The organism is Streptomyces sp. NBC_00510 (genome assembly GCA_036013505.1).
Taxonomy (GTDB): domain Bacteria; phylum Actinomycetota; class Actinomycetes; order Streptomycetales; family Streptomycetaceae; genus Actinacidiphila.
In genome coordinates this window covers 5,313,701-5,371,371 of record CP107851.1, presented here as the reverse complement: position 1 = coordinate 5,371,371, position 57,671 = coordinate 5,313,701, and the positions used below count along the sequence as shown (strand labels likewise).

At 72.2% G+C, this 57,671-nt stretch carries 43 protein-coding genes and 8 tRNA genes (2 of these 51 running past the window's edge); 23 read left to right on the top strand and 28 right to left on the bottom strand.

Annotated elements, in window-relative coordinates; translation table 11 throughout:
• Both OG937_24220 and OG937_24215 read right to left on the bottom strand, forming a co-directional pair.
• Positions 1-634, bottom strand: the start of a protein-coding gene (locus tag OG937_24220) for a caspase family protein (protein ID WUD74576.1). The gene continues 1,631 nt to the left of window position 1, outside the view; only the first 634 of its 2,265 coding nucleotides appear in the window; the start codon lies at positions 632-634; its stop codon lies beyond the left edge, outside the window.
• A 53-nt stretch (positions 635-687) separates the two neighbouring features.
• Positions 688-1,056 (bottom strand): hypothetical protein, encoded by a 369-nt coding sequence (locus OG937_24215; protein ID WUD74575.1) that lies wholly within the window; start codon positions 1,054-1,056, stop codon positions 688-690.
• 190 nt (positions 1,057-1,246) lie between these two features.
• Here OG937_24215 and OG937_24210 point away from each other — a divergent pair, with 190 nt between their 5' ends.
• From OG937_24210 to OG937_24200, 3 genes are read left to right on the top strand one after another with little or no spacing between them, the layout of a single operon-like run.
• A complete protein-coding gene (locus tag OG937_24210) occupies positions 1,247-1,408 on the top strand; it encodes a hypothetical protein (protein ID WUD74574.1) in 162 nt (53 codons plus the stop codon).
• Positions 1,409-1,443: 35 nt separating this feature from the next.
• Entirely contained in the window at positions 1,444-2,082 is a 639-nt protein-coding gene (locus tag OG937_24205; protein ID WUD74573.1) for a hypothetical protein, read from the top strand.
• A 59-nt stretch (positions 2,083-2,141) separates the two neighbouring features.
• Positions 2,142-3,026, top strand: coding sequence for a helix-turn-helix transcriptional regulator (locus OG937_24200; protein ID WUD74572.1), 885 nt, complete (start codon positions 2,142-2,144; stop codon positions 3,024-3,026).
• Between the two features lie 77 nt (positions 3,027-3,103).
• Here the strand turns inward: OG937_24200 and OG937_24195 are convergent, their stop codons facing one another.
• Complete coding sequence (locus tag OG937_24195) at positions 3,104-5,536, bottom strand: lamin tail domain-containing protein (GenBank protein WUD74571.1); 2,433 nt, start codon at positions 5,534-5,536, stop codon at positions 3,104-3,106.
• Positions 5,537-5,828: 292 nt separating this feature from the next.
• Here OG937_24195 and OG937_24190 point away from each other — a divergent pair, with 292 nt between their 5' ends.
• Positions 5,829-6,953 carry an Ig-like domain-containing protein gene (locus OG937_24190; protein WUD74570.1) on the top strand — a complete coding sequence of 375 codons (1,125 nt, stop codon included), beginning with the start codon at positions 5,829-5,831 and terminating at the stop codon, positions 6,951-6,953.
• Between the two features lie 12 nt (positions 6,954-6,965).
• Here the strand turns inward: OG937_24190 and OG937_24185 are convergent, their stop codons facing one another.
• On the bottom strand, positions 6,966-8,948 hold the full coding sequence (locus OG937_24185; protein ID WUD74569.1) for a hypothetical protein: 1,983 nt from the start codon (positions 8,946-8,948) through the stop codon (positions 6,966-6,968).
• Positions 8,949-9,255: 307 nt separating this feature from the next.
• Between OG937_24185 and OG937_24180 the strand changes: the two genes are divergently transcribed.
• The 3 genes from OG937_24180 (at position 9,256) to OG937_24170 (ending at position 12,401) form a co-directional block, all read left to right on the top strand.
• Positions 9,256-9,936, top strand: coding sequence for a class I SAM-dependent methyltransferase (locus tag OG937_24180; GenBank protein WUD74568.1), 681 nt, complete (start codon positions 9,256-9,258; stop codon positions 9,934-9,936).
• A gap of 19 nt (positions 9,937-9,955) precedes the next feature.
• Complete coding sequence (locus OG937_24175; protein ID WUD74567.1) at positions 9,956-11,854, top strand: SpoIIE family protein phosphatase; 1,899 nt, start codon at positions 9,956-9,958, stop codon at positions 11,852-11,854.
• Positions 11,855-11,978: 124 nt separating this feature from the next.
• Positions 11,979-12,401, top strand: a complete 423-nt coding sequence (locus OG937_24170) for a hypothetical protein (protein WUD74566.1) — start codon at positions 11,979-11,981, stop codon at positions 12,399-12,401.
• 141 nt (positions 12,402-12,542) lie between these two features.
• Here the strand turns inward: OG937_24170 and OG937_24165 are convergent, their stop codons facing one another.
• Complete coding sequence (locus tag OG937_24165) at positions 12,543-13,133, bottom strand: FxLYD domain-containing protein (protein ID WUD74565.1); 591 nt, start codon at positions 13,131-13,133, stop codon at positions 12,543-12,545.
• 278 nt (positions 13,134-13,411) lie between these two features.
• Positions 13,412-13,654: a winged helix-turn-helix domain-containing protein gene (locus OG937_24160; GenBank protein WUD74564.1), complete on the bottom strand. Its 243-nt coding sequence runs from the start codon at positions 13,652-13,654 to the stop codon at positions 13,412-13,414.
• A 451-nt stretch (positions 13,655-14,105) separates the two neighbouring features.
• On the opposite strand from OG937_24160, the gene OG937_24155 reads away from it, so the two are divergent.
• Positions 14,106-14,366 (top strand): hypothetical protein, encoded by a 261-nt coding sequence (locus OG937_24155; GenBank protein ID WUD74563.1) that lies wholly within the window; start codon positions 14,106-14,108, stop codon positions 14,364-14,366.
• 182 nt (positions 14,367-14,548) lie between these two features.
• Here OG937_24155 and OG937_24150 read toward each other — a convergent pair.
• The 8 genes from OG937_24150 to OG937_24115 form a co-directional block, all read right to left on the bottom strand.
• A tRNA-Lys gene (locus OG937_24150) sits at positions 14,549-14,621 on the bottom strand.
• Positions 14,622-14,710: 89 nt separating this feature from the next.
• Positions 14,711-16,270 (bottom strand): amino acid permease, encoded by a 1,560-nt coding sequence (locus OG937_24145; GenBank protein WUD74562.1) that lies wholly within the window; start codon positions 16,268-16,270, stop codon positions 14,711-14,713.
• 178 nt (positions 16,271-16,448) lie between these two features.
• Entirely contained in the window at positions 16,449-17,087 is a 639-nt protein-coding gene (locus OG937_24140) for a VCBS repeat-containing protein (GenBank protein WUD74561.1), read from the bottom strand.
• Positions 17,088-17,301: 214 nt separating this feature from the next.
• Positions 17,302-20,409 carry a VCBS repeat-containing protein gene (locus OG937_24135; protein ID WUD74560.1) on the bottom strand — a complete coding sequence of 1,036 codons (3,108 nt, stop codon included), beginning with the start codon at positions 20,407-20,409 and terminating at the stop codon, positions 17,302-17,304.
• Positions 20,409-23,480: a VCBS repeat-containing protein gene (locus tag OG937_24130; protein ID WUD74559.1), complete on the bottom strand. Its 3,072-nt coding sequence runs from the start codon at positions 23,478-23,480 to the stop codon at positions 20,409-20,411. The genes OG937_24135 and OG937_24130 overlap by 1 nt, the downstream gene beginning before the upstream one ends.
• A gap of 227 nt (positions 23,481-23,707) precedes the next feature.
• Positions 23,708-26,767, bottom strand: coding sequence for an FG-GAP-like repeat-containing protein (locus OG937_24125; GenBank protein ID WUD74558.1), 3,060 nt, complete (start codon positions 26,765-26,767; stop codon positions 23,708-23,710).
• A 251-nt stretch (positions 26,768-27,018) separates the two neighbouring features.
• Positions 27,019-29,067 (bottom strand): DEAD/DEAH box helicase, encoded by a 2,049-nt coding sequence (locus OG937_24120; protein ID WUD74557.1) that lies wholly within the window; start codon positions 29,065-29,067, stop codon positions 27,019-27,021.
• 208 nt (positions 29,068-29,275) lie between these two features.
• Positions 29,276-29,764 (bottom strand): hypothetical protein, encoded by a 489-nt coding sequence (locus OG937_24115; GenBank protein ID WUD74556.1) that lies wholly within the window; start codon positions 29,762-29,764, stop codon positions 29,276-29,278.
• 264 nt (positions 29,765-30,028) lie between these two features.
• Here OG937_24115 and OG937_24110 point away from each other — a divergent pair, with 264 nt between their 5' ends.
• The 8 genes from OG937_24110 (at position 30,029) to OG937_24075 (ending at position 37,360) form a co-directional block, all read left to right on the top strand.
• A complete protein-coding gene (locus OG937_24110) occupies positions 30,029-30,379 on the top strand; it encodes a metallopeptidase family protein (protein ID WUD74555.1) in 351 nt (116 codons plus the stop codon).
• A gap of 82 nt (positions 30,380-30,461) precedes the next feature.
• Positions 30,462-32,030: a metallophosphoesterase gene (locus OG937_24105; GenBank protein ID WUD74554.1), complete on the top strand. Its 1,569-nt coding sequence runs from the start codon at positions 30,462-30,464 to the stop codon at positions 32,028-32,030.
• A gap of 93 nt (positions 32,031-32,123) precedes the next feature.
• Positions 32,124-32,196: transfer RNA gene (locus OG937_24100), tRNA-Glu, on the top strand.
• A gap of 321 nt (positions 32,197-32,517) precedes the next feature.
• Positions 32,518-32,592 (top strand) — tRNA-Asp (locus OG937_24095).
• Between the two features lie 4 nt (positions 32,593-32,596).
• Positions 32,597-32,673, top strand: a tRNA-Phe gene (locus OG937_24090).
• A 266-nt stretch (positions 32,674-32,939) separates the two neighbouring features.
• Entirely contained in the window at positions 32,940-36,866 is a 3,927-nt protein-coding gene (gene hrpA, locus OG937_24085; GenBank protein WUD74553.1) for an ATP-dependent RNA helicase HrpA, read from the top strand.
• A gap of 72 nt (positions 36,867-36,938) precedes the next feature.
• Positions 36,939-37,013 (top strand) — tRNA-Asp (locus OG937_24080).
• A gap of 137 nt (positions 37,014-37,150) precedes the next feature.
• Entirely contained in the window at positions 37,151-37,360 is a 210-nt protein-coding gene (locus tag OG937_24075; GenBank protein WUD74552.1) for a DUF6274 family protein, read from the top strand.
• A gap of 263 nt (positions 37,361-37,623) precedes the next feature.
• Here the strand turns inward: OG937_24075 and bldC are convergent, their stop codons facing one another.
• On the bottom strand, positions 37,624-37,830 hold the full coding sequence (gene bldC, locus OG937_24070; protein WUD74551.1) for a developmental transcriptional regulator BldC: 207 nt from the start codon (positions 37,828-37,830) through the stop codon (positions 37,624-37,626).
• A 484-nt stretch (positions 37,831-38,314) separates the two neighbouring features.
• The gene (locus tag OG937_24065; GenBank protein ID WUD74550.1) at positions 38,315-39,169 is read right to left on the bottom strand and encodes a hypothetical protein; all 855 of its coding nucleotides are present in this window, start codon (positions 39,167-39,169) and stop codon (positions 38,315-38,317) included.
• 173 nt (positions 39,170-39,342) lie between these two features.
• Here OG937_24065 and OG937_24060 point away from each other — a divergent pair, with 173 nt between their 5' ends.
• Both OG937_24060 and OG937_24055 read left to right on the top strand, forming a co-directional pair.
• Positions 39,343-40,449: an NAD(P)-binding domain-containing protein gene (locus OG937_24060; protein ID WUD74549.1), complete on the top strand. Its 1,107-nt coding sequence runs from the start codon at positions 39,343-39,345 to the stop codon at positions 40,447-40,449.
• Between the two features lie 328 nt (positions 40,450-40,777).
• Positions 40,778-41,146, top strand: coding sequence for a DUF3073 domain-containing protein (locus tag OG937_24055; protein WUD74548.1), 369 nt, complete (start codon positions 40,778-40,780; stop codon positions 41,144-41,146).
• 81 nt (positions 41,147-41,227) lie between these two features.
• Here OG937_24055 and purM read toward each other — a convergent pair whose 3' ends face one another.
• The 8 genes from purM to purS form a co-directional block, all read right to left on the bottom strand.
• Positions 41,228-42,295: a phosphoribosylformylglycinamidine cyclo-ligase gene (gene purM, locus OG937_24050; GenBank protein WUD74547.1), complete on the bottom strand. Its 1,068-nt coding sequence runs from the start codon at positions 42,293-42,295 to the stop codon at positions 41,228-41,230.
• Between the two features lie 28 nt (positions 42,296-42,323).
• The gene (gene purF / locus OG937_24045) at positions 42,324-43,841 is read right to left on the bottom strand and encodes an amidophosphoribosyltransferase (protein WUD74546.1); all 1,518 of its coding nucleotides are present in this window, start codon (positions 43,839-43,841) and stop codon (positions 42,324-42,326) included.
• Positions 43,842-43,969: 128 nt separating this feature from the next.
• Complete coding sequence (locus OG937_24040; protein ID WUD74545.1) at positions 43,970-45,637, bottom strand: PH domain-containing protein; 1,668 nt, start codon at positions 45,635-45,637, stop codon at positions 43,970-43,972.
• 29 nt (positions 45,638-45,666) lie between these two features.
• The gene (locus OG937_24035) at positions 45,667-46,464 is read right to left on the bottom strand and encodes a maleylpyruvate isomerase family mycothiol-dependent enzyme (protein WUD74544.1); all 798 of its coding nucleotides are present in this window, start codon (positions 46,462-46,464) and stop codon (positions 45,667-45,669) included.
• A 47-nt stretch (positions 46,465-46,511) separates the two neighbouring features.
• A complete protein-coding gene (locus OG937_24030; GenBank protein ID WUD74543.1) occupies positions 46,512-46,715 on the bottom strand; it encodes a DUF4177 domain-containing protein in 204 nt (67 codons plus the stop codon).
• Between the two features lie 182 nt (positions 46,716-46,897).
• Positions 46,898-49,147, bottom strand: a complete 2,250-nt coding sequence (gene purL, locus OG937_24025; protein WUD74542.1) for a phosphoribosylformylglycinamidine synthase subunit PurL — start codon at positions 49,145-49,147, stop codon at positions 46,898-46,900.
• Complete coding sequence (gene purQ / locus OG937_24020; protein ID WUD74541.1) at positions 49,144-49,827, bottom strand: phosphoribosylformylglycinamidine synthase subunit PurQ; 684 nt, start codon at positions 49,825-49,827, stop codon at positions 49,144-49,146. The genes purL and purQ overlap by 4 nt, the downstream gene beginning before the upstream one ends.
• Complete coding sequence (gene purS, locus OG937_24015) at positions 49,824-50,069, bottom strand: phosphoribosylformylglycinamidine synthase subunit PurS (GenBank protein ID WUD74540.1); 246 nt, start codon at positions 50,067-50,069, stop codon at positions 49,824-49,826. The genes purQ and purS overlap by 4 nt, the downstream gene beginning before the upstream one ends.
• A 261-nt stretch (positions 50,070-50,330) precedes the next feature.
• Here purS and OG937_24010 point away from each other — a divergent pair, with 261 nt between their 5' ends.
• From OG937_24010 to OG937_23995, 4 genes are all read left to right on the top strand, one after another.
• A complete protein-coding gene (locus OG937_24010; protein ID WUD74539.1) occupies positions 50,331-50,648 on the top strand; it encodes an Lsr2 family protein in 318 nt (105 codons plus the stop codon).
• Between the two features lie 142 nt (positions 50,649-50,790).
• Positions 50,791-50,862 (top strand) — tRNA-Gly (locus tag OG937_24005).
• A gap of 45 nt (positions 50,863-50,907) precedes the next feature.
• A tRNA-Gly gene (locus OG937_24000) sits at positions 50,908-50,980 on the top strand.
• Between the two features lie 403 nt (positions 50,981-51,383).
• Positions 51,384-51,456 (top strand) — tRNA-Gly (locus tag OG937_23995).
• A 129-nt stretch (positions 51,457-51,585) separates the two neighbouring features.
• On the opposite strand, the gene OG937_23990 is transcribed toward OG937_23995, so the two are convergent.
• The 4 genes from OG937_23990 to purD form a co-directional block, all read right to left on the bottom strand.
• Complete coding sequence (locus tag OG937_23990; GenBank protein WUD74538.1) at positions 51,586-52,482, bottom strand: phosphoribosylaminoimidazolesuccinocarboxamide synthase; 897 nt, start codon at positions 52,480-52,482, stop codon at positions 51,586-51,588.
• Between the two features lie 70 nt (positions 52,483-52,552).
• The gene (locus OG937_23985; protein WUD74537.1) at positions 52,553-54,061 is read right to left on the bottom strand and encodes a phosphoribosylamine--glycine ligase; all 1,509 of its coding nucleotides are present in this window, start codon (positions 54,059-54,061) and stop codon (positions 52,553-52,555) included.
• 144 nt (positions 54,062-54,205) lie between these two features.
• Complete coding sequence (locus OG937_23980) at positions 54,206-55,885, bottom strand: hypothetical protein (protein WUD74536.1); 1,680 nt, start codon at positions 55,883-55,885, stop codon at positions 54,206-54,208.
• A 190-nt stretch (positions 55,886-56,075) separates the two neighbouring features.
• Positions 56,076-57,326, bottom strand: coding sequence for a phosphoribosylamine--glycine ligase (gene purD, locus OG937_23975; protein WUD74535.1), 1,251 nt, complete (start codon positions 57,324-57,326; stop codon positions 56,076-56,078).
• Positions 57,327-57,529: 203 nt separating this feature from the next.
• Here purD and OG937_23970 point away from each other — a divergent pair, with 203 nt between their 5' ends.
• A protein-coding gene (locus tag OG937_23970) for an SLATT domain-containing protein (protein WUD74534.1) crosses the window boundary here: on the top strand, positions 57,530-57,671 show its start. 608 nt of this gene lie beyond the right edge of the window; only the first 142 of its 750 coding nucleotides appear in the window; its start codon is at positions 57,530-57,532; its stop codon lies beyond the right edge, outside the window.

Genomic DNA, 57,671 nt, shown 5'->3' with positions numbered 1-57,671 from the left:
CCAGTTCGTGCAGCCGGACCCCGAGGCGCTGCACGGTGACCGGGTCGTACGGGTCGGTGCCCTCGGTCAGCACCCGGACCAGGGCGCCGGTGAAGGGCGTCGGGTCGATGCCGTCGCCCTTGTGGATGCGGGAGCCGACGGCCGACGAGGTGATCAGGGAGAACGGCCGCTCGGGCAGCGGCACCAGGCCGGCGTTGCCGGAGCAGCAGCAGTCCAGGACGAGGACGACACGCTCGGCCCGCGAGGAGGCGAGCAGCCTCAGCAGGTCCCGGTACGGGATGCCGTCGAGGCGGGCGCCGTCCTTGGTGGACTCCCGGGTCATCAGGTACAGCTCGGGCTCCCCGGTGCCGAGGTCCACGTAGCCGTGCCCGGTGAAGTGGACCAGCAGCAGGTCCTGGGCCTGGGCGGCGGCGGTGCCGATCAGCCGCAGCGCGCGGTCGCGGGTGCGCGGCTCGGCGAGGGTCTCCACGGTCCGCGGGATGAACCGGCCGTGCGCGCCGGAGACGAGCGCGGCCCGCAGCCGCGCCACGTTGGCCCTGGCGGAGGGGATGTTGGAGAAGTCACGGGCGTGCTCGTACTGGGACACCCCGATCAGGACCGCCCGCGACCGGGACGCGAACGGTTCGTACGGCATGCCCGCCGGACCTCCCCAGGGCCGTCTTCCTCCGGATCGGGTTCTCCCCGGATCTAGTTCTCCAGCGTCTGCCGGATGCGTGCCGCCATCGCCTCCAGTTCGCCGCGGGTCAGGGCGTCCCGGCCGGTCAGGACGCACTCCACGTCCCCGGCGCGGACGGTGACGCTGAGCGAGTCGCCGGGCTGGTTGCGCAGATGGTTGCGCAGGGCGCGGAGCAGCGTGAGGGCGGTGGCCTGCAGCGTCTCCTGGAGGACCATGAGGAGCAGGTCGTAGGCGACGCCCATGCTCTCGTCGGCGGGCCGCTCCCTGCGAACGACCAGCGGCGCCAGTTCCTCCTCGGCCCGCAGCCAGACCTCCAGTCTGCGCAGGTCCTCGGCCGGGTCCTTGCCGCCCTCCAGCTCGATGGTCACGTACGTGTCCATGACGCCTCCCCTCATTCCCAGCCTACGCTGACGCACCGTCATTCACACGGGTCGTGCGGGGAGTTGTGTGTAACGGACAGGAAATCGGGGCGGGCCGGGCTCCGAGGCGCCCTACCCCGGCGGCGGCCCGGTGCGTCATGATGCCCGAGTACCCCCCGTACGGGGGATTCGCCCGATCTTGGAGGCCGCAATGAAGCTGGGCAGGGCACTGGCGAACGGCTACGCGGAGGAGACGGACGAGGAGCTCACGGGCCGGGAGCGGCTCGTGGACGAGGAGAAGGCCCCCGCCGGCCGGGCCCCGGACGCCGCCCCGGCCCCCGAGGCGGAGCCCGCCGAGGCCGCGGCACGGTGAGGTTCGCCCGCCGGTTGCCCGAGGAACGGCCGGCGGTGCCCCCCACGGGGTACAAGCTGGCCTTCCCGATGCTGGCGCACGACGGCGCCCGCGTGGGCTTCCGGGGCGTGTCGCTGGGCGGGCGGATCGTGTACGGCGCCCTCGACGACGCCGTGTGCGGCTACGGGCGGCGGCACCGCAGCCCGGCCCGGGGTTGCGACTGCGGGTTCTACTGCCTGCACACGGCCGCCGAGGCACAGGCCCTGACCTGCGCGACGGACTGCCGGGACGCGGTGGTGCTCCAGGTGAGCGTGCTGGGCGCGTACACCCGGTACGAGCGCGGGACGCGCTACGCCCGGCAGCGGGTGCGCACCGTGCGCATGGGCGCCTGCCGGTGCGGGCGGGCCGCCCGGGTGTTCGTGCGCGACGGCACCGGGCTGCCGGGCTGGCGTGCGCTGACGGCGTCCTGCCGGCGCTGCGCGGCGGGGCTGCGGGTGCTGCGGCCGACGGAGTTCGCGCGGCTGGCCGGGCCCTGGGTGAACGTGACCGGCGAACCGCCCGGACCGGGCGCCGCCGAGGAGCCGCTGCACGAGGAGCTGCTGGTGGAGGCGGAACGGCTCAGGGAGATGCTGGACCGCTTCCAGGAGCGGCTGGAACGGCTGGACCGCCTTGAGGAGAGCCCTCCGTCCGGGTAGCCGCCGGCGGGTCCAGCCGCACCGGGCCGCCTCATGATCGGCCGCCCATACTGGAACACATGGAGCACAACGCCGAGCTCAGGGACTTCCTGCGGGCCCGCAGGAACCGGCTGAGCCCGCAGGACGCCGGCATCACCGTCAGCGGTGCGCCGCGCCGTGTGCCGGGGTTGCGGCGGGAGGAGCTGGCGCGGCTGGCCGGGGTGAGCACCGATTACTACACCCGTTTGGAGCAGGGCAGGCACCTGAATGTCTCGGAGGCGGTGCTGGACGCCGTCGCCCGCGCCCTGCGACTGGACGCGGCCGAGCGCGCGTACCTCTTCGAGCTGGCGCGGCACCGCACCCCGCCCCGCCGCAGGCCGCAGCGGCCGCAACGGGTGCGCCCGGAGGTCCACCGCGTGCTGGACCTGCTGGGCGACCGCACCCCCGTGTTCGTCATCGGCCGCCGCACGGACGTGCTGGCCGCGAACCGGCTGGCCCGCACGCTGATCACCGACTTCGACGCGCTGCCGCACCGCGACCGCAACCTCGCCCGCTTCATGTTCCTCGACGACGCGGCCCGCGACCTGTACCGAGAGTGGGACAAGCACGCCGCCGAGGCGGTCGCCGCCCTCCGCCTGGACGCGGCGCGCCATCCCGACGACCCGGGGCTGACCGAGCTGGTCGGCGAGCTGACCATCAAGAGCGCCGAATTCCGCGCCTGGTGGGCCGACCACAACGTGCGGCAGAGGTTGCACGGGGTGAAGCTCTACCACCACCCCGTCGTCGGCGACCTCACCCTGTCGTACGAGCACGTGCTCTTCCCCGGCGACAGCGACCAGCTCGTGTGCATCCACACGGCCGAGCCCGGCTCCACCTCCGAGGCGGCCCTGCAGCTGCTGGCCGCGTGGACCGGCGCCGACACGACCGCCAGCGGGTTCCCCGACCCGGAGCCCGACCCCCGGTGACGCGGTGGCGCCGTGACGCCGTGACGCCGCGAGGGCGGCACCGGCGTCGCGCCGGTGCCGCCCTCAGCATGGGTGCGTCAGCAGCCGTCCGGCTTGATGCGGACGATCTGCGGGTCGTGGTCGCTCGCCTGGTCGGCGAACTCCGCGTTGATGTGCACCACGTCGTAGTCGAAGTCACGCAGCGCCGGGCTGAGCAGGATGTGGTCCAGCGACTGCGAGTTGCCCTCGTAGACGTAGGTGTAGCGCTCGGACTTGGGCAGCGTGGTCAGCAGGTCCTTCAGCACGCCGCCCGAGGTGAGGGTGGACACCGTGCCGGAGAACTCGTAGTCGTTGAGGTCGCCGAGGACCACGACGTTGGCGTCCCGGTCGGCCGCGAGCAGCGACTTCACGAAGGTGTTGACCTCGGTGGCCTGCAGCTTCCGCTGGGTCTCGGAGCTGCGCACCGGCTGCTGGTTGACGCTGTGCAGCGGCTGGTCGCCACCCTTGGAGTTGAAGTGGTTGGCGATGACGAAGACCGGCTTGCCGTGGAAGCGGAACTCGCCGACCAGCGGCTTGCGGCTGGCGTTCCACGCCTCGCTGCCCGGGTTGATCCGGCCCGGGGAGACAGACAGCTCGGCGCCCTTGCGGGTCTTGACCGCCTTGACCGCGGTGGTGGCGTCGCCGCCGGCGCGGTCGGTGAACTGCACGCGGTGCGGGTTGAAGAGGAAGACCTGGCGGATGTTGCCGCCGGGCTCACCGCCGTCGGTGTCGTTCGTGGGGTCGACGGAGCGCCAGCTGTAGCGGGGGCCGCCGGCCGCGACGATGGCGTCGATGAACTTCTGCACGGTCTGGTCGGCGGCGACGGTGCCGTCGTCGGTGGCGCCGTTGTTGTCCTGGATCTCCTCCAGCGCCACGATGTCGGGCGAGGAGAGGCTGGTGACGACGCCGTCGGCGAGCCGCGCGAACTTGTCCGCGGGATCGGTGGGGTCGAGGTTCTCCACGTTGTACGTGGCGACCGCGAGCTCGCCGCCCTTCTGCTTGCGGGTCACCTCGCGCTTGAGGCCGTTGTCGACCAGCGTGCCCAGCTGCGTGGCCTGGAGGTTGTAGCCGCCGAAGCCGTCGTAGTCGATCGCTCCGGTGGTGGTGCCGGCCAGCTCGTCGCCGACGTCGGCGGTCGGGACGTCGGTGCCCGCGCCGATCGACATGACCTTGATGCGGCCGGTGTTGGGCTGGGCGTACGAGCCGTACACCGTGCCACCGCGGCGGGTGGGGTTCTCGGCCGGCTTCACGGTCACCCAGACCTCGTGGTACTGGGTGGTGCCGCCGACGACTCGGGCGTCGGAGAACCGCGCCAGCTCGCCCTCGTGGGCCTCGTAGAAGTCCAGCGCGTACCCGGCCGGGTCGAGCGGCAGGCCCTCGATGCTGCCGCCGCCGGCGTCGGGCGCGTACGCCGCCGGGACGGTGGACGCGTCCAGCGTGACGGGCGCGGGCAGGGCGTTGCCGGCCGAGAGCACGGTGGCGGTCGGGCCGGTGACCTCGGTGACCGACTGGCTGCCGGTGCCCGGGTAGTACTCGGAGACCTTGCCAGTCACCAGCACCTTGTCGCCGACGGCGACGGTGGGCGTGACGGAGCCTGTGTAGACGAACACGGCCTCGCTGCTGCGGGCGTCGGTGTCGGCCTCGGGGTCCTGGATCCAGTAGCCCTTGGAGCCGGTGGTGCGCACGCCGGTGACGATGCCGGGGACCCGGGTGACGGTCTGGCCCTTGAGCGGGGAGACCCGGGTGGTGCCCTGGATGTCGTGGATCCGGGTGGTGCCGGGCTCGGTCGGCTCGGGGTCGGGCGTCGGGTCCGTGGTGCCGCCGCCCGGGGTCTGCCCGGCGGCGTTGACCGGGGTCGGCGCGCCCGCGGTGAGGTCGGCGGCGTTGTCGTCGGTGTCGGCCAGCGACGCGCCGCGGGCGACGGCGGCGGTGTTGCTCGCGCCGGCCGCGGGGCCGCTGCCCTCGCGCACGACCGCGGTGCCGAAGCCGACGAGGTCGACCACGCGCGGGTCGGCGGTGCAGTCGGCGGCGGTGATGCAGGTCAGCGGGGTGGTGCCGTTGACCAGGGCGATGGTGCCCGAGGTGGCGCTCATGGCGATGGAGCCACTGGCGTCGGCGGCCGGCAGCGGCGTCGTGCCGCCGGTGCCGGCGGACTCCGACACGAGGTAGCGGCCGCCGGGGGCGATCGACCCGGTCAGCGCGGTCGCCTGCCACTTGGAGGAGGCGGACGGCGTACCGGGCAGGTACTGCACGCTGTAGCCGGCCAGGTCGTACGCGGCCGAACCGGCGTTCGCGAGCTCCACGAAGTCGTTGGTCAGCGTCGCGCCGGAGTTGCCGCCGCCGCCGTACACCTCGGCGACGACCGCCCCGCTGGAGGGGGTCGCGTGGGCGGCGGGCAGCCCGGTCAGCACGACGGACGCGGCGATTCCGGTCGATATGAGCGCGAGCGCCGCGGCGCGGCTGCGGTGTCGGCTCGGTCTGGCGATCGGCACGAGGGTTTCTCCTATCGGGGTCCAACAGCCCGTCAACAGCGGGCAGCGCACGGCGGACCGGCTCAAGTTACGCGCGTAGAAACAGACATGACAAGGGCGAAGAGGTTAAATCTGCGAGTCCGCCGTGGCGTAACCGCGACACCGCACCCACCGGTGGACGCCCTGGCACGGACGCGCCACCGTTCGGGCGACCCCCCGATGGGTCACCCGGCGCGCCGGGACCGGCGGGGATTGCCACATTGATGACGTCCCGTCAGTACCGGTCGCCCCACCTCATCCCGCGGAGCCCGACGTGCGCCCACCCCTCGGACGGCCCGGCCGCCGCCACCGGCCCGCCCTCGCCGCCGCCCTGCTCGCGGCCGTCACCGTGCTGCTCACCCCCGGCACCGCCGCCCCGGCCCCCGCCGCGGGCTGCGCCCCGGTCGCCTACGCAGGCACCGGCGCGCCCGGCCACGGCGGGGACGGCGCCGCCACCGCGGCCACCCTGCACGACCCGGCCGGGCTCGCCACCGACACCGCGGGCCGCCTCTACATCGCCGACTCCGCCAACCGCGCCGTCCGCCGCGTCACCCCGGGCGCGGCCGGCGCCGCACCCGTCATCACGACCTTCGCGACCACCGACTTCGCCCCGTACGGCCTGGCCGTCGGCCCGGACGGCACGGTCTACGTCTCCGGCGAGGGCAAGGCCGTCTCCGTGGGCGCCGACGGCCGCGGCACGACCACGCTGCTCACCGAGGCCGGACGGCACGACGCCGTCGCCGTCGGCGGCGACCGCTCCGTGTACGTCTCGGGCGGTGCGGCCGGTGGACTGCGGCGGCTCCCACCCGGCGGCAAGGCCCCGGTCCGCTCCTTCCCCGGCGCCACCGTCGACGCCCTCGCCGCCGACCGGGCCGGCACCGTCTACGCCGTCGTCGACGGCCGCGTCCGGCGCCTCGACCGCGACGGCCGCGTCACCCCCGTACCGGGCACCGCCCGGGTCTCCACGAGCGACGTCCACGGGCTGGCGGTCACGGAGGACGGCTCCCTCTTCTACCCCTCCCCGCGCACCCGCTGGGGCACCGCCCTCGCCCCGGACGGGCGGCTGTACGTCTCCGACCGCGCCGCCCACCGCGTCTGGGTCGTCCCCCGCCCCGTCCTCGTACCGGGCCTGCTGCGCGTCACGTCCGGCCCGCACGGCCACGCCACCGGCGACGTCCTCAAGGGCGTCAGCGGCAGCGGTACGGCCGTCACCGCCCACAGCGAGCCCGTGCGGGGCATCGTCGTCCAGCAGGGCAACGGCCTCTTCACCTACACCCCGCACGAGGACTTCTCCGGCACCGACGCGTTCACCGCCACCATCACCGACGCCTGCCACAACGCGACGACCCGCACCGTCCTGGTGCGGGTCGTCGCCAAACCCCTGCCGCGCGCCGGATGACGCGCGGCCCCGTCAGCCGCGCGCCTCGGCCACGGCGGCGCCGAGGGCCTCCTTGATGCGCGGCCCCAGCCGGGCGAAGCCCAGCTCCTTCATCGCGGCACGCAGCAGTTCGTCGTCCGACCGCTTCTCGCCGTCGCCGTCGATCCACCGCACCAGCGCGGTCAGTTCCTCCGCCGAGTACGCCGTCACGGCCTTCCCCGGCGTGATCGACGGCTTCCGCGGCCGCCGCCCCACCGGGTTCGCCGCGGCGGGCTCCTCCTCGGGCTCGGCAGCGGGGGCCTCTTCGACCACCGGCTCCGGCTCGGCGGAAGCAGGTGCCTCCTCCGTCACGGGCTCCGCGACGGCTTCGGCCTCGGGCTCGGGCTCGGGCTCGGCGACAGGCGCAGCCTCCGCCACCAACTCAGGCTCGGGCTCGGCTGCGGGGGCCTCTTCGGCCACCGGTTCCGGCTCGGCGACAGGCTCCGCCTCGGCGGGAGCAGGTGCCTCCTCCGCCACGGGCTCCGCGACGGCTTCGGCCTTGGGCTCAAGCTCGGGCTCGGGCTCGGCTGCGGCGGCCTCTTCGACCACCGGCTCCGGCTCGGCGGAAGCAGGTGCCTCCTCCGCCACGGGCTCCGCGACGGCTTCGGCCTTGGGCTCGGGCTCGGCGACAGGCGCCTCCTCCATTACCGGCTCCGCAACGGCCACGGCCTCGGTGGCAGGCGCAGCCTCCGCCACCAACTCAGGCTCGGCAGGCGCCGTCTCCAGCTCCACGACGGCCTCGGGCTCGGCCTCGACGGGCGCGGCCTCGTCAACCGCCTCGGGCTCGGGCTCGGGCTCCGCGGCAGGAGCCTCCGCGGCGACCGGCTCCGCCTCCACCTCGACGGGCGCAGCCTCGTCAACCGCCTCCGCCTCAGCGGGAGCAGGCGACTCTTCCTCAGGCTCGGCAGCGGGTGCCTCCGCCTCGACGACCGGCTCGGGCCCGGGCTCGGGCTCGGCAGACGCAGGCGTCTCTTCCGCCGACGCCTCCTCCGTCACCGGTGCCTCGGCCAACGCAGCCTCGGCAACGGCCTCCGCCTCCGCAGGAGTCCCCTCCGCCGCTTCCGACGTGGTGCGGGGTTCGGGGACGACGGGGGTCTCCGCCTCGCCCAGCAGCGCGACGACCTCGGCCGTGTCCGCCCGACGTTCCGTCAGCTCCGCGAGCACCGCGCCGAGACCCTGCTCCTCCAGGCGGTCGCGGGTGGCCTTGAGGTTGGGCAGCCGGTACAGCGTGCCCTCGTCCGCGGCGAGGCGGTCGAGGAGCTCCGCGAGCTCCTCGAAGGGCAGGGTGGTCAGCGCGGCCTCGGGACGCAGGAGGCGGCCCAGTTCGGTGAGCCCGGTGACGGCGGCCTCGGCGGCGCGGGAGGCGTCGTCGAGGAAGTCCGCGTCCGTGGGGACGGCCGGGCGGCCGGCGCCGCCGAGGGCGGCCCAGTCGGTGCGCTCGGAGGCCGCGGAGGCCAGGGCGGTGTGGGCGGCGTCGCGCCGCGGCCGCCCGGTGGCCAGCCCGCGGACGCGTCCCCGCAGCGAGCGGCGGCGCAGCCAGGTGACCTTCACCCCGCGGTCCCGGCGCCAGGCGCCGCTCGCGGTGGCGGCGACCAGGTCGTCCAGTTCGGCCTCGGCCACGTCGTACACGTCGGCGCTGAGCGTGCGCAGCGTCAGGCGCACCCGCAGCAGCAGCGACACGGCCCGGCCGCCCTCGGCCACCGTGCGGGGGGTGTCGATGCCCAGGGCCTCGGTCTCCTCCAGGCGGTGTGCGGCGGCGCGCAGCGCGGGCAGGTCACGGCCGCGCAGCTCCGCGAGGACGGTGGAGGCGGCGCGGGCCTCCTCGGGGCCGGCGACGGTGTCCACGGCCGCGTACCAGGCGTGGGTGTCGGTCGTCAGCGTGAAGCCGCCGAGCTCCGCGTAGGCGCGCAGGTCGTCGCGCGCCTCCGCGGGGAGGGAGGCGATGTCGGCGGTGCTGTGCAAGGAGGGTGCGGTCATATGAGGTCCGGTTCCTGGCAAGTGCGGTGGGCGTCGGCGGCGTGCGCGCGGCGGAGCGGCCCCGGGCCGGCGTGCTCGCGGTGGCCCCACGATACGGGCGTGGTCCACCCCGGCGCACGCGCCCCGTCCGTAACGGACGGCGCGGCAGCACCACCCGTGCACGGAGAGAGAGGGACCGGACGCCCCTTGTGACCCCGGTGGCGTTCCGTGGCTCCTGCGACCCCCGTGGCCAGAGGGTCAGATTCCATCAAGAGGCGACAAAAGGACTCCATGGGATAATTCAAAGTGGGCACGAAAGGGATTTTTCGTGATCGACAAGACCGTGTGGGGCGGTTATGAGAGCGGCCGGCCTGACCGGAGCGGCCAGGCCGAGGCGTTCGACGCCATCGGCGACCGCTACGACGAGGCCTTCCCGCACAAGGAGGGGCAGTTCTCCGCCGGCCTGTGGCTCGTGGACACCCTGCCGCCCGGGTCCCGCGTACTGGACCTCGGCTGCGGCACCGGACTCCCCACCGCCCGGCAGCTGAGCGACGCGGCGTTCGACGTCGTGGGCATCGACCTGTCCGAGGGCATGCTCGAACTGGCCCGGACGTACGTCCCCCACGCCACCTTCCACCAGCTGGACATCGCCGACCTGCGCCCCGGCGGCCCGGCCCCGCTGGGCCGCTTCGACGCCGTCGCGGCCTTCTTCTCCCTGCTGATGCTGCCGCGCGCCGAGATCCCGCACGCCCTCCGCACGATCCACCATCTGCTGGTCCCGGGCGGGCTGTTCGCCCTGTCGATGGTGGAGGCCGACGTGGACGACTTCGCCATCCCGTTCCTGGGCTGCACCATCCGCGTCTCCGGCTACCTCCGGGAGGAGTTGCTGCACGTCATCGAGTCGGGCGGCTTCGAGATCGTCAAGGAGTTCTCGTACACCTACGCCCCGGCCTTCAGCGACGTACCGCCGGAGGAACAGGTGTTCCTCTGTTGCCGGCGAATCGACTGAGGCGGGACGGGACCAGGACGTGGGACGGCATCGCACCCCAGGCGAAGACCCCGGCCCGACCGGGGGCGGAGCGGAACCCCCCGAGCGGCGCACGCCATGGCCCCGGGACGCCGACGCGCCCCGCGCGCCCGGGCAGCCGCAGACCGACCGGCTCCGCTACCTCGACGCCGCGACCCGGCGCATCGCCGCCGGCATGGACCTGGACGAGACGCTGCGCGAGCTGGACACGGCGGCCGTCCCCGCCTTCGCCGACGCGATCTTCGTCCATCTGCACGACCCGCTGCTGACCGGGGAGGGGACGCAGGGCCGGGACACCGCGGGTCCCGTCGTCCTGCACCTGCACCCCACGCGGCGGCGCACCACGGAGCGGCCGCCTCCGGGGCTGCCGTCACCGGACGCGGAGGCCGCCGCGCCGGAGCCGCCGCAGATCGCGCTGCGGTGCGTCAACCGCCCCGGAGCGCAGGGGGTGTCGGAGTGCGTCCGGCTCAGCACCACCGGCCGGCTCACCCGGCTGCTGCGGGAGGGCCGCCCGGTCTTCGGCGACGCCCCCGGCATCGCCACCGCCGTCAGGGAGCTGCTCGGCCCGGTGGTCGGACCGCCCGGCACGCTGCCACCCGGCCGTCGCCTGATCATCGCCCCGCTGCACGGCCGCAACCGCCTCATGGGCACCCTCACCCTGCTGCGCCGGCCCGAGCGCGCCCCCTTCACCGCCGACGACCTGCTGGTCGCCTCGCAACTCGCGACCCACACCGCGCTCGGCGCCCACAAGGCCCTGATGTACGGCCACGAGGCGTCCGTCGCCGACGCGCTGCAGCGCACCATGCTCCCGGCCTCCCTCCCCGAGCCCACCGGGGTCCGGCTGGCCAGCCGCTACCTGCCCGCGTCCGAGACCGCGCGGGTGGGCGGCGACTGGTACGACGCCATCCCGCTGCCCGGCAGCCGCGTCGCGCTCGTCGTCGGCGACGTGATGGGCCACTCGATGACCTCCGCCGCGATCATGGGCCAGCTGCGCACCAGCGTGCAGGCCCTCGCCGGCCTCGACCTGCCCCCGGACGAGGTCCTGCACCACCTCGACGAACAGGCCCAGCGGCTGGGCATCGAGCACATCGCCACCTGCCTGTACGCCGTCTACGACCCCATCTCGCACCGCCTGCTGATCGCCAACGCCGGCCATCTGCCGCCGGTCGTCCTGCTCCCCGGTGGCAAGGGCGAGGTGCTGCCCGTACCCGCGGGCGCGCCGATCGGCGTCGGCGGCATCGACTTCGAGACCGTCGAGATGCCCGCGCCCACCGGGGCCACGCTGCTCCTCTACACCGACGGCCTGGTCGAGTCCCGCGGCCAGGACATCTGGACCGGCGTGGAGAACCTCCTCGCCCGCATCCAGACCCCCGGCCGCGACCTCGTCCCGCCACCCCTGGAGGCCCTGTGCGACCAGGCGCTCGGCGACCTCGGCCCCGGCGGCTCCCGCGACGACGACATCGCGCTGCTCGCCGCCCGCTTCGACGGCTTCCCCACGCACAGCGTCGCCTACTGGTACCTCACCCCCCAGCCCGAGACCGCCTGCCGCGCCCGCCGCCTCACCCGCCGCGCCCTGCACCGCTGGGGCCTCGACCCCATGCTGGAGACGACCGAACTGCTCGTCAGCGAGGTCGTCACCAACGCCGTCCGCTTCGCCTCCCGCCCCATCACCCTGCGCCTCCTGCGCACCGACGTGCTGCGCTGCGAGGTCGGCGACGACTCGCCCCTGGTCCCCCGGGTACACAGGGCCGGACCGGAGGACGAGAACGGGCGCGGCCTGTACGTCGTCGACCGCCTCGCCGACCACTGGGGCGCCCGCCGCCTGGGCACGGGCAAGGTCGTCTGGTTCGAACTCCCCATCCCCGACGAGGCCCGCCGCCGCGGCACGACCCCGGCGTAGCGGCCGCCGGGGCCGTGCCCGTCCGTCACCACCACCCCGGGGCCGACGACTTGCCCCGCATGTCACACCCCTGCCGCAGGCCGCCTCCACCACCTAAGGCAGGGCGAAAGGTCATAATCCCGACATGCGCACACATATCGCCGCAACCACACTGCTGCTCGCCGTCGCGGGCATGGCCCTCAGCGGCTGCAGCTCCTCCGCCGACACCGCCGCCACGGCGCCCGAGACCGCCGTGTCGTCCGCGTCCCCGGTCTCCCAGGCCGACCCCGAGAAGTCCCTGCCCGAGGCGGGGATCCCGGCCTCCCCCACGGGAGCCGACCGGGCCGCGCTCATCGCCGCCCTGCAGGCCATCAACCCCGACTTCGCCAAGGACCCCGACAAGGCCATCGACGCCGCCCGCAACCTGTGCGGCGCCATCAACAGCAACGACCCCCAGGCGGACGCGGAGGCCGCCCGGAGCTTCACCTACCACGGCAACGAGCTCACCGAAGCCCAGGGCAAGGCCATCAACGACACCCTGAAGCGCCTCAAGTTCTGCGCCGGCTGACCCCGCCGGCCGACCCCCGCAACGCCTCGGGCCCCCGTCCGGATGCACTCCGGACGGGGGCCCCGCGGTAGGGCGCGCGGGCCCCGAACCCGTGCCGCGCCGTGCCGTGCCGTGCCGTCATGTCGTCACGTCTGCGGAGGGTCAGGACGCGTAGCGCGTCACCTCGGTGACCCGACACGTGATCTTCCCCGTGGCCTTGTTCAGGCCCTGCGCCGTCTCCTTCGCCTGCTGTCCCGGTTCAAGGTTCTTCGTAGCGGCGAGCCCCTCGGCGATGCGCTTGCCGCTGGAGTCCACGAACTCGACCTGCACCACGTAGTCCGACGTCTTCGAGCTGCGGTTGGTGATGGTCAGCTCGGCCGCCGGCCACTTGATGAGGTCATCGATGGTGCACGCGTCGATCTTCACTTCACCCGTCGCCCCGGCCTCCTCCTCGTCGTCGCCACTGTCCTTCGACTCCGACGGGGCGGCCGGGGCCCGGTTGGGCTCCTTCGACGCCCCGGGCTTCGGGTCGCTGCTGCCGCCCCTGGTGGCCAGGACCCCGACGACGCCGCTGATGACGACGAGGACGACGAGGACGACGACGCCGAGACACCCGAACCCGATGATCTTCCCGGTGTTGGACTTCCGCGGCTGCGGCGGCGGGCCGGCCCATCCGGGCTGCTGCCACCCAGGCGGCGGATACGGCGGCCCCGCGGGCGGTCCCGGCGGCGGCGGGTACTGAGGCGTAGACATAGCGTCCCCCCTGGTTTGACACGTGTGGGGGACACCGTGCCAGAAGAGCACGTCAAGCGCGTAGTTGCGGGTGCGTGACGTGGCAGGTCCGCGATCAATATGGGACACATCAGGCTTCGTCTTAACGGACCCGGAGCACCCGCATCGCAGCCGGATCCCACCAGTAGCCGCGCACCGACGCAAGCAGTGTTGAGCCCCCCGCTGTCCTTCCGGACGGGATCTCATGACGGCACCCTCAGCGCCCGTCCGTCAGAGCAGATGCCGTGTCACGTGCGTCCTCAGGCTTCCGGCTTGGGCAGCTCGGTCACGAACGTGCCCAGCCCGGGGTCGATGACGGCGAGGCCGTCGTCGCGCAGCTGGCGCAGCACCTTCTGTCCGGTCGCCACAGCGATACCGAACTCCTGCTGCAGCTCCATCAGCGAGGGCAGCCGGCCGCCGGGCGGGTACGTGCCGTCTGCGATGCGCTCCTCCACGAGCGCGTACAGCTGCCGCCACCGGGGCTCTTTCGGCTGCCAATCCATGATCAGGACGCCAGGGGTACGGGGGCTACCTCGCGAGACGAGCGGCTCGACGACTACGCGATGCCCGGCTACCCGAACATCCTCGTCACCCCGCGCTGCGGCTGCTCCTGCCACCGGGAGGGCCTGCGATGATCCAACTCTGCTCCCACTGCAGCGGGCTCGTCGAGGGCAACGCCGTACCGGTCGGCGAGGCCGGCGGCGCATCCGGGCCCAGCTCATCCTGTACGCCCACCCCGAGCACGCCCACCTCGTCGAGCGCCCCGACGCCAACGGCGCCGCGCTCCTGGCCCGCATCCGCGCCCGACGCGCTGGCGCCGCCTGAGACCGCCACCGGCCTCCGACGGCAACCACCACGGGAGGCCGACGGCCGAGCCACCGCCGTGTCGGGCGGTGGGGCCACACCCATGCCCGGGCCTAGTCCGCACCATGGCTGGCGTGAGATCATCCGCCGATGTCGGCAGCTCACTGGATCGGCGCGGTTGCCTACTCTGCGATCGGCATTTTCGGTCTCGTCGTAGTGGTCGCCGAGGTGAAGCGACGCCTCTGGCTCTCTGCTACTCGGTACCTGCTCGGCGTAGCAGGTGCGGCCTGCATGGCCGCCAGTGATAGGGACCATGGGACCCCTGACACGCTTGGCGCGACCATTCTCTTTGTGGCGGCCATCGGCCTCACGCTGCATCTCCAACGAGCCGGCCGCGACCCCTCAGGCTGATCGAATGGCGGGGCAGTGACTCCGAAGTGTGGTGAACACCACCCATGATCGCCCGCGCTTCGGGCCGGCAGCGGGCCAGCAGACGGCTTTTCAGGTCGGCCGAAAAGCTGCGGCCCCACCGGTCTGAACCGGTGGGGCCGCATTCACGCAGGACAGCGGTGGCGAGACCAACCGCCTGCGGGTAGGCCGTGTGGGACTCGAACCCACAACCAATGGATTAAAAGTCCACTGCTCTGCCAATTGAGCTAACGGCCCGCACCCCGCAGCATAGCCGGACGGCGGCCGTAGCTCCGAGCGCATTCGGCCCGTGCGGCGCGGCCGCCGCCGGCGAGGGGGCGGGGAGGTCAGCCGGAGGGGTCGGCCGGGGCGGGGGCAGGGGCGGGGTCGGGGAGCTCGGCGGAGGCGGGGCCCCGGTCGCGGAGGAACCAGTGGCGGGCGGAGACGAACCACCACGTCGCGGCGAAACCGAGGACGACCAGCACGGCGATCGGCGCGTAGTTGAAGGTGTCGACCGTGACCGGGCTGACCTGGGGCAGCATGAAGAGCACGGTGATGAAGACGACCCACGTCACGGCGATGACGCCGATCGGGCGGGACCAGCGGCCGAGGTGCCAGGGGCCGCGCTCGAAGTCGTCCCCCTTGCCCAGGCGCAGGAAGGTCGGGATGACGTACGCGATGTAGAGGCCGATGACGGCGATGGAGGTCACGGCGGCGTACGCGGTCAGGTTGATCAGGTACGGCAGGCCCAGGACGAGCGCGCCGAGCGCGGCCAGCCAGACGGCGTTGGTGGGCGTCCTGGTCCGCGGGTTGATGCGGTGCCAGACCGCGGAGAAGGGCAGCGCCCCGTCGCGCGAGAAGGCGTAGATCATGCGGCTGTTGGCGGTGACGGAGGCCATCCCGCAGAAGAGCTGGGCGCCGATGACGACGAGCAGCAGCAGCTTGCCGCCGACGTCGCCGAGGCCGTCGATGAGGATCTGCGCCGGGGGGACGCCGGTCGGCGTGGCGAGGACGTCGTCGTAGGACCGGATCGCGTAGGTGAAGCCGAGCAGCAGCACGAAGCCCGCGATCCAGGAGATCCAGATGGAGCGGACGATGCCGCGCGGCCCGGCGGTGGCGGCGTCGTGGGTCTCCTCGGTCATGTGGGCGGAGGCGTCGTAGCCGGTGAAGGTGTACTGCGCCATCAGCAGGCCGAGCAGGACCACGTAGAAGCTGCTGCCCCAGCCGGTGTTGTTGACGAAGTGGGTGAAGACGAACGACGTCGACTGGTGCCGGTCCGGCACGAAGGCGAGCGCGCCGACGATCAGGCCGACGCCGAGCACGTGCCACCACACGCTGATGTCGTTGAGGAGCGCGACGATGCGGACGCCGAAGGTGTTGAGCAGCCCGTGCAACAGCAGGATCGCGGCGAACAGGACGATCGTGTGGCCCGGGGTACTGCTGAAGCCGAACTGCAGGTCCAGGTAGGCGTTCAGGAAGCTCGCGGCGCCGAAGTCGATGCCGGCGGTGACGGCGACCTGGCCGAGCACGTTGAACCAGCCCGCGAACCAGGCCCAGGCCGCGGCACTGCGCGGCGGGGCGAGCCGGTGGGCCCAGTAGTACAGGCCGGCGGAGGTCGGGTACGAGGAGCAGATCTCGGCCATCGCCAGGCCGACGACCAGCGTCATGAGCCCGACGGCCAGCCAGCCCCAGGTGATCACGGCGGGGCCGCCGGTGTTCATGCCGAAGGCGTAGAGGGTCAGACAGCCGGAGAGGACCGAGATGATGGTGAAGGAGACCGCGAAGTTGGAGAACGCGGACATCCGGCGGGCCAGCACCTGGGTGTAGCCGAGTTGGCGGAGGCGTTCCTCGTCGGAGACCGGGGCCGGGGGCGTCCCGGCCTCGTCCGATCCTTTTGGAATTGTCATGCCCCCAGCGATTCCCTCGTTGAGGGCTTGGCATGCCTCGGCCAGTGGCCGAAATCGACCGTATTTTTCCTCGGACGAACCCGACGGCGCCCCCCGCGGCGCCCGCTCCGTCAGCCGTCGAGCGTCCGGGCGACGGTGCGCGGGGAACGCCCCGCCCCGCTCGTCATCGTCCCTCGCGTCAGAACACGCCCTTGAGGGTCTGCCACTTGGTCGCGATCCTCGTCCGCGAGCCGAAGGAACCCTTGCCGTCGCCGTTGTAGCGGTAGAGGTTGCCCGCGGTGTCGCGGGCGATCAGATCGGCCCTGCCGTCACCGGTGAGGTCGCCGATGCCGAGCACGGCGTTGTACGAGGCGCCCCAGTTGGAGGCCACCCTCACCCGCGGCTTGAGGTGGCCCTTGCCGTCCCCGTTGTAGCGCCACAGCACGTTCGCCTTGTCCTGGACCAGCAGGTCGCCGATGCCGTCGCCGTTCAGGTCCCCGGCGCCCACGATCTTCTTGTAACCCGTCCACTTCGAGGCGAGCTTCACCCGCGCCGACAGCTTCCCGCCGCTCGTGCCCTTGTAGAGGTAAACGTCCGAGGTCGAGGACTTCCGGGCGATCAGGTCCGGGATCTTGTCACCGGTGACATCGCCCGCCGAGGTCAGCACGTTGTACTGCTGGAAACCCGTCCCCAGCGAGGTGTACGAGCCGTTGGGCGTGAAGGCGTCGCTCTCGCAGTCGCCGCCGTACAGGCGCAGTTGGCCGGCGGCGGTGCGGACCAGCATGTCGTTGCAGTCGTTCTTCTTCAGGTCGCCGAAGCACGGCCGGACGGCTGCCACATGGCACGCCTCATCGACACCGCGTAGTCCTCGAGCCCCCCGGCTGTATCCCCCACGTAAGTCGCCGAAGCCTAACGGGATCCGCACAGGCAACAGAGGGCACATTCACCGCGGCCGCGCACCCCGCGTCCTCAGCGCCCGCCGAAGCTCCTGCGGCGGGCGCTGAGGCCCGCCGCACGAGCAGTGCCCAGGGCGGGGACTCCCCTGCGGGAGATCAGTAGATGCCCTTGAAGGTGTTCCAGACGACGCCGATCTTGGTACGGGTGCCGAAGGTGCCCTTGCCGGTGCCGGTGTAGCGGTACAGGTTGCCCGCGGTGTCCCGGGCGATCAGGTCGGCCTTGCCGTCACCGGTGATGTCCCCCACGCCCACCAGCACGTTGTACGAGACACCCCAGTTCGAGGCGAGCTTCACCCGCGGCTTGAGGCGACCCTTGCCGTCCCCGTCGTAGCGCCACAGGACGTTCGCCTTGTCCTGGACCAGCAGGTCACCGAACCCGTCACCGTTCAGGTCCCCCGCACCCACGACCTTCTTGTAACCCGTCCACTTCGACGCCAGCTTCACCCGCGCCGCCAGCTTCCCGTCACTCGTGGCCTTGTACAGCCACACATCCGAAGTCGACGCCTGCCGCGCGATCAGATCCGCACGACCGTCACCACTCAGATCACCCGCCGACGTCAGCACGTTGTACTGCTGGAAGCCCGTTCCCAGCGACAGGCGGGGGCTGCTCTTGGTGATCGCCCCCTGGCACCGGCCGCTGTAGCGGAAGAGCTCGCCCGCGGTGTTCCGGACGAGGACGTCGGAGCAGTGGTCGCCGTCGAGGTCTCCGAAGGGGACGAACCGGTACCCGGTGTTCCAGCCGTCGGAGCCGCCGGCACCGCCCGCCCCTGGGGACGGGAAGTCGAGCATGCCGTCGGGGCTCAACGCCGCCAGCTCCCCGTACCCGTCCGCGTTGAGGTCGCGCCAGGCGCTCCTGGCCCCGGCCAGCCGCATGGTCCCGGTGTGCGCCGTACGGAGGCCGCTGCCGTCGCCCACGTCCACGCTCAGCGTCCATGTGTAGCGGCCGCCCGTCACCACGGCGCCGTGGTCGTCGGTGCCGTTCCAGTCCGTCGTGATCCGCGCCCCCTCGCGGGCGGTGCCGCGGACGGTCCGCACGGCCTTGCCCGCCGGGTTCCGGAAGGTGAGGCTCCAGCCCGCCGGCGGCCGGGACAACTGCCAGGTCCCGTGCCAGACGTTCTGGGAAGCCGGCCACGTCAGGTTGGCGTAGTCGTCCGTGGTGGCTTCGATCGACGTGACCGGGGAACGCGGTACGGCGACGCGCTTGACGTGGATCCTGTTGCCGGCGTCCACGAAGGCGACGTCCCCGCCGTACTTGTCGACGGTCCAGCTGATCCGGCGGTCGGAGACCAGGTCGTCCTCCGCCGGCAGGTCGGCGAACTCGCCGGTGACCGCTGCCGTGCCCGCTCCGCCGTGGAAGTCGGTCAGCAGCAGCTTGCCCGACGCACGGTCGTGGCGGACGAGGAAACCGTCGCCGAGCAGGGCCTCGCCCGAAGGCACGGCGACGCTCTTCTTGCCCTTGCGGTCCCAGACTCCCGCCTTGCCCGTCGGCCCGCAGGACCAGTACACCCAGCGGCCGACCGTCTGCAGTTCCTGCGGCACGCAGCCGGCTCCGACGTCGACGGCCGACGAGGTCTTCCGGGCCTTCAGGTCGAACACGTTGAGCGTGCCCTTGGCCGGTCCCGGCTTCCACAGTTCGGTGCCCCAGACCGAGGCGGCGGTGGTGGTGCGGGTCAGCGTGACGTTGTTCTCCCGGTGCTGTTCGAAGTCCCCCACGTACTGCTTGCCCTGGGTGCCGTCGTTGGCCACGGTGTAGCGCCCGGAGGAGTCGACGATCCGGTTGCCGGTGTGCGGCAGGATGACCGAGGCCAGCGAGTTCGGGGTGCGTGGTGAGTTCACCGAGTCGCCGTGATCGGCGTACGCGGTGTGCCCGTCGCCCAAGGCGTGGAGTTCGACGCAGTCGGAGCCCGCCTGGCAGGGCTTGTACCAGTCGTGGAGCGGGAAGAGCAGCGTCCGCGGCCCGGGCTCGGGGGCCCCGGTCGGCGCCAGGTCGAACTCGTACAGCGCCCGCAGGGAGCTGCCGTCCGCCACGGAGGCGACGGACAGCTTCCCGGCGCCGAGGGCGAGGCCGTCGACCCGGGCGTTGACCGCGTCGAGGGGCATGACCTCGGTGACCACGGGCCCGGCGCCGGAGGCCGTCACCCGGCGCACCGCCCAGTCCGTGACGCCGGTACCGCCCACGGCCAGCACACTGCCGTCCGCGGCGGTGACGAGCTGGTTCGTCGCGTACGTCAGCAACGTCCGGGCCTCACCACCGTCCACCGGGACCGCGGTCAGCGTCTCGCCCGGGCGCGACCTGAGCGGGTCCAAGGCGCGGGCGACGACGATCCAGTCGCCCGCGAGGGCCAGTGTCACCGCGGGCTGGAAGGACGCGCCCTCCAGCGGAGGGATCACGACCGCCCTCGGTTCCGCGGCCGTGTCCGCGCGCGGAACGACCCAGGCGGTCAGCGCGCCCGCGGAGCCGAACCAGCCGAGCACGCGGTCGGCGGACAGCGCGATCCTGGACGGCGGCACCTTCAGCGAGCCGAACAGGCCGGTGACCGCGCCCGTGGCGTAGTCGACCAGCACCAGACGCTTGCCGGACGGTCCTCCGCCCAGTTCCAGCACCGCGCCGCGCAGGTCCTGGGCGACGGTACGGATGGATGTGTACCCCTCCGGCACCGCGCCCGACGGCAGGGCGACGTCGATCACCTGCCCCTCGGCGGTGCGCAGCAGGTGCAGTCCGGTGATCGTGCCCCCGGCGGGCTTCTCGTAGGTGAGGACCTCGGACATCGTGAACGCGCCGGTGATGTACCGGCCGGTGGGAAGGGCCGTGGTGACGCGCTCGCCGCTCGCCAGGTCCAGGACCGACATGCTCTTCGACGCGGGGAAGCCCATGAGCCCCGAGTTGAGCACGGCGCTCATGGCCGTGATCGCCGTCGTCCCGCCGTTCGTGAAGTCCGTCCAGAGGTACGAGCCGTTGCCCTCCTGCGTGTGCAGGAAACCCGAGCCACCGGCGGTGTACAGGGTCTCCCTGAACGGCGTGGGGCGCACACCGGCGGGGAAGACCGCCTCCGACGGGGTGCCCGGGTCCGCGGCCGCCGGCAGCGCCACCGGGCCCAACCCGGCGCCCAGCACGACGACCGCGGCGGCGGCGAAGGTCCTGCGGCGGGCGCTGAGGCCCGCCGCACGGGCCGTGTCCAGGGCGGAGTCTCCCGTGCGGGACATCAGAAGATCCCCTTGAAGGTGTTCCAGCCGGTGCCGATCTTGGTGCGGGTACCGAAGGTGCCCTTGCCGGTGCCGGTGTAGCGGTACAGGTTGCCCGCGGTGTCCCGGGCGATGAGATCGCTCTTGCCGTCACCGGTGATGTCCCCCACGCCCACCAGGGCGTTGTACGAGACACCCCAGTTCGAGGCGAGCTTCACCCGCGGCTTGAGGTGACCCTTGCCGTCCCCGTCGTAGCGCCACAGGACGTTCGCCTTGTCCTGGACCAGGAGGTCACCGAACCCGTCACCGTTCAGGTCGCCGGTACCCACGATCTTCTTGTAACCCGTCCAGTGCGAGGCCAGCTTCACCCGCGCCGCCAGCTTCCCCTCACTGGTCACCTTGTACAGCCACACGTCCGAAGTCGACGCCTGCCGCGCGATCAGGTCCGCACGACCGTCACCACTCAGATCACCCGCCGACGTCAGCACGTTGTAACCGTTCCAGCCCGTGCCGAAGCGGGCCGGCGTGGAGGCCCCCAGCTTGCTCTTGCCGCACGTCCCGAGGTGGCGTTCGAGGGCGCCGGAGGAACGCCGGACCAGCAGGTCGTTGCAGTTGTCCAGGTTGAGGTCGCCGACGGGGACCACCACGGTCTTGGAATCCCACACCGCCCCGCCAAGGGTGGCGGACGGTGTCAGCTTGCCGGTGCCCGTCGCGGTACGCACGTTGAGCGCGCCCTTGGAGCCGACGGCGAACAGCTCTCCGAAGCCGTCCTGGCCGTCGAAGTCCCGCCACACCTCATCGCCATCGGTGATCCGGTGCTCCGCGGTGACGGTGAGCGGCGCCCCGGCACCGTCCGCGGGCTTGACGACGAGGGTGCCGGCGTAGGTGCCGTTCGGCAGGAGCTCGTGATCGGTGCTGCTGTCCCAGTCGAGGTCCACCAGCCCGCGGGTCTCCTCGCCCGCGGCGCCACCGCCGAATTCACCAGTCGCCTTGTTCCTGATGTTGAAGATCCAGGAAGCGGCCGGCTTGGAGAGGATGAAACGCACACGCGGCGCCGTCGGGCGGCTGTCCACGTCCACGGTGGACAGCGGCTGCACGGGCACCCCCGAGGCCAGGACGTGGACCTGCTCGTCGCCGTCCACATAGGCGATGCGATCGGTGAACTTGTCGACGTCCCACCGGACATGACGTGCGTCGGCGCCGGTGTCCGGCAGGTCGCCGACCACCCGGCTCTGTGTGCTTCCCGTGTGGACGTCGGTCAGCGTCAGCTTGCCCGCCGCTTTGTCATGGGTGACCACGAAACCGTCGCCCAGCAGCGCCTGGTCCCCGGGCACCGGCACGCTCTTGCGCGCCGTGCGGTCGTAGACCCCGGCCTTGCCGCCCGCGCCGCAGGCCCAGTAGATCCAGCGGCCCAGCGCCTGCAGTTCCCTGGGGACGCAGCCGGAGCCGATGCTCACCGTGCCGGTGGTCTTCCGGGTGGCCAGGTCCGTGGTGGTGAGAGTGCCGGCGGCGGAGCCTGGCGTCCACAGCACGCCCGCCCACACGGCCGCGGCAGTAGCGGGGCGCTCCAACGGGTCCTTGCCGTTGGAGTCCACGCGGTAGACGTACTGCGCGTTCTTGGCGGCCACCGTGTAGACGACGTATCTGCCGTTGGCGTCGGTGATCTCGCCATCCGGCGGCACTTCGAAGTAGTCGACGTTGCGCTCGTCGCCCCAGGTCGTGAGGACCGCTTTGTTCGAGTAGTACCCCCAGAAGCCGATGTACCGCCCGTCACCGAGGGCGTGGAGCGGGCTGTCGCCGGCGACGAAGTCGGGAGAGCTGATCAAGGACCGGTCGCCGTACGTCACCGCGCCGTCGGTGCTCAGGGTGCGTTGGTGGTAGCCCTGGTAGCGCAGCGACCGGTCCGTGACCACCAGCCGCCCTTGCCCGAGCGCCAGACCCTGCACCGGCGCGGGCAGGTACGGCAGGTCATAGAGGGTGGAGACGACGAGGTTGCCGTCCGCACCCTGGGTGACGTGCTTGACGCCCCAGTCGTCGGCGTTCTCACCGGCCACCGCGGCGACCGATCCGTCGGTCCCCGACGCGATGTTGCCGCGGTCGCTCCTGGTGAAGAGCGTGATCGGCGATCCACCGCGCAGCGGGACGGCCATGATGTCCTGCCGGGACTCGTCCTGCCGGGGCACTCCCCGGTGGTACACCAGCCAGTCCCCGACGATCGCCACGTTGTAGTCGTAGGCGCGCGGAGCCGACTCCGGGATGGGCACCACCTCGGGCTCCGCACCGAACTCGGAACGCGGCACGTAGCGCACCGGTCCCCCGACTCCGGTGCTGCCTCCGTAGAACCAGACGAAGTACTGCGGCGTCAGGAAGCCGCTGGGGTAGTCCTCGACCCCGATCGTCACGGGGGCGCTCTGCGAGGAGACCGCTCCGGTGGCGGGGTCGACCATCGACCAGCGGACCTGCCCGTCCGCCCTGGTCTGGAAGACGATCGAGGTCGCGTCCCCTGCCTCGGGCTCGACGCCCCGCTGGGGCAGCCCGGTCACGACCCGGTCCAGCGTGGAACCGCCCTCTCCAGGGCTCAGCAGGTGGTAGACGGTCGAGGAGGTGCCGCCCGGCCCCGCCACCGTCTCGGCGGCCACGACGACCGAGCCGTAGATGTCGCGGAACTCCACGCCGTCGGGGAGCTTCAGCGTGCGGGAGGTACCGGACACCATGTCGATCAACTCGACTTGCTGCAGGGCAAAACTGAGGTACCCGAGGACGTCGGAACCGGTGGTCAACGTGTGGACGGCGGGGTCCGCCAGCGAAGTTCCGGGGACGGGGAGGCTCTTGCCGTCGCTGTACCGGGTCCACAGCACGCGCCTGAGCTCGGAGGGCCGATGGAAGACCCCCTGTTCGCCCACGCCCCCGGTCGACAGGGCCCCGCCGAGGATGGACGAGTTCTGCCGGAAATAATTCGGTGTGGACGGGATCACCACCTCCTGCGGGGAGGCGTCGGCGAAGGCCGCGCCGGTGAAGGACACCGGCCCGGCGACCAGGGTGAACGCTGCCATCGCGGCGACGGAACCGCGGACGAGGGCACGACGGGCCACTCGTTCCTCCTGACGATGAGGTGAACGGGCGTGGCAGGACACATCGCGGCCGGAAGCGCGCACATCAAAGGCGCTGCGTAGCTCTCAAGCCCCCCGGCTGTACCCCCCACGCAAGTGGGCCAGAGCCTAACAGCCGGTTAACTAAAGGAGAACCCGGCGGTACGACCGCGGGCCACGGGAGACTCCCGCGACCCGCGACCCACGGCGGTCGGACGGAGATGCGAGGGTCAGAAGATGCCCTTGAAGGTGTTCCAGCCGGTGCCGATCTTGGTGCGGGTGCCGAAGGTGCCCTTGCCGGTGCCGTCGTAGCGGTACAGGTTCCCCGCGGTGTCGCGGGCGATCAGGTCGGCCTTGCCGTCACCGGTGATGTCCCCCACGCCCACCAGCACGTTGTACGAGACACCCCAGTTCGCAGCGAGCTTCACCCGCGGCTTGAGGCGACCCTTGCCGTCCCCGTCATAACGCCACAACACGTTCGCCTTGTCCTGGACCAGCAGGTCACCGAACCCGTCACCGTTCAGGTCCCCCGCACCCACGACCTTCTTGTAACCCGTCCACTTCGACGCCAGCTTCACCCGCACCGCCAGCTTCCCGTCACTCGTGGCCTTGTACAGCCACACATCCGAAGTCGACGCCTGCCGCGCGATCAGATCCGCACGACCGTCACCACTCAGATCACCCGCCGACGTCAGCACGTTGTAACCGTTCCAGCCCGTGCCGAAGCGCACTCCGGGCCTGCTGCCGAGGTACTCGCCTCCGCAGCCGCCGGGGTAGCGGTACAGGGACCCCGAGGGCAGGCGCACCAGGAAGTCGTTGCAGTTGTCCCCGGTCATGTCCCCGACGGGGACGAGCACGGCCTTCGGGTCCCACCCGATGCCGCCGATCCACGACGGCGTGAGCTTGCCGGTGCCGGTCGCCGTACGGACGTTGACGTTGCCGTTGCCGTTGATGGCGAAGAGTTCGCCGAGGCCGTCCTGGCCGGCGAAGTCACGCCACACCTCGTCGCCATCGGGGACGGAGAACGTGCCGGAGGCGGTGAAGGCCGGTCCGGCCGCGTCGGCGGGCGGGGCCGTGAGCGTCCAGGTGTACGCGCCGTTCGGCGCGAGGCGCCCCGCGTCGTCGTGGCCGTCCCAGTCAGCCTTGAGGAATCCGCGGGCCTCCCCACCGGTCATGGTGCGCACGGTCGCGCCGCCCGCCTTGCGCTTGAGGACGAGCTTCCAGGACGCGGCGGGCTTGGAGAGCACGAACCACTGGTACAGGCCCGAGGTGGACCCGGGGGAGGAGTCCAGGACGGTCAGGGGCTGTGCGGGCACTCCCGCGGCCACCACGTGGACCCGCTCCGCACCGTCGGCGAAGGCCACGCGGTCGGTGAACTTGTCCACGTCCCACCGCAGGTGACGTTGGTCGGAACCAGTGTCGGGGAGGTCCCCGATCGTACGGCTCGCCGCGGTTGCGGTGTGGACGTCGGTCAGCACCAGCTTCCCCGCCGCCTTGTCGTGCGTGACGACGAAACCGTCACCCAGCAGCGCCTGGTCCGCCGGCACGGAAACCGACCTCTTCGCCGTACGGTCGTACACCCCGGCCTTGCCATGGAGGCCGCAGGACCAGTAGATCCAGCGGCCCAGGACCTGCAGCTCCTCGGGCACGCAACCGGAACCGACCGCGACGGTGGCGGTGGTCTTCCGCGTGTCGAGGTCGAGAGCCGTGACGGTTCCGGCGGTGGAGCCGGGGGTCCACAGCGCACCCGCCCACACGGCGGCGGCCGTCGCGGGGCGCTCGAGCGTGGGGGCGGTGCCGTAGAAGTCCCAGACGTACTGCTTGCCCGTGGCGGCGACGGTGTAGACGCCCTGGGCGCCGTTGGCGTCGGTGATCCTCCCGCCCGGCGGCACCGTCTTCTGGCTCCAGCCCAGGCGGCCGCCGGTGGCCGCGATGGTGCTGGACGTGCCCTCCGAGATCACACGGGCGAAGCGGCCGTCCCCGAGCGCGTACGACGCCCGGCACCCCTCCTGCCCCTGCGCGCAGCCGGCCACCGTGGCACCGTCGCCCAGCGCGACGCGGTCGCCGTACGTCAGCGTGCCCTGGGTGCTCAGGGTGCGCTGGTAGTCGTACCTCGGCCCGGCGGCGGAGTCGGTGACGACCAGTTGCCCCTGCCCCAGTGCCAGACCTTGGACCTTGGCCGCCGGGGCCGACAGGTCCATGGCGGTGGTCAGGGAAGGCGTCCCGTCGGCGCCCTCGACGACGTGACGGAGGCCCCAGTCGCTCGCGCCGGTCCCGCCGATCACGGCGGCCGTTCCGTCGGCCGCGACCGAGATCTGCAGGGTGCTCCTGGCGAGGAGGGTGGTCGCGGACCCACCGGACAGGGGGACGGCCTTGATCGCGCCGCCGGACGCGGCACGGTAGACCAGCCGGTCGCCGACGATCGTCACATCGGTTCCGTTCGCCCGCCCGTCGGAGGCCGGCAGTGCCACCTCGGCCGGCTGCGCGTCCACGTGGGCGCGCGGTACGACCGTCACCGCACCGTCCGTCGCGTACCAGCCGAGGTGACCGGGCGTGAGGATCACGTGTGTGGCGTCCGTGTCCGTGCGCGGGACGGTGTACGACGAGACGGTGGCGGTGGCCGTGTCGACCAGGATCCAGCGCAGTTCCCCGCCGATCTTGCCGCTGAAGACGACGGACGTCGCGTCGGCGGCGAACGGCGCGCCGATCGTCGCGCCGGCGGGCATGCCGGTGACGACCCGGTCCCGCGTGCCGCCGCCCTGCCCGGCGTCCAGCATGTGCATCTGGATGACGCTCGTGCCGTCCTCCGCCGTCACCTTCCCGTACGCGAACACGGTCGACGCGTACGTGCGGAGGTAGGTCAGGCCCTCGGGGATCTCCACCACACTGGTGGTGCCCGATGCCATGTCGACCAGCTCCACCTGCCGCGACGTCGCGCTGTAGTACGCGATCGCGTCGGTACCGGTGCCGACGGTGGACGTGACGTCGGCGATGGTCGGCGCGGGGACCGGGAAGCCCTTCCCGTCCGCGTAACGGGTCCACTGGGTGGGGTTGAGCTCCACGGTGTGGAACACACCCGTGACACCGGCGCCGTCGGCGTTCCAGCCCGACGACGACCCGACGTACCGCAGTTGCGCGGTCTTCACGATGGAACCGTAGACGGCCGGGACGACCACTTCCTGCGAGCCGGTGTCGGCCACGGCGGCCGTGCCGGACGAGCCGAGTCCCACCGCGAGTCCCATGCTGACGAGTGCGGCCAGATTGCCGCGGACGAGGGCACGACGGGCCACCCGAACCTCCTGCATCCACAAGGCGAGAGGCGTCGGGGGCGAACGGTCACGGCTCGGCGCGCGCGCACGAACGGCGCTGCGCAACTCTCGAGCCCCCCGGCTGTACCCCCCACGCAAGTGGGCCAGAGCCTAACAGCAGGCCCACAGGAAGAGAAGGTCTGCACCAGCCGTCCGACCTCGGTCTTTCCCCGAAACGGCAGGGGCCCGGCAGATGGACGTCCATCTGCCGGGCCCCTGCCGTTCACCTGGGGTCAGCCGTTGCGCTTCCAGCGCGGCTTGTCCGTGCGGCGGTCGAAGCCACCGGTGGGGCGGTGGTCGTCACGACGGCCGTACGGGCGGCGGTCGTTGGCGTCACGGTCGCGGTTGAACGCCGGGCGGTCGTCGCGGCGGTCCCGGTTGAAGGGGCGGTCGCCGCCGAAGTGGCGGTCACGCGACTCGTGGGGGCGCGCCGGGCGGTCGTCGCGGCGGTCGTAGGAACGCGCCGGGCGGTCGTCACGACGCTCGAAGCCGCGGTCACGGTCACGGTCGCGGTTGAACGACGGGCGGTCGTCACGGCGGTCCCGGTTGAACGACGGACGCTCGTCACGACGCTCGCGGTTGAACGACGGACGCTCGTCACGGCGGTCCCGGTTGAACGACGGACGCTCGTCACGGCGCTCGTACCCGCGGTCACCGCGGTCACCGCGGTCCCGGTCGCGGAACGACGGGCGGTCGTCACGACGGTCGTCGCGGCGGCGCTCGTAGTTGCCCCGGTCGTCACGGCGCTGGAACGTGCGCTGCTCCGGCGCGGACGTCTCCGCGGCCGGGGCGGGGACGCTCGCCGCCGCGGCGACCGCCTCGGCGGCCTCGGCCTGGGCGGCGGCCACGGCGGCCTCCGGGTCCTCGCCGCGCTCACGGGCGGCACGGGCGGTGAGGCGGTCGGCCTCCTCGCGCAGTTCGGCGGCCCGCCGCTGCGCGCGCTCCAGGGACTTGACGAGGTCGGCGACCTCACGCTCGGCCTGCTGGGCGGCGTTGCCCGCCGCGTCCGCCTGCACCTCGGTCAGCGACCGGGCGCCGGTGATCTGGGCCACGTCCTCGTCGAACGCCCCGGCCCCGCCGACGACGTGGCGCGAGGCGTCGACGCCCGCGTCCTCCATCAGCCGGAAGATCTGCTTGCGCTGGTGCGGCAGGGCGAGCGAGACGACCGTGCCGGACTGGCCGGCGCGGGCGGTACGGCCCGAGCGGTGCAGGTAGTCCTTGTGGTCGCCGGCCGGGTCCACGTTGAGGACCAGGTCGATGCCGTCCACGTGGATGCCGCGGGCCGCGACGTCGGTGGCGACGAGGACGTTGACGTAACCGTCCTTGAAGTCCGCCAGGGTGCGGGTGCGGGCGCCCTGGGTCATGCCGCCGTGCAGGGCGTCGGCCTTGACGCCCGCGTCGCGCAGCTGCTCGGCGACGCGGTCGGCACCCATCTGGGTGCGGACGAAGATGATGGTGCGGCCCTTGCGTGCGGCGATGGCGGCGGTGACCGGGGCCTTGTCCTTGGGCTTCACGACCAGGACGTGGTGGGTCATCGTGGTGACCGCGCCGGCCGAGGGGTCGACCTCGTGCGTGATCGGGTCCTTCAGGTACCGCTTGACCAGGGTGTCGATCTCGTTCTCCAGCGTGGCGGAGAACAGCAGCCGCTGGCCGCCGGCCGGGACCAGGTCGAGGATCTCGGTGACCTCGGGCAGGAAGCCCATGTCGGCCATCTGGTCGGCCTCGTCGAGGACGGCGATCTGCACCTGGTCCAGCGCGCAGGCGCCGCGCTCGATCAGGTCGCGCAGCCGGCCCGGGGTGGCGACGAGGATGTCGACGCCGCGCTCCAGGGCGTAGATCTGGTTCTGCATCGAGGTGCCGCCGCAGACGACCTTCATCTTCAGGCCGAGCACGTCGCCGTACGGCTGCAGCGCGTCCGCGACCTGCATCGCCAGCTCACGGGTCGGAGTGAGGATCACACCGCGCGGACGCTTGCGCTCGGTACGGCCCTCCGACAGGGAGGTGAGCAGCGGCAGACCGAAGGAGAGGGTCTTGCCGGAGCCGGTACGGCCGCGGCCGAGGATGTCGCTGCCGGCCAGGGCGTCGGGGATCGTCGCCGCCTGGATCGGGAAGGGGGTGGTGACCCCGTTCTGCGCCAGCTTGCGGACGATCCCCTCGGGCAGGCCGAGGTCGCCGAAGGTCACGCTGGGGGTTTCGGGAGCGGTCTGCTCCTCGGTGACGGCCTCGTCGGTGCCGTCGGTGTCGATGGGCATGGCGGAACGGTCGGCAGTGTCAATAGACATGCTGAAGCTAAAACCTCTCGGAGATTTCGGCACGCGCCAGCTCCGGAGGTTGCTTACAACCGCCTCGATGCGGTCAGCCACAGGAGAAAAGGAACGCGCCAACGCGGCGCGCTTCGGTTCGGCGCCGGGCAGTGGGATCAAACGATCTACCAGCATACGCATACGAGACCGCTTTGGCCAATTCGGTCCTCTCGGCCCCTCCCGTTCCTCATGTGGCGCCGTTCACCGAGGGCGCGCTGGACGGCGACGGCTCGGGCGACTCGCCGCCCCCGGACGGCGGCGGCGAGCTGTCTCCCGGCGAGGACGTCGTCGACGGCCGGTCCGACGGGGGCGCGGACTGCGAGGGCCGCCCCGAGGACGAGGGCCGCCCCGACGGCTTCCCGCTGTGGGAGCGGTCCGGGCCCTGGGTCGGCCCCGGCACCGACTCCTCCGCCGACACCGAGGGCGAGCCGGCACCGGGCGCGAGGGCCCCGGGCCGCCCCTCCACCCCACCCGGGCCGCCGGGCATCACCATCCCGCCGTCCTCCCAGGTCCCCCCGGCACCGCCGGCCTCCCCGGCGACACCGGAGGACGCGCCCTTCGGGTGGGCGTCGCCGCCCGCGCCGCCCACGCTCACGCAGCCGGTCACGGAGCCCAGGGCGAGCACGGGCAGGAGCAGCACGGCCGCCGTACGCGCGCGGGCGGTGGCAGGGGTCACGGAGGCACCTCTGGTGGATCTGGCGGGACCGGTGGGTCCGGTGGGTCCGGCGGGGGCGTGGCGGGATCGGGTTCCGCGCTGCCCAACGGGCCCACGGCCCTCGGGGACACGCCCCTGCGGGCGGGAGCGCGCCCCCGCGGCGACCGGCCCGCCCCCCGTGCGGGTCACCTAACGGCTCCCACCCGGCACCCCCTTGGCGCGCCCCGGTACCGCAATCCGCGCCGGACGCTGCCCGAACGGCCGTCCGTCCCGGACAATGGCGGTGTGCTGGAGATGTCACGCGAAGCGTTCGAGGAACTGGTCAGCGACGCGCTGGACCGGATCCCGCCCGAGCTGACCCGCGTCATGGACAACGTGGCGGTGTTCGTCGAGGACGAGCCCGACCCCGCCGATCCGGAGCTGCTGGGCCTGTACGAGGGGACGCCGCTGACCGAGCGCGGGGAGTGGTACGCGGGCGTCCTGCCGGACCGGATCACGATCTACCGCGGCCCGACCCTGCGCATGTGCAGCACGAAGGAGGAGATCGTGCACGAGGTCGCCACGACCGTCGTCCACGAGGTGGCGCACCACTTCGGCATCGAGGACGAACGCCTGCACGAACTCGGCTGGGGCTGAGCCCCGGTGGCCCCCCGCGGGCGCGCGGGGGACGTCCGTCCGGCGGCGCATGGCCCGCGAGCGCCGGGGGCATACGTCGGCAATGGTCCGTGTTCGCTCTCGTGTGCCCCGTATCCGTGACCTGTGGCGTCGCCGCCGCACCGCCGAACCGTCCGCCCCCTCGCTCCCCGTCCCCCCGGCCCGCCCCTACCTGGGCGCGCTCGGGCTGCTCGCGGTGACGCTGGTGGGCGGCTGGCTCGGCCTGGTGGTGCTCGGCAGCATCGAGGAACCGGTCGGCCCGATGAACACCCGGATGTCGCTGCACCCGTCCTGGACCGGGGACACCAAGGTCAACATCTCCCCGCTGGGCTCCCTCCAGCTGGACAGCCACGACGGCCCGCTGCGTCTGGTCGTGGACGTCGACACCCTCGACCCCGACCGGGCCCGGACCCTCGTACGGCACCCGGAGCGGATCAGCGGGCTGCAGAGCGAGGTCGCCGCCGACGTCGAGCACAGCACGACCGAGCTCGCGCTGCGGTCCTCGGTGGCCGCACTGACCGGGGCCACCGCCCTCGGCCTGGCCGTCTACCGCAGGCCCCGCCGCGCCCTCGCCGCGGGCGGGCTCTCCCTCGCGGTGCTGGTGGCCTGCGCCGGCACCGCGTACGGCACCTGGAACCCGCGCAGCGTCCTGGAGCCCCGGTTCTCCGGGCTGCTGAGCAGTGCCCCCTCGGTGGTCGGCAACGCGCGCAGCATCGTCAGCGACTTCGACATCTACCAGCAGGAACTCGCCCGCCTGGTGACCAACATGACCCGGCTGTACGACGCGACGTCCACGCTGCCCGCGTACAACCCGGACCCGACCACGCTGCGCGTGCTGCACGTCTCGGACATCCACCTCAACCCGGCGGCCTGGCAGATCATCGAGTCCGTCGTCGCCGAGTACAAGATCGACGTGATCGTCGACACCGGTGACCTGATGGACCACGGCACCACCGCCGAGAACGGCTTCACCTCCGCCATCCCCGACCTCGGCGCGCCCTACGTCTTCGTCCGCGGCAACCACGACTCCATGGACAGCCAGCGCGCGGTCGCGGGCCGCGCCAACGCGTACGTGGTCGACGACGGCCGGTCCGTGGTCGTCAAGGGGCTGCGCATCGCCGGCATCGGCGACCCGCAGTTCACCCCGGACCGCTCGGTCGAGGCGGCCGGCGACCCGTCGGAACGGGTGGCCGGGCAGGAACTGGCCGACGCCATCCGGCGGCAGAACGCCACGGGCGCCAAGGTCGACATCGCCGTCGCCCACAATCCGATCGCCGCCGCCCAGACGGACGGCACCGTCCCGCTGATCCTCTCCGGGCACACCCACACCCGCGACGTCGACGTCCTCGAACACGGCAGCCGGCTGATGGTGCAGGGCACGACCGGCGGCGGCGGACTGCGCGCCGTCGAGGGCGACACCCCCCAGAAGGTGGAGGCCTCCGTGCTCTACCTGGACCGGGACACCCACGCCCTCCAGGCCTGGGACGAGATCACCCTCGGCGGGCTCGGGCTGTCCACCGCCGAGGTCTCCCGCCACCTCCCGGAGGAGGTGGAGCCGGGCCGCGCCCCGTCCCCCTCCTCCTCCCCCTCCTCCTCCGGGACGCCCTCCGCCACGGCGACGAGCAGCCCGTGAACCGGCCCGTAAACCGTTTTGGCGATCCCCCCTCGCATCCCATATCCTGCTGACGCGTCCCGACGGCCGAAGATTCGCCCGGCGGGCCACCCCGCCCTCATCGTCTAGTGGCCCAGGACGCCGCCCTTTCAAGGCGGTAGCACGGGTTCGAATCCCGTTGGGGGCACATACGTCGTCTGCGTCGTCCCGCAGACCATGCGCGTTGGCAGTGCGGCCGGTTCACCGGCGGCGCTGCCTTCCGTGTTTTCCGGGCCGGAACCGGTGCTTCCCCCTCGCAGGCCCGCAGGTCACGTGTGCGTGGCACCGCCCGGGGTCTGATACGCTGGTCCAGCGAGATCGGCCCGCCAGTGCGTGTCCGACCGGTCACCGAGAATCACCGACCGGGGGACGTCCACCGGCGATCCATTCCTCGCAGAGCGCGGCGGAATCCCGTTGGGAGCACGCACAAACGTGTGGGAGACTGTCTCTCGCGCAGAGCGCAAAGCAAGGTCCTGTGGAGCAGTTTGGAGTGCTCGCCACCCTGTCAAGGTGGAGGCCGCGGGTTCAAATCCCGTCAGGACCGCGCTGGCTGGGTAGCTCAGTTGGTACGAGCGATCGCCTGAAAAGCGATAGGTCGCCGGTTCGACCCCGGCCCCAGCCACCAGCAACCCCCGTCGAGATCCTCGGCGGGGGTTTCGTGTTCCCGGCGGCCGGCCCTCCCGGCGGGCCCCGCAACCGACGCCACGCAACGGGGAGTCACGCCGCAACGGGGAGTCACGCCGGCCGTGCCGGTGTCGTCGCGAGCACCACCCGCACCGCCGACGCCCACCGGGCCGCCGGCCCGGTCCTCCGGAGCGGTCCTCCGGGGCGGGGATCGCCGGGGTAATGCGTTCGCCCGGGGGGCGCGGCGGATGCGATGCTGGAACGCGTATGTCTACGCAGCCCCCCTCCCCCGCATTCGGCGAGCTCGGCACACGGCTGGCCGAGCTCACCCTGCGCGACGCGCAACGCCTCGGCCGTCGCCTGGAAGGCGCACGCCGCATCCGCAAGCCCGAGGCCCGCTCGGCCGTGCTGACCGAGATCGGGGCGGAGATCGACAAGGCCGCGCTGAAGGCCGACGCGCGGCGCACGGCCATACCCGCGATCAGCTACCCCGAGCAGCTGCCGGTCAGCCAGAAGAAGGACGACATCCTCGAGGCGATCCGCGACCACCAGGTCGTGATCGTGGCGGGCGAGACCGGCTCCGGCAAGACGACGCAGATCCCCAAGATCTGCCTGGAGCTGGGCCGCGGCGTCCGCGGCCTGATCGGTCACACCCAGCCCCGCCGCATCGCCGCCCGCACGGTCGCCGAGCGTGTGGCGGAGGAGCTGCGCACCCCGCTGGGCGGAGCGGTCGGCTGGAAGGTCCGGTTCACCGACCAGGTCGGCGACGGCACGCTGGTCAAGCTGATGACGGACGGCATCATGCTGGCCGAGATCCAGACGGACCGGGATCTCCTCCAGTACGACACGATCATCATCGACGAGGCCCACGAGCGCAGCCTCAACATCGACTTCATCCTGGGCTACCTCGCCCAGCTGCTGCCCCGCCGGCCCGACCTCAAGGTCGTGATCACCTCCGCGACGATCGACCCCGAGCGCTTCTCCCGGCACTTCGGCGACGCGCCGATCGTCGAGGTCAGCGGGCGTACGTATCCGGTCGAGGTGCGCTACCGGCCGCTGCTGGCCGAAGGGGGCGGCGAAGCCGACGAGGCCGACCGCGACCAGATCACCGCGATCTGCGACGCGGTCGACGAGCTCCAGGCCGAGGGTCCGGGCGACATCCTGGTCTTCCTCTCCGGCGAGCGGGAGATCCGCGACACCGCCGACGCCCTGAACAAGAGGCAGCTGCGCTTCACCGAGGTCCTGCCGCTGTACGCGCGGCTGTCCTCCGCGGAGCAGCACAAGGTGTTCCAACGCGGCACGGGCCGCCGCATCGTGCTGGCCACCAACGTCGCGGAGACCTCGCTCACCGTCCCCGGCATCCGGTACGTGATCGACACGGGCGTCGCCCGCATCTCCCGCTACAGCCACCGCACCAAGGTGCAGCGGCTGCCCATCGAGCCGATCAGCCAGGCCAGCGCCAACCAGCGCAAGGGCCGCTGCGGCCGCCTCGCGGACGGCATCTGCGTCCGGCTGTACTCCGAGGACGACTTCCTGTCCCGCCCGGAGTTCACCGACGCCGAGATCCTCCGCACCAACCTGGCCTCCGTCATCCTGCAGATGACCGCGGCGGGCCTCGGCGACATCGCCCGCTTCCCCTTCATCGACCCGCCGGACGCCCGGAACATCAAGGACGGCGTCCAGTTGCTGCAGGAGCTCGGCGCGCTCGACGGGCAGAAGCTCACGCAGACCGGCCGCAAGCTCTCCCAGCTGCCGGTGGACCCGCGGCTGGCCCGCATGGTGCTGGAGGCGGAGCGCAACGGCGTGGTCCGCGAGGTCATGGTGATCGCGGCCGCCCTGTCGATCCAGGACCCGCGCGAACGCCCCCAGGACAAGCAGCAGCAGGCCGACGAGAAGCACCGCCGCTTCGCCGACGAGACCAGCGACTTCATGGCGCTGCTCAACCTGTGGCGGTACGTGCGCGAGCAGCAGAAGGCGCTGTCCTCCTCCGCCTTCCGCCGGATGTGCCGCACCGAGTACCTCAACTACCTGCGCATCCGCGAGTGGCAGGACATCTACAGCCAGCTGCGCACGGTCGCCAAGACGATGGGCATCCACCTCGCCGAGGGCGACCACGAGGTCAACCTCCAGCACGTGCACCAGTCACTGCTGGCGGGCCTGCTGTCGCACGTCGGCCTGAAGGACACCGACAGCAAGAACGAGTACCTGGGCGCCCGCAGCGCCAAGTTCGCGGTCTTCCCCGGCTCCTCGCTCTTCAAGAAGCCGCCGCGGTGGATCATGTCGGCCGAACTGGTGGAGACCTCGCGGCTGTGGGCGCGGGTCAACGCCCGCATCGAGCCGGAGTGGATCGAGCCGCTCGCCCAGCACCTGGTGAAACGGTCCTACAGCGAACCGCACTGGGAGAAGGACCAGGCCGCGGTCATGGCCTTCGAGAAGGTGACGCTGTACGGCGTGCCGATCGTGGCCGACCGCAAGGTCAACTACGGGAAGATCGACCCGGAGACCAGTCGCGAGCTGTTCATCCGCAACGCGCTCGTCGAGGGCGACTGGCGCACCCACCACCAGTTCTTCCACGACAACCGCAAGCTGCTGGCCGAGGTGGAGGAGCTGGAGCACCGGGCGCGGCGCCGCGACATCCTCGTCGACGACGAGACGCTCTTCGACTTCTACGACCGCCTGGTGCCCGAACACGTGGTGTCGGGCGCGCACTTCGACTCGTGGTGGAAGCACAGCCGCCGCGAGGAGCCGGAGCTGCTCAACTTCGAGCACTCCATGCTGATCAACGAGAACGCCGAGGCCGTCACCAAGGACGACTACCCCGACTCCTGGCGCCAGGGGAAGCTCAAGTTCCGTGTGACGTACCAGTTCGAGCCGGGCGCGGACGCGGACGGCGTGACCGTCCACGTCCCGCTGCAGGTGCTCAACCAGGTCACCCCGGACGGCTTCGACTGGCAGATCCCGGGCCTGCGCGAGGAGGTCGTCACCGAGCTGATCCGCTCGCTGCCCAAGGCGATCCGCCGCCACTACGTGCCGGCGCCGAACTACGCGAAGGCCTTCCTGGACCGCGTCGTCCCCGTGCAGGACCCCCTCCCGGAGACCCTCGCGCGGGAGCTGCAGCGGATGGTGGGCGTGCCCGTCACCGCCGAGGACTTCGACCTCGCCAAGGTCCCGGACCATCTGAAGATCACCTTCCGGGTGACCGACGAGCGCCGCCGCAAGCTGGCCGAGGACAAGGACCTCGAGGCGCTCAAGCTGCAGTTGCGGCCGAAGACCAAGGCCGCGATCAGCAAGGCCTTCGACGCCGCGGGCTCCATCGGCATCGAGCGGCGCACGGGCCTGAAGCAGTGGACGGTGGGCGCCCTGCCGCGCACCTTCGAGACGCGGCGGTCCGGGCAGCCGGTCAAGGCGTACCCGGCGCTGGTCGACGAGGGCGAGAGCGTGGGCGTGCAGCTCTTCGACACCGAGGCCGAGCAGGCCGCGGCGATGTGGCGCGGCACCCGCCGGCTGATCCTGCTGAACGTGCCCACGAACCCTGCGAAGTTCGCCGCGGACCGGCTGTCCAACCAGGACAAGCTCGCGCTGTCGCGCAGCCCGCACGGCTCGGTGACCGCCCTGTTCGACGACTGCGTCACCGCGGCCGCCGACCGGCTCATGGCCGAGCACGGCGGCCCGGCCTGGGACGAGGAGTCCTTCCGGAAGCTGTACGACTCGGTGCGCGCCGACCTCGTCGAGCTGACCGTCAGGACGGTCGCCCAGGTGCGCCAGGTGCTGGCCGCCTGGCAGGCCTGTGAGCGCCGTCTGAAGGCCGCCCAGAGCCTCGCCCTGGTGGCCAACCTCGCGGACGTCAAGGAACAACTGGGAGCCCTCGTGGGGCCCGGTTTCGTGACCGCCACGGGGGTGCGCCGGCTGCCGGACCTGCTCCGCTACCTGGTGGCCGTCGACCGGCGGCTGCAGCAGATGCCCACGGGCGTCCAGCGCGACACCACGCGCATGGAGAAGGTCCGCGAGATCCAGACCGAGTACGCCGAGCTGCTGGCCGCCCAGCCGGCCGGGCGCCCGGTCCCCGAACGGGTGCGCGACATCCGGTGGATGATCGAGGAACTGCGGGTCAGCTACTTCGCGCACGCCCTCGGGACGGCGTTCCCCGTCTCGGACAAACGCATCTTCAAGGCCCTCGACGAAGCCTGGGGCTGATCGGGTTCGCAATCACCCTCTGACCTGCTGTACAGTCTTCCTCGCGGCCAGGGAACGACGGCCGCGAAACCTGGTCCTGTGGAGCAGTTTGGAGTGCTCGCCACCCTGTCAAGGTGGAGGCCGCGGGTTCAAATCCCGTCAGGACCGCAGTGAAAGCAAGGCCCGCGTCCAGCGAAGGACGCGGGCCTTCTTGCTGTGCGCGGGGCGGACGGCGTGGCCGGGACGCGGTTGCGGAGGGTGTGGGTCCCCTGGTTCCGGCCGTTCCCGCGTGGTACGCCTGGCACATGAGCGCGACGCCGAGGGAACCGGGCCCGCCGCCCCGGGACGTGACGCGGGCGCTGCTGCGCGCGCACCTGGCGGCCGCGGCGGGGGGCGGACGGCGGCACCTGACCCGGCACTGCCCGGTGTGCCACCGGCTGATGCGGCTGGCACTGCGGCGCACCGCCGTCCCACTACCGCACGAGTCCGGAGGGGAACAAGACTCCGGCATGTGACGGGAGTCACGTGAAGAGTTCCGGCTCTGAGGGAACTTGGGGGCTCCTGTGGGACCGTCAATTTAATATGTGCAATTGCACTCATGACAGAGGGCCCAGTCCTCACAAGACGGACACATCACACGCACAAAAAAGATCGCACCGGAGCCGGCGGACTCCGGTGCGATCAACGTTCCTACGGGTGTCCCTGATGGGGGCAGGGACCCTTCGGAGCGGGCGTTGCGGCGGGTTGGGGGCCCCACGTGGACGCCCGTTTGTTCAGGTCAGGCCTCGCTGCGCTGCTGCGGAATGCCCGCGAGCAGTGCACGGACCTCCGCCTCGCGGTAGCGGCGGTGCCCGCCGAGCGTGCGGATGGACGTGAGCTTGCCAGCCTTGGCCCAGCGCGTGACCGTCTTCGGGTCCACGCGGAACATCGTGGCAACCTCAGCGGGGGTCAGCAGCGGCTCGGCATCAGGGGTGCGAGCGGTCATGAGCGGCCTCCTCGAGAGAACCGAACCAACACGGTTCTTTCCTCTAAATTCTGCACCTTGACCCGCGTTGCCCGAAATAGCGGACGCGGGCCGAGTCGGTAATAGGACGAACGGCTTGTCCTTGGCACTACAACTACACCATCTGTCCAGCCGTGTCGGCCAAACCGATGGATTTGCCCTCTGAGGTGTCTAAGCTCGACGGAAGCCGATGGACCGGGCCATAACGGACAGTCACGCTTGAGTGACGATCAGTCACAGCCAACCCACGAGCCACAGCCCCACCTCAAGGGGATGCAATCCCGGACATTCCACCCAGAGCGAGTGGAAAGAGGTCCTTCCGGACCCGATGTCCCATATTGTCATGGGGGGTGGGGATGAGGGCAAGACCCCTAAACGTGCTTTAGGTCACGCTTAGGCCAAAGGTACCGGTCGGCCGGACTCAGGACCAAAGTCCCTCCCCCCACGACCGGTTCCCGACGGACCCTCAACTCGCGTACAGCAGCTCCCTGACGGCCCGCCAACGGTCGCTGAGCCGCTCGTACGCCTCGCCGGCCCGGGTGCCGTCCCCGTCCCTCAGCGCGGCCAGCGCCTCCGCCACGTCGGCGGCGGACCGGTCCCCCGCGAGGGAGTCCGGGGCGATGGCGTGGACGAGCCCGCCGTAGTCGAGTTCAACCAAGGAGCGCGGGTGGAACTCCTCGAGCCAACGCCCTACATCTACCAGGCCGTCGATCAGGGGTCCCTCTTCGAGTGAATCCTTGAGCACCCGCAGCGCCCGGGCCGTCCGCCGGCGGGCCTGCACCATGGGGGTCCGGTAACGCATCACCGGCTGCTTGGACTCGCCCGCGCCCGCGGGTTCGTACTCACGCTCGGAATCGTCGAACAGCACGAACCAGCGCACCGGGACGTGCCACGTAGCCCCGCGGATCCAGGGACGGGCGTCGGCGTTCTCGGGCTTCTCCGCCCGCCACGCCGTGAAGTCGGCCTCCGCCTGCTCGCGCACGACCGGCGGCAGCACGGCGTCCACCACGGGGGCGGGGAACTCCTCGACCAGTTCGGACAGGGCCAGCCAGCCGCGCAGCCGGGTGCGCCAGGGACAGACGTGGGTCACGCCGTCCACGACGGCCACGAAGGCGTCCCCGCTCTCGCGGACCGGGACGGCGACGGGCGGCACGGACAGCAGACCGGCCAGCGACTGCCGCAGTTCGTCCTGTGCGGACCGCTGAGCGCCCTGGGCGGCATATCGGTACCAGTAGCCGCGATCGGGCTCCGGGAAGGCCGCCAGCGGCTCGTACACCCGCAGATACGCCGCGTACGGGACCAGCACCGATGACAAGCCCACACCCGCTCCCTCGTGACGGCTTCCGCCCTGGCATCGTCCCACGTCGCTTCCGGCACGGGGAGTGATCCACGACACTGGGAAGATGTTCACGGCCGGGTGGTTCTAGTCTTCTGCCAACCGGCCCTCCCCCACCCACCCGGAGGGCGACCTCTGGACATTCGGGAGTCACCACAGTGACCGACGTACGTCAGACACCCGGCATCGTCACCACGCTGTTCCGATCGGAGCAGGGCGGTCACGAGCAGGTCGTCTTGTGCCAGGACCGCGCCAGCGGCCTCAAGGCCGTCATCGCGATCCACTCCACCGCCCTGGGCCCGGCCCTCGGCGGCACCCGCTTCCACGCGTACTCCTCCGACGAAGCGGCGGTCGAGGACGCGCTCAACCTCGCCCGCGGCATGTCGTACAAGAACGCGCTCGCCGGCCTCGACCTCGGCGGCGGCAAGGCCGTCATCATCGGCGACCCGGACATGGACAAGTCCGAGGAGCTGCTGCTGGCCTACGGCCGCTTCGTGGCCTCGCTCGGCGGCCGCTACGTCACGGCCTGCGACGTCGGCACCTACGTGGCCGACATGGACGTGGTCTCCCGCACCGCCCCGCAGTGGACCACCGGCCGTTCGCCCGAGAACGGCGGCGCCGGCGACTCCTCCGTCCTGACCGCCTGGGGCGTCTTCCAGGGCATGCGCGCCTCCGCCCAGGCCAAGTGGGGCGACCCCACGCTGCGCGGCCGCAGGGTCGGCGTGGCCGGTGTCGGCAAGGTCGGCCACCATCTGGTGGAGCACCTGCTCAAGGACGGCGCCGAGGTCGTGATCACCGATGTTCGCGGCGAGGCCGTCGACCGGATCATCTCCCGTCACCCGCAGGTAACCGCCGTCTCCGACGCTGACGTCCTGGTCCGGACGCCGCTGGACGTGTACGCGCCCTGCGCGCTCGGCGGCGCCCTCGACGACGACTCGGTGCCGGCCCTCACCGCCTCGATCGTCTGCGGCGCGGCCAACAACCAACTCGCCCACCCCGGCGTCGAGAAGGACCTGGCCGACCGCGGGATCCTCTACGCGCCCGACTACGTCGTGAACGCGGGCGGGGTGATCCAGGTCGCGGACGAGCTGCACGGTTTCGACTTCGAGCGGGCCCGCGCCAAGGCGACGAAGATCTTCGACACCACGCTCGCGATCTTCGAGCGCGCCGCCGCCGACGGCATCCCGCCGGCCGCCGCCGCCGACCGCCTGGCCGAGCAGCGCATGGCCGAGCGCACCCCGGCGGAGAGCTGGCTGCGCCCGTGACCCGTGGGGCCGCGGCAGGGCCGCGGCCCCTCCGGCACGCCCCCGTCCGCGTGTGGACGGGGGCGTGTCGTCCATCACAAAGCGGACACCCGCGGGGTGCCGCCGACGTACGGTGGCCGCGCGTCCTCGCGAGTCGGGGCGGCTCCCGGCGGGCCTCCGTGACGAGGACCGCAGGCTGGACATCCGACCGTTACCACGCCCCGGCAGCCAGACCGCGGCGGAAGAAGGTAAAATCGCGATTGACCAGCCAGGACGGGGCCATCGCGGGCCCCTGCTCCGACGCGCGTCGTGCGGGCGACGTACCGTGCGGCCTCGGAAGCAGGTACCGTTGAAGTCCTACGGACCGGGACTCTCATGTGAGGGCCCGTTCCACATCGTGAACGCGTGTCAAGACTCGGGGCCGTCGAGCCCCACCGTTGAGGGGGTCGAGCCAATGGGGCGCGGCCGGGCCAAGGCCAAGCAGACGAAGGTCGCCCGCCAGCTGAAGTACAACAGCGGCGGAACGGACCTTTCACGTCTGGCCGAAGAGCTGGGCGCATCGTCGACACTGCCGGTCAATCCGGAGGTACAGGAAGACGACGATGACGACGAGCTGGAAGACGACCCGTACGCACGGTACGCGGATCTCTACGGCGACGACGAGGACGACGACGAGGACGACGAGTCCCAGTCCTCCTCACAACGCCGTCGCGCTTGACGCAACACATTCCGTTCCAGCTTGACCACTGACCCGGTCCGGGCGCCGCCCGGACCGGGCTTCGTGCTGCCCCACGGCCGGTCAGCCCGCGTAGTCCCCGGTGAGCTCGACGGCCTCGGCGTGCTCGCCGCGCTCCACGACCTCGCCGGCCACCCAGGCGTCCAGGCCCCTGTCGGCCAGCGTGGTCAGCGCCGCGTCCACGGAGCCCTCGGGCACCACGGCGACCATGCCGACGCCCATGTTCAAGGTCTTCTCCAGCTCCAGCCGCTCCACGCCGCCGAGCTCGCCGACCGTGCCGAACACCGCGCCCGGCGTCCACGTCGAGCGGTCCACCGTGACGTGCAGGTGGTCCGGGACGACCCGGGCCAGGTTGCTGGCCAGACCGCCGCCGGTGACGTGCGAGAAGCCGTGCACCTCGGTGGTACGGGTCAGCGCCAGGCAGTCCAGCGAGTAGATCCGGGTCGGCTCCAGCAGCTCCTCGCCGAGGGTCCGGCCGAACTCCGGGACCTCCCGGTCCAGCGCCCAGCCGGCCCGCTCGAACAGCACGTGCCGGACGAGCGAGTACCCGTTGGAGTGAAGACCGGAGGACGCCATGGCGATCACGACGTCACCCTTACGGATGCGATCCGCGCCCAGCAGCATGTCGGCCTCGACCACGCCCGTACCGGCCCCGGCGACGTCGAACTCGTCCTCGCCCAGCAGGCCCGGGTGCTCGGCCGTCTCCCCGCCGACCAGGGCGCAGCCGGCGAGCACGCAGCCCTCGGCGATGCCCTTGACGATGGCCGCGACCCGGTCCGGGAAGACCTTGCCGACGCAGATGTAGTCGGTCATGAAGAGCGGCTCGGCGCCGCACACGACCAGGTCGTCGACGACCATGCCGACCAGGTCGTGGCCGATGGTGTCGTAGACGCCCATGCGGCGGGCGATGTCGACCTTGGTGCCCACGCCGTCGGTGGCGGAGGCCAGCAGGGGCCGCTCGTAACGCTTGAGCGCGGAGGCGTCGAAGAGCCCGGCGAAGCCGCCGAGACCGCCCACGACCTCCGGGCGGGTGGCCTTGCCCACCCATTCCTTCATCAGCTCGACCGCGCGGTCGCCCGCCTCGATGTCGACTCCCGCCGCGGCGTAGCTGGCACCGGTGTTCTCGGACATGGCTGTGTTGTGTCCTTGCGTCGAATGCTTACGGGCGACGGAGCGCGTCGGCGGCGTCGGGGCCGCCGGCCAGCTCGGTCTCCAGAAGGTGCTTGCCGAGCAGCTCGGGGTCCGGCAGCTCCATCGGGTACTCGCCGTCGAAGCAGGCCCGGCAGAGGTTGGGCTTGGCGATCGTGGTCGCCTCGACCATCGCGTCGAGCGAGATGTACGACAGCGAGTCCGCGTCCAGGGACTTGCAGATCTCGTCGACCGACAGGCCGTTGGCGATCAGCTCGGCGCGGGTGGCGAAGTCGATGCCGAAGAAGCACGGCCACTTGATCGGCGGTGAGGAGATCCGGATGTGGACCTCGGCGGCGCCGGCCTCGCGGAGCATCCGGACCAGCGCGCGCTGGGTGTTGCCGCGGACGATCGAGTCGTCCACGACCACCAGGCGCTTGCCCCGGATGACCTCCTTGAGCGGGTTGAGCTTCAGGCGGATGCCCAGCTGCCGGATGGTCTGCGAGGGCTGGATGAAGGTCCGGCCCACGTACGAGTTCTTCACCAGGCCCGAGCCGTACGGGATGCCGCTCGCCTCGGCGTAGCCGACCGCGGCCGGCGTGCCGGACTCCGGGGTCGGTATCACCAGATCGGCGTCGACCGGGGCCTCCTTGGCCAGCCGGCGGCCCATCTCGACCCGGGAGAGGTAGACGTTGCGGCCCGCGATGTCGGTGTCGGGGCGGGCGAGGTACACGTACTCGAAGACGCAGCCCTTGGGGCGGGCGTCGGCGAAGCGGGAGGCGCGCAGCCCGTTCTCGTCGACGGCGATCAACTCGCCGGGCTCGATCTCGCGGATGAAGCTCGCGCCCACGATGTCCAGCGCGGCGGTCTCCGACGCGACGACCCAGCCGCGCTCCAGGCGGCCCAGCACCAGCGGGCGGATGCCCTGCGGGTCACGGGCGGCGTAGAGCGTGTGCTCGTCCATGAAGACCAGGCTGAAGGCGCCCTTGACCTCGGGCAGCACCTGACGGGCGGCGTCCTCGACGGACAGCGGCTTGCCGTCCTCGTCCACCTGCCCGGCGAGCAGCGCCGTGACCAGGTCGGTGTCGTTGGTCGCGGCGACCCTGGTGGCCCGGCCGTTGCCCTGGGGCAGCGCGGCGACCATCTCGGCCAGCTCGACGGTGTTGACCAGGTTCCCGTTGTGGCCGAGGGCGATGGAGCCGTTGGCCGTGGCGCGGAAGGTGGGCTGGGCGTTCTCCCAGACCGAGGCGCCGGTGGTCGAGTAACGGGCATGCCCGACCGCGATGTGGCCCTGCAAGGAGCCGAGGGAGGTCTCGTCGAAGACCTGGGACACCAGGCCCATGTCCTTGAAGACCAGGATTTGGGAGCCGTTGCTCACTGCGATGCCCGCGGACTCCTGTCCGCGGTGCTGCAGGGCGTACAGCCCGAAATAGGTGAGTTTGGCGACCTCTTCGCCGGGGGCCCAGACACCGAAGACGCCGCAAGCGTCCTGGGGGCCCTTCTCGCCGGGGAGCAGGTCGTGGTTGAGTCGTCCGTCACCACGTGGCACGGAACCGAGTCTAGGGCAGGTTCCGGTGTCGTCCGAACGAGGGAACCCGACAAAAGTGCGTTCTATGCGCGTAAACCCAAGGGGCACCTGGCCGTGTGACCTTGGTCGTGGTCCCGATCGGAGCCTGGTCAGGGGCGCAGTGCGGGGTCACGGACCATGGCGGTGAGCTCGGCGGCGGCGCGCGTCGCGCCGGACGGGCGGCGCCGCACCCGCTCCCATCCCGGAACGGCGACCGCGCCGAGCCGGAGGTCGTCCAGACCCGCGACGCGGCGGACGATCAGCTCCCCGTCCGAGGTGCGGACGACACGGGTGACCTCCGCCCAGGGCACGTGACGGGTGCGCAGGTGGCGGCGGACCCGGAGACCGGTGGCGTCGGCGGTGATCCGCCAGGTGATCATGGACAGCGCCTTGTCGACCAGCCACAGGCCGCCCAGGACCGGCAGCAATGCCCGCCACCAGGGCCCGCCGGAGAACCCGGAGCCCAGGAAGACCACCGAGCCCACCAGGAGCAGCGCGCCCGCCGTACGGCAGCCCGCACCGCCGTGCCAATGGACGGGGCCCGCGCCGGGCTTCAGGGCCGCGGCCGCCTCGGCGACCCTGGCCTCCGCCTCCCGGCGGTGCTCGGCATGGTCGGCAGACCCGCTCCCGGACGACGGCGCCACCCACCGCCGCGCCGGCGACTCCGTGGCACCGACCAGGAGGTCGCCGGAGCCCGTGGCGGCCGCCAGCACCAGTTCCGCGCCTTCCGCCGGGAGGCCGAAGAGCACGCCCTCGCCGCGGGCCCACGCACCGGGTCCGGCCGCGCGGTAGGTCAGCACCGGCGGGCCGGACGCGTCGTCCACCGGCCGGATGACGGTCCTGCCGTCCTCGTCGCGCCCCGCCAGCACGCGGAGCACGGAAACGGGGCCGCGGCGCACGGCACGGGCCCGCAGCGCCGACAGCGCCCCCGACAGCAGCAGGGAGAGGCCGAGGCCGCCCGCCGTGAGCGTCAGGAGCTGCAGGCCCGTGCGGTCCTCGTACGGCTCCGCGGCGAGCCGCAGCCACCCCCCGTCGACGAGCACGGGCACCTCGGTGCCACGGTCGTGGTCCTCCGGGAACGTCACCGCGACGCGGTGCCGCGTGCCGTCGCCGAAGCGGACGACGATGTGGTCCCCGGCACTGTTGCCGACGACGACCGACCCGACACGGACGGCCGCCGCCGCGTGCGCCCGGTCCGCCCGGTCCCCGGACACGGCGATCGCCGCGGCCACCGCCGCGATCACCAGCGCCGCCAGGCCGACGGCGATCCGGAGCACGCCCCGTCGCACCGGCGCGGCCCGCTCCGGCACCGGGAGCGCGACTCCCCCCGCCGCCTCCAGGGCCAGGGCCCGCTGGCGGCGGCGCACCCGCAGCCGCGCAACCGCGGCCGCCCATCCCCAGCACAGCGCGACCAGCACCGCGGCGTCCGCCACCCGCCCGGCATCGCCGTCGGCCAGGAAAGCGGGATCGGTCATCCACAGCAGCAGCAATGGCGCCGACACCAGCGCCGCCTCGGGCAGCACGAACAGCCACACCACGTGGACCAGGAAACCGACCGCGCCGATCGCGTACAACCACATCGGCCCGCAGGGCGCGGCCGCCGTGCACGGAGGGTCCCACCCGACCGGGACGACCGCCACGAGGACCGCCACCACCAGCACCGGGGCGCACCACCGCGGGCGCGCCCAGCCCGGAGGCCGCACCGCGGCCCAGCGGCGGGCGTCGGCGGAGAGCCAGGGGCGGGCCGGCATGCCGGCCGGGGCGGTCGTCGAGGTCACCGGCGCATTATGCGGACGCCGGGACCGCCTCAGCCCAGCAGGGGGAGGTACGGGGCGAGGTCGGCACGATCGCCGCTCGCGGAGACCGCGGCGGAGGCCAGGGCGTCGGCCCAGGACGTGCGCCCGGTGGCGAGACGGATCCAGGTGAGCGGGTCCGTCTCGACGACGTTGGGCGGGGTGCCCCGGGTGTGGCGGGGCCCGGGCACGCACTGCACGGCCGCGTACGGCGGGACGCGGACCTCGACGGAGTTGCCGGGCACCGCGACGGCGAGGGTGTCCGCGACGAGCCGTACGACGGCGGCGACGGCCTGCCGTTCCATGGGGACGGGCACACCCGTCGCCGCGGCGAGGTCGTCGCTGTGGACGACCAGCTCGACGAGCCGGGTCACCAGGAAGTCCGTGGACCGCATCGCGCCGAGCGTGATCGCCACCAGGCGCTCGGGCGCCACCGCCTCGTCCAGCACCCCGGCGAGGCCGCGGGCGGCCTCCTCCAGGCGGGCGGCGGCGTCGGCGGTCCCCGCGGCGGCCTCGCGGGTGTCGGCGTCCAGCGGGCCGGCGATGCGCGCCGTGGAGCGCGCCCACGTGGTGAGGTCGAGGTCCGCCTTGGCCGGGGCGGGCGCGGTCACCACCCGGGCGACGGCCTCCACCTGCCGGGCGATGTGCACCACCAGCGTGTGCACGTCCCACCCCGGCAGCCCGGCGGGCGCGGCCAGTTGATCCGCCGTCAGTCCGCGGACGGCGTCCAGGACATGTTCGACCTGGGCGGTGAGCGCCGCGCGGGTCCTGGCGGGGTCGTAGGTGCGGGCCTTGCGGGCGGTGGACGGCATGTCCGCAGCCTACGCGCCGTGCACAGCCCGCACCCCGACCCCGGAGGTCAGGCCTGGCGCGGCCGCTCGAAGGTGAGCAGCAGCCCCTCCACGGCGCCGGGGCCGATGCGGCCCTTGACGTCGGCGGCGGTGATCGACTTGAGCTGCCAGCCGTCCTCGGCGTGCTTGTTGAGCGTCTTCTCCAGCTTGCCGTCGTCGATGGCGTCGCCTATCAGCGACTCACGGAAGTTGACGACCTTGTACTCGTACATCGATGGGACCCCTCGTCATGACGATGGTTGCGGGACGCACAGTAGTACCCGGATCTGTACGCCGGGGGCCCCGCCGGCGACGAACGGGACATGGACGGAGCACAGGGGCCGAAGAGGCCGGGCGAACGCGCGAAGCGCCCCGGCGCCTGGCGGCACGGGGGCGCTTCGGGACGGCGGACGGATCAGGCCAGGAGGGCCGGGATCGTGCCCTCGTGAGCCGTGCGGAGCTCGTCCAGCGGGATGCTGAACTCGCCCTGGAGCTCGACCGCGTCGCCGTCGACGACACCGATCCGCGTCGCGGGCAGACCGCGCGCACCGCACATGTCGGTGAAGCGGAGCTCCTCGCTGCGCGGCACCGAGACGACCGCCCGGCCCGCCGACTCCGAGAAGAGGAGCACGAACGGGTCGAGGCCGTCCGGCACGACCAGCCGCGCGCCGTTGCCGCCGCGCAGGCAGGACTCGACGACGGCCTGGACGAGCCCGCCGTCCGACAGGTCGTGGGCCGCGTCGACCATGCCGTCCCGGGAGGCCGAGATGAGGATCTCGCCGAGCAGCTTCTCCCGCTCCAGGTCCACCGCCGGCGGCAGTCCGCCGAGGTGGTCGTGGATCGCCTGGGACCAGGCGGAGCCGCCCAGCTCCTCCTTGGTGTCGCCCAGCAGGTAGAGCAGCTGGCCCTGGTCCTTGAAGGCGACGGGGGTACGGCGGGTGACGTCGTCGATGACGCCCAGCACCGCGACGACGGGCGTCGGGTGGATGGCGACGTCGCCGGTCTGGTTGTAGAGCGAGACGTTGCCGCCGGTGACCGGCGTGCCCAGCTCCAGGCAGCCGTCGGCCAGGCCGCGGCAGGCCTCGGCGAACTGCCACATCGCCGCCGGGTCCTCGGGCGAGCCGAAGTTGAGGCAGTCGGAGACCGCCAGCGGCTTGGCACCGGTCGTGGCGACGTTGCGGTACGCCTCGGCCAGCGCCAGCTGCGCACCCGTGTACGGGTCGAGCTTGGCGTAGCGGCCGTTGCCGTCGGTGGCGACCGCGACGCCGAGGTTGGTGTCCTCGTCGATGCGGATCATGCCGGAGTCCTCCGGCTGCGCCAGCACGGTGTTGCCCTGCACGAAGCGGTCGTACTGGTCGGTGATCCACGCCTTGGAGGCCTGGTTCGGGTGCGCGACCAGCGTCAGGACCTGGGCGCGCAGCTCCTCGCCGGATCCCGGGCGCGGCAGCTTGTTGGCGTCGTCGGCCTGGAGCGCGTCCTGCCACGCGGGGCGGGCGTAGGGGCGCTCGTACACCGGGCCCTCGTGGGCGACGGTGCGCGGCGGGACGTCGACGATCTGCTCGCCGTGCCAGAAGATCTCCAGCCGGTCGCCGTCGGTGACCTCACCGATGACGGTGGCGATCACGTCCCACTTCTCGCAGATCTCCAGGAAGCGGTCGACGTACCGCGGCTCGACGATGGCGCACATGCGCTCCTGCGACTCGCTCATGAGGATCTCCTCCGGCGAGAGCGTCGCGTCGCGCAGCGGCACGGTGTCCAGCTCCACCCGCATGCCGCCGGAGCCGGCCGAGGCCAGCTCGGAGGTGGCGCAGGACAGACCGGCGCCGCCCAGGTCCTGGATGCCGGCGACCAGCTTCTCCTTGAAGATCTCCAGGGTGCACTCGATGAGCAGCTTCTCCTGGAAGGGGTCGCCGACCTGGACGGCGGGGCGCTTGGCCGGGCCGGTGTCGGAGAAGGTCTCCGAGGCGAGCACGGAGACGCCGCCGATGCCGTCGCCACCGGTGCGGGCGCCGTAGAGGATGACCTTGTTGCCGGCGCCGGAGGCCTTGGCCAGGTGGATGTCCTCGTGCTTCATCACACCGACGCACAGGGCGTTGACCAGCGGGTTGCCCTGGTAGCAGGCGTCGAAGACGACCTCGCCGCCGATGTTGGGCAGGCCCAGGCAGTTGCCGTAGCCGCCGACGCCCGCGACGACGCCCGGCAGGACGCGCTTGGTGTCGGGGTGGTCCGGCGCGCCGAAGCGCAGCGGGTCCATGACGGCGACCGGGCGGGCACCCATGGCGAGGATGTCGCGGACGATGCCGCCGACGCCGGTGGCCGCGCCCTGGTAGGGCTCGATGTACGAGGGGTGGTTGTGCGACTCGACCTTGAAGGTGACCGCGTAGCCCTGGCCGACGTCCACGACGCCGGCGTTCTCGCCGATGCCGACCAGCAGGGCGTCGTTGGCGGGGGCCTTCTCGCCGAACTGGCGCAGGTGGATCTTGCTGCTCTTGTACGAGCAGTGCTCGGACCACATGACGGAGTACATGGCGAGCTCGGCACCGGTGGGCCGGCGGCCGAGGATCTCCCGGATGCGCTCGTACTCGTCCTGCTTCAGGCCGAGTTCGGCCCACGGCTGCTCGGTGTCAGGAGTCCCGGTGGCGTGCTTCACGGAATCGAGTGTCATGACGCGTGAACCAGCTTCTTGAGGATCGAGGTGAAGAATCCGAGGCCGTCGGTGCGGCCGGTCCCGATCAGCGACTCGACCGCGTGCTCGGGGTGCGGCATGAGGCCGACGACATTGCCCGCGGCGTTGGTGATGCCGGCGATGTCCCGGAGAGAGCCATTGGGGTTCCAGTCCGCGTAGCGGAACACCACACGGCCCTCGGCCTCCAGCTCGTCGAGGACGTGCTCGTCGGCCACGTAGCGGCCGTCGATGTTCTTCAGCGGGATGCTGATCTCCTGGCCCTGCTCGTAATCGGCCGTCCAGGACGTCGAGTTGTTCTCGACACGCAGCTTCTGGTCCCTGCAGATGAAGTGCAGGTGATTGTTGCGCAGCATGGCACCCGGCAGCAGATGCGTCTCGGTGAGCACCTGGAAGCCGTTGCAGATACCCAGGACCGGAAGACCGTCCTTGGCGCCGGCGATGATCGACTCCATCACGGGCGAGAAGCGGGAAATCGCCCCGGCCCGGAGATAGTCGCCGTAACTGAATCCACCGGGCAGGACGACGGCGTCCACCTGGTGGAGATCCTTGTCACGGTGCCACAGCGGCACCGGCTCGGCGCCGGCGACGCGGACCGCGCGCTGGGTGTCCCGGTCGTCGAGCGTCCCGGGGAAGGTGACCACACCGATGCGTGCGGTCACGACTCCACCTTCACGGTGAAGTCCTCGATCACTGTGTTGGCGAGGAAGGTCTCGGCCATCTTGCGGATACGGGCGAGGGCGGCGTCGTCGACCGGCCCCTCCAGTTCGAGCTCAAAACGCTTGCCCTGGCGGACGTCGGCGATTCCCTCGAACCCGAGGCGCGGCAGCGCTCGCTGCACCGCCTGGCCCTGGGGGTCGAGGATCTCCGGCTTGAGCATGACGTCGACTACGACGCGTGCCACGGTCACTCCCGGTGGTGTGCTGCGGTGAGATGTCCCCACCGTACCCCGCCGAAAAATCTACGCGGGTAGATATTCCAGAATGGTCACGGAATATCCCCCGGCCGGATTGCCGCCGGGACACCCGGAGGAATTGGCCGATCGGTTGCGGCGAAAAAATGCGGACCGGTAAATGGAAAAGCATTGACCCCGGCCCCGGGGCTTCGATACAACAACGGGGCCAACGCAGTCCCCAGGCCTTCTCCATTGAAAGGACCGGCATCCATGGCGCAGCGCGTAGTGGTCACGCTCTCCGACGACCTCGACGGCGGTGAAGCGGCGGAAACGGTCACTTTCGGCCTCGACGGGAAGTCGTACGAGATCGACCTGTCCGCCGGCAACGCCGAGAAGCTCCGGGAGGCCCTCGCGCCGTACGTCGAGGCAGGGCGCCGCCGCAACCGGCTCGGCAAGGCCTACAAGCACACCTCGCTCGCCCCCGACCCGGCCGCCGTGCGCGCCTGGGCGCTCTCCCGGGGCTTCGACGTGCCGCCGCGCGGCCGTATCCCCAAGAAGCTCTACGAGGCGTACGCCGAGGCCAGCTGATCCGCCGCCGGGCCCCTGCCGGACAGGCCGGGGCCCGACCCGGGAATCACCCGGAAGAAGCGATTGGACAGCCACCCCCGTTGATCCGCTAGAGTCTGGAACACGCCGAGGGCGGGCCGAAAGGCCGAGACCCCCGGGCCACGCGGGTGTAGTTCAGTAGCAGAACATCCCTCTTCCAGGGGGAAGGCGCAGTGTGCGATTCCTGTCACCCGCTCTGATTGCTCGACCGGTCCTGAGGATCGGGTAGGGTAGTCGCCGTGCGGACGTGGCTCAGTTGGTAGAGCATCACCTTGCCAAGGTGAGGGTCGCGAGTTCGAATCTCGTCGTCCGCTCTTGAGGGAAGGCCCCGGTCGGATCACCGACCGGGGCCTTCTTCGTGCTCCCGGCACCGGTCGGTGTGACGGTGACCACAGGGCGGAACGTCCGAACTCCCCTGGCCTCGGGCGGCGATCGCCCCCGCCTGCCGCCCCTCCGCACCCCGGGGCCCGCCCGCACCGGTCGTCCACGGGGGCCGCGGCGGCTCTGGGGCGCGCCGTGGAACCGGAGTTGGCCGGCCGGCCGGGAACGGCGACGGGGACCGCCCGGAGGTCCGTGACCGGGCCCTCACCGCTGCATGCCCCCCGTCGCGTGCGCCGCGGGACACGACGCGGGGAACCCGCCGCGCCAGGGTGTGTGCCCAAGGCCCCGAGGGTTGGCTATAGTGGATGACGCACCGCACGGGAACGCGCGGAGCAGGCGGACGTAGCTCAGTTGGTAGAGCGCAACCTTGCCAAGGTTGAGGTCGCGAGTTCGAGCCTCGTCGTCCGCTCAAGAGAAGGCCCCGGTCGTGACGACCGGGGCCTTCGGTGTTCCTGGGACGGCTGGGCCGTCCGCCGTCGCCGCGGCTGCCGCGCTGCCCGCCGGACGGAGAACCGGCGGGCACGCGGGCCGTGGCGGACTACCAGCTGAGGCCGGTGAGCCGCTCGTACGCCTCGATGTACTTGGCGCGGGTCTGCTCCACCACGTGCTCCGGCAGGGGCGGCGGGGGCTGCTCGCTGCGGCGGTCCCAGCCGGACTCTGCGGAGGTCAGCCAGTCGCGGACGAACTGCTTGTCGTAGGAGGGCTGGGCGTGGCCCGGCTCCCACAGGTCGGCGGGCCAGAAGCGCGACGAGTCCGGGGTCAGCACCTCGTCGGCGATGGTCAGCACCTCGCCGTCGAAGCCGAACTCGAACTTGGTGTCCGCCAGGAGGATGCCGCGCTCACGGGCGATGTCCCGGGCCCGGCCGTAGACCGCGAGGGTGCTCTGGCGCAGCTGCGCCGCGGTGTCGGCACCGACCCGGCGGGCGACCTCCTCGTAGCTGACGTTCTCGTCGTGCTCGCCGACCTCGGCCTTGGTGGCCGGGGTGAAGATCGGCGCGGGCAGCTCGGAGCCGTCCACCAGACCCTCGGGGAGGGTCACCCCGCACACCGTGCGGTCGGCGTCGTACTCGATCAGGCCGGAGCCGGCCAGGTAGCCGCGCGCCACGCACTCGACGGGGATCATGTCCAGCGGCTTGCAGACCGTCGTCCGCCCCTCCCAGTCGGCGGGGGCGCCCTCGGGGAGCTCGGTGGACAGCACGTGGTGCGGCACCAGGTCGGCGATCTGGTCGAACCACCACAGCGACAACCGGGTCAGGACGCGGCCCTTGTCCGGGATCTCGGTGGGCAGCACCCAGTCGTACGCGGACATCCGGTCGCTGGCCACCATCACCAGCTCCCCTGCCTCGTTCTGGTACAGCTCGCGCACCTTGCCGGTGTGCAGGTGCACCAGGCCCGGCACTTGCGCGGGCTCGGGCTTGTGGACGAATCCGGACATGGGTCCTCCCCGATCGGCGGTTCGGTTCCCGATTCTCCCGTACGTGCGCCCGGCGGGCGCGACGCGGGGGTCAGCCGTGCTTGCAGATGTGGTCCAGGAGGTTGGCGGTGGCGCGCTGGACACGGGGGTCGACGTGGCCCGGGCGGTCCAGCGCCGGGGACCAGGCGAAGGTGCCGGAGGCGAAGACCAGGGCCCCGCCGGGCGCCCGGTACAGCGAGGTCTCCTGGTGCGCTCGGCGGCCCGCCGAGTCCTCGTACGGGGAGTGGGCGAGCAGGATCCGCTCCATGTAGTCGGGCAGCGGCGTACGCGGGAAGTAACGGTCCGCCTCACCCGCGACCAGGCCGGGGATCTCGTCGCCCTCCTCGGCGCCGGTGGCCTCCCACAGCCAGTGGCCGGCGTTCCGCACCACCAGCGGGGACGGTTCGGGCACCCGGCCGGAGTACTGCACGCCGATCAGCAGCTGTTCGGGCTCGCCCATGTCACGCCACAGGGCGCTGCGGCCCGGCGGGTGGCCGCGGCGCTTGCGGCAGCTGAGCAGCCGGTCGGGGTCGCCGGACGGGGAGGGGCCCAGCTCGGTCTGCCAGTACATGGTGTTGGCGGACAGGAAGACCAGAGAGGTGCCGCCGTCCCGGGCCGCCTCGACGGCGCGCCGCATGGGGACCGTCCAGTACTCGTCGTGACCGGGGAAGACCATGCCCCGGTAGCGCGAAGGATCGATCCGCCCCGCGTGCAGGTCGCGGGCGTCGGCGTAGGCCAGGTCGTAGCCGTAGCGCTCGGCCCAGCGGATGAAGTCGTAGGCGTGGCCGACGTGCAGCGGGAGCCCGGCGCCCGCGTACGGGCGGTCGAAGGAGACGGTGACCGCGGCCTCCTCCTCGCCCAGCAGGCGGCCCTTCTCGTCCCAGGCGTGGTAGAGGCTGGCACCCGTGCGGCCGTCCTCGGGGTAGAGGTTGTACGCCTGCCAGGTGACGTCGGGCAGCAGCAGGAGCAGATCGGCCGGCCGGTCGTCGCGCACCGTGAACGGGATGTGGCTGCGGTAGCCGTCCTGCGTGGTGAGCACGGCGACGTAGGCGCCGGACTTCCAGTACGAGGGCACCTGCAGCCGCCAGGACTGCCACCAGTGGTGACAGGAGACGGTGCGCCCGGCGGCGAGCGGCGTGGGCTGCACGATCCCCGACAGGCGGGGGCTGGAGGTGAACTGGGCGGCGCCGTCGCCGCCGTAGTGCCCGATCCGGTAGACGTCGATGCCGTAGCTCTGCGGCGGGTCGACGGTGATGCGGAAGTCGATGGCGTCGCCGGGGGCCACGGAGGCGCCCGGCGCGAAGCCCTTGACCTGGCACCGCACGTCGTCCGCGGCGCGCGGGCCGGGCACGCGGGGCATGCGCCCCACGGCGTCGCCCGGCAGACCCCCGGGCTCCCCGCGGCTGGCCGCCAGGTCGACGTACCACGGCACGACCTGGCCGGTGTCGTCCAGATACTGCACCGCGCCACGCAGCCACGGCACCGGGCCCTGCCCGAAGGGGTCGGTGACCCCGTGCGCCAGTGCCCCGGACTGCCAGCGGCGGACCTGCTCCTTCACCACGATGGTCCCCTCCTCGTCGTCCCCCGAGGTGGTGTGCGTGTGCGCACATCCAGCACATCACACAATGCGCTGCCTTGGTTACTGTTCGTGGTGCATTATCGCCAGGATTTCACGCCGGGGCGGACAAACCCCGCCATTTTTCCGTCAGATGAGCCGTATCGGCTTCTCGGGGCGCACGCCCACCGCACTGAGCCAGGAACGCAGCGGGGCGGCGTCGCCGTTCTCCACGAGCCGGAGCACGGGCCAGGCCAGGTCTCCCCGGCGCACCCCGCCGACCAGCAGGGCCGGCCCGTCCAGCCAGTCCAGGCCCGGGGTGGCACCGGCGGTGTCCACCGCGGCACAGCAGATCATCGCGGTCACGTGGTCGGTGAGCAGCTCGCGGCCGGTCCGCGGCGGGAGCAGCTGGTAGACGGGCGTGAGGACGCCGTCGGACGGGGCCTGGCCGGCGGAATCCTCCCGCGCGGCCGCCTCGCGCACGGCCTCCTCACGGGCGACGTGCCGGGTGATGCGGGCCGCCAGCTCCTCGCTGCCGCCCGCGGAGAGCCGCTCCAGCACCCGGGCCAGGGTCGCGCGCCCCGGCTCGGCGCAGTCGTCCACCGGGCTCCGCGACCCGCCGGAGGCCACGGATATGCGCCGGCTCCCGGCGACCCCCGCGGGCTCGTGCACCTCGTCCAGGACGGTCACCAGGCGGGAGGCGTCGCTGCGCCAGATGCGGTCCACGACCTCCTGCGGGTAGGTGTCCCAGCCGACCGGCGACCATTCGGGGCCGGGTCGCTGCGGACCGCCGTGGAACAGCCGGGCGGCGAGCAGCGAGGCCGCCTCGTCCATCGTGCCGGGCTCCTCCAGCAGGTCGCACGCCGGGCGCTCGCCCAGCCGGGACTCGAAGCCCTCGGCCAGCCGGTCCCGCCGGGACAGCTCGGTCAGGGCCGCCACCACGCCCGCGTCGAGGCGGGACGGCCAGCGGCCCATGCGCCAGGCCGGCAGCGCCACCCGGGTCAGCAGCCGGTCCCAGCCCGCGTAGGCCAGGCCCACCTGCTCCTGGGCGACGATGCGCAGCCCGTAGTCGACCGCCTGGGCCCGCTCGGAGGCGGAGGCGGCCACCGCGCGCTCCATCTCCGCCGCGTGCGCCCGGCAGCCGCGCAGCAGCAGCCTGGCGACCCAGCCCAGGAACCCGTACGCGGGACGGCGCAGGAACCCGACGACCGAGGGCTCCTGCGGGGCGGTGGCCACGCCGACGGCGGCGTCCAGGCCGCGTACGAAGCGGCGGGCGGCCGCGATGTCCGGATCGGCGGCCGGGCCCGTGCCCGCCACGACCGGGGCGAGCAGGGCGCGCAGCTCGGCGACCCGCATCCACCACATGAACGGCGAGCCGATCACCAGCGTGGGCGCCTCGGACGCCGCGCGGCGCCGCTGCCGATGGGTGCGGTCCTCCAGCCAGCTGTCGCAGTCGGGAGTCAGCTCTATCGCGGAGGGCGCGGGCACCTGCAGGCGAACGGCCAGGTCACGCACCATGCGGTACAGGTCGGGGGCCGACGCCTCGGAGACGGCCACGGTCGGGCTCTCGGCCGGCCTGGCGCGTACGATCACCGCCGCGACACCGGACGCGAGCAGCAGCACGAGCAGCGCGCCCGCGACCACGGCCCAGCGCAGCACCTCGGACGCGTCGCCGACGATGCGGCCCGTCGCGCCGCCGACCAGCAGCACGACCGCCACCGCGGCAGGCAGCAGCGCGACCGTCAACGCGGCGCTGCGGATGCGCAGGACGGCGAGCGCGCGTGACCGCGCGTGTCCCTCACCTGCTTCCCCGGCCAACGGTGTGCTCACCCCCAAGCTGCTGACGCGACTGCATGCCCCCACTGTCGCACCGCCCACCGACACCGCAATGCCGGTAGGGCCGATAGTGCAGTGCGCGCGGGGTTCCACAGTGCGCTTGCCGGGCACAGTAGTTGGGCTCGGGGCTCACGTCAGCAGGATGGCGAAGGCATCACCCCTTGGAGTGGCCTTGCCCGCTGATTCAGGCTTGGGCGGCCTTCTCTGCGATATCCGAACGGTGGTGCGAGCCCTTCAGCCCGATCCGTCCCACCGCCCGGTAGGCGCGCTCCCTGGCCTTGGCCAGATCGCCACCGGTGGCCGTGACGGACAGTACGCGGCCGCCGGCGCTCACCACACGGCCCTCGGCTTCCGCCTTGGTGCCCGCGTGCAGCACGTAGGCGTGCTCGTCCTGCTCCGCGACCTCGTCCAGGCCCGTGATCGGGTCGCCGGTGCGCGGGGTGCCGGGGTAGTTCTCGGAGGCGATGACCACGGTCACCGCGGCGCCGTCGCTCCAGCGCAGCGCCGGGAAGGCGGCCAGCCGGCCGGTCGCCGCGGCGCGCAGCAGGCCCGCTAGCGGGGTCCTCAGCCGGGCCAGCACGACCTGGGTCTCCGGGTCGCCGAAGCGCGCGTTGAACTCGATCACCCGCACACCGCGCGAGGTGATCGCCAGCCCCGCGTACAGCAGCCCGGCGAACGGGGTGCCCCGGCGGCGCAACTCGTCGACGGTCGGCTGGAGCACCGTGCGCTCCACCTCCTCGACCAGCCGGGGATCGGCCCACGGCAGCGGGCTGTACGCGCCCATGCCACCGGTGTTGGGGCCCTCGTCGGCGTCGTGGGCGCGCTTGAAGTCCTGCGCGGGCTGCAGCGGGACCACCGTCTCGCCGTCGGTGACGGCGAACAGGGAGACCTCGGGGCCGTCCAGGTACTCCTCGATGACCACGCGCTCGCAGGAGTTGGCGTGCGCCCGGGCGGCCTCCAGGTCGTCGGTCACCACGACGCCCTTGCCCGCGGCCAGGCCGTCGTCCTTCACGACGTACGGGGCGCCGAAGGCGTCCAGCGCGTGGTCCACCTCGGCGGGGGTGGTGCACACGTAGGAGCGTGCGGTGGGCACGCCGGCCGAGGCCATCACGTCCTTGGCGAACGCCTTCGAGCCCTCCAGGGCCGCGGCCTGCCCGGACGGGCCGAAGCAGTCGATGCCGCGGGCGCGCACGGCGTCGGCCACGCCCGCCACGAGGGGGGCCTCCGGGCCCACCACGACGAGGTCGGCGCCGAGCCGCTCCGCGAGGTCGGCCACCGCCGCGCCGTCGAGGGCGTCGACCGCGTGCAGCTCCGCCACCTCGGCGATGCCGGCGTTGCCGGGCGCGCAGTGCAGCGACTCCACGTCGAGGTCGAGGGAGAGGGCACGGCACAGGGCGTGTTCGCGGGCACCGCCGCCGATCACAAGCACGTTCACGTGCCCAGGGTATCGGCTGGCGGCACCCTCCCCGTGGGCCGGTCGCCACGACCCCCGGCTCACTCTTTCGGGTGGCCCGGAGCCGGGCCCCATACCTGATCAAGGAACCCGTAAGGGCGGAAATGACCCGATGACCCTCGCACGGTCAGCCGTTCGGCGGTAAGAAGGTGCCTCGTCATCGGAAGTCGCGAGGGAGCGTGCAGGTGAGCCAGCCGGACATGTATCCCGAGGAGGTCCCCCGGGAGAAGCCAAAGCGGCGCGCGCTGCACCGGCAGGAGGACCTGCGGACGCCGCCCTTCCCGCTCGGCGACTGGGGGGAACCGGCCGAGCGGCTGGAGGAGCTCT

What these genes read in the sequence shown, in the direction of transcription:
- OG937_24170 (WUD74566.1), top strand. Translation starts at nt 11,979, where the DNA reads ATGCGCACACATATCGCCGCAACCACACTGCTGCTCGCCGTCGCGGGC.
- OG937_24215 (WUD74575.1), bottom strand. Translation starts at nt 1,056, where the DNA reads ATGGACACGTACGTGACCATCGAGCTGGAGGGCGGCAAGGACCCGGCC.
- purL (WUD74542.1), bottom strand. Translation starts at nt 49,147, where the DNA reads ATGACACTCGATTCCGTGAAGCACGCCACCGGGACTCCTGACACCGAG.
- OG937_24105 (WUD74554.1), top strand. Translation starts at nt 30,462, where the DNA reads ATGGTCCGTGTTCGCTCTCGTGTGCCCCGTATCCGTGACCTGTGGCGT.
- OG937_24210 (WUD74574.1), top strand. Translation starts at nt 1,247, where the DNA reads ATGAAGCTGGGCAGGGCACTGGCGAACGGCTACGCGGAGGAGACGGAC.
- OG937_24120 (WUD74557.1), bottom strand. Translation starts at nt 29,067, where the DNA reads ATGTCTATTGACACTGCCGACCGTTCCGCCATGCCCATCGACACCGAC.
- OG937_24135 (WUD74560.1), bottom strand. Translation starts at nt 20,409, where the DNA reads ATGTCCCGCACGGGAGACTCCGCCCTGGACACGGCCCGTGCGGCGGGC.
- OG937_24075 (WUD74552.1), top strand. Translation starts at nt 37,151, where the DNA reads ATGAGCGCGACGCCGAGGGAACCGGGCCCGCCGCCCCGGGACGTGACG.
- OG937_24010 (WUD74539.1), top strand. Translation starts at nt 50,331, where the DNA reads ATGGCGCAGCGCGTAGTGGTCACGCTCTCCGACGACCTCGACGGCGGT.
- OG937_24160 (WUD74564.1), bottom strand. Translation starts at nt 13,654, where the DNA reads ATGGATTGGCAGCCGAAAGAGCCCCGGTGGCGGCAGCTGTACGCGCTC.
- OG937_24155 (WUD74563.1), top strand. Translation starts at nt 14,106, where the DNA reads ATGTCGGCAGCTCACTGGATCGGCGCGGTTGCCTACTCTGCGATCGGC.
- OG937_24165 (WUD74565.1), bottom strand. Translation starts at nt 13,133, where the DNA reads ATGTCTACGCCTCAGTACCCGCCGCCGCCGGGACCGCCCGCGGGGCCG.
- OG937_24200 (WUD74572.1), top strand. Translation starts at nt 2,142, where the DNA reads ATGGAGCACAACGCCGAGCTCAGGGACTTCCTGCGGGCCCGCAGGAAC.
- purM (WUD74547.1), bottom strand. Translation starts at nt 42,295, where the DNA reads ATGTCCGAGAACACCGGTGCCAGCTACGCCGCGGCGGGAGTCGACATC.
- OG937_24185 (WUD74569.1), bottom strand. Translation starts at nt 8,948, where the DNA reads ATGACCGCACCCTCCTTGCACAGCACCGCCGACATCGCCTCCCTCCCC.
- OG937_24030 (WUD74543.1), bottom strand. Translation starts at nt 46,715, where the DNA reads ATGTACGAGTACAAGGTCGTCAACTTCCGTGAGTCGCTGATAGGCGAC.
- OG937_24035 (WUD74544.1), bottom strand. Translation starts at nt 46,464, where the DNA reads ATGCCGTCCACCGCCCGCAAGGCCCGCACCTACGACCCCGCCAGGACC.
- bldC (WUD74551.1), bottom strand. Translation starts at nt 37,830, where the DNA reads ATGACCGCTCGCACCCCTGATGCCGAGCCGCTGCTGACCCCCGCTGAG.
- hrpA (WUD74553.1), top strand. Translation starts at nt 32,940, where the DNA reads ATGTCTACGCAGCCCCCCTCCCCCGCATTCGGCGAGCTCGGCACACGG.
- OG937_24145 (WUD74562.1), bottom strand. Translation starts at nt 16,270, where the DNA reads ATGACAATTCCAAAAGGATCGGACGAGGCCGGGACGCCCCCGGCCCCG.
- OG937_23990 (WUD74538.1), bottom strand. Translation starts at nt 52,482, where the DNA reads ATGTCCGGATTCGTCCACAAGCCCGAGCCCGCGCAAGTGCCGGGCCTG.